This is a genomic window from Streptomyces sp. NPDC046349 (assembly GCF_055587885.1).
Genome location: NZ_JBVJFK010000012.1, coordinates 102,215 through 159,885 on the forward strand (window position 1 = coordinate 102,215; position 57,671 = coordinate 159,885).

General features: G+C 70.7%; 38 protein-coding genes and 2 pseudogenes (1 of these 40 cut by a window edge). 22 read left to right on the plus strand and 18 right to left on the minus strand.

The window, feature by feature from the left end:
• Window positions 1–962: 962 nt before the first annotated feature.
• Complete coding sequence (locus ACZ6JS_RS27175) at window positions 963–1,202, plus strand: response regulator transcription factor (RefSeq protein ID WP_469301729.1); 240 nt, start codon at window positions 963–965, stop codon at window positions 1,200–1,202.
• A gap of 238 nt (window positions 1,203–1,440) precedes the next feature.
• Here the strand turns inward: ACZ6JS_RS27175 and ACZ6JS_RS27180 are convergent, their stop codons facing one another.
• From ACZ6JS_RS27180 to ACZ6JS_RS27195, 4 genes are all read right to left on the minus strand, one after another.
• The gene (locus ACZ6JS_RS27180) at window positions 1,441–3,060 is read right to left on the minus strand and encodes a serine/threonine-protein kinase (protein ID WP_469301731.1); all 1,620 of its coding nucleotides are present in this window, start codon (window positions 3,058–3,060) and stop codon (window positions 1,441–1,443) included.
• A gap of 100 nt (window positions 3,061–3,160) precedes the next feature.
• Window positions 3,161–3,718 carry a hypothetical protein gene (locus ACZ6JS_RS27185; RefSeq protein ID WP_469301732.1) on the minus strand — a complete coding sequence of 186 codons (558 nt, stop codon included), beginning with the start codon at window positions 3,716–3,718 and terminating at the stop codon, window positions 3,161–3,163.
• Window positions 3,719–4,099: 381 nt separating this feature from the next.
• A complete protein-coding gene (locus ACZ6JS_RS27190) occupies window positions 4,100–7,126 on the minus strand; it encodes a hypothetical protein (RefSeq protein ID WP_469301733.1) in 3,027 nt (1,008 codons plus the stop codon).
• 92 nt (window positions 7,127–7,218) lie between these two features.
• Entirely contained in the window at window positions 7,219–7,596 is a 378-nt protein-coding gene (locus ACZ6JS_RS27195) for a hypothetical protein (protein ID WP_469301735.1), read from the minus strand.
• A gap of 701 nt (window positions 7,597–8,297) precedes the next feature.
• Between ACZ6JS_RS27195 and ACZ6JS_RS27200 the strand changes: the two genes are divergently transcribed.
• Entirely contained in the window at window positions 8,298–8,441 is a 144-nt protein-coding gene (locus ACZ6JS_RS27200; protein ID WP_469301968.1) for a hypothetical protein, read from the plus strand.
• A 646-nt stretch (window positions 8,442–9,087) separates the two neighbouring features.
• Here ACZ6JS_RS27200 and ACZ6JS_RS27205 read toward each other — a convergent pair.
• Window positions 9,088–9,552 carry a hypothetical protein gene (locus tag ACZ6JS_RS27205; RefSeq protein ID WP_469301737.1) on the minus strand — a complete coding sequence of 155 codons (465 nt, stop codon included), beginning with the start codon at window positions 9,550–9,552 and terminating at the stop codon, window positions 9,088–9,090.
• Window positions 9,553–9,910: 358 nt separating this feature from the next.
• Between ACZ6JS_RS27205 and ACZ6JS_RS27210 the strand changes: the two genes are divergently transcribed.
• On the plus strand, window positions 9,911–10,939 hold the full coding sequence (locus ACZ6JS_RS27210) for a HEAT repeat domain-containing protein (RefSeq protein WP_469301739.1): 1,029 nt from the start codon (window positions 9,911–9,913) through the stop codon (window positions 10,937–10,939).
• A 383-nt stretch (window positions 10,940–11,322) separates the two neighbouring features.
• On the opposite strand, the gene ACZ6JS_RS27215 is transcribed toward ACZ6JS_RS27210, so the two are convergent.
• On the minus strand, window positions 11,323–11,862 hold the full coding sequence (locus ACZ6JS_RS27215; RefSeq protein WP_469301740.1) for a hypothetical protein: 540 nt from the start codon (window positions 11,860–11,862) through the stop codon (window positions 11,323–11,325).
• Window positions 11,863–12,019: 157 nt separating this feature from the next.
• Here ACZ6JS_RS27215 and ACZ6JS_RS27220 point away from each other — a divergent pair, with 157 nt between their 5' ends.
• Window positions 12,020–12,316, plus strand: coding sequence for a hypothetical protein (locus ACZ6JS_RS27220; RefSeq protein ID WP_469301742.1), 297 nt, complete (start codon window positions 12,020–12,022; stop codon window positions 12,314–12,316).
• 782 nt (window positions 12,317–13,098) lie between these two features.
• A complete protein-coding gene (locus ACZ6JS_RS27225) occupies window positions 13,099–13,689 on the plus strand; it encodes an NUDIX hydrolase (RefSeq protein ID WP_469301743.1) in 591 nt (196 codons plus the stop codon).
• A gap of 380 nt (window positions 13,690–14,069) precedes the next feature.
• On the opposite strand, the gene ACZ6JS_RS27230 is transcribed toward ACZ6JS_RS27225, so the two are convergent.
• Window positions 14,070–14,291, minus strand: a complete 222-nt coding sequence (locus ACZ6JS_RS27230) for a DUF3470 domain-containing protein (protein ID WP_469301744.1) — start codon at window positions 14,289–14,291, stop codon at window positions 14,070–14,072.
• A 471-nt stretch (window positions 14,292–14,762) separates the two neighbouring features.
• On the opposite strand from ACZ6JS_RS27230, the gene ACZ6JS_RS27235 reads away from it, so the two are divergent.
• Window positions 14,763–15,239, plus strand: coding sequence for a hypothetical protein (locus ACZ6JS_RS27235; protein WP_469301745.1), 477 nt, complete (start codon window positions 14,763–14,765; stop codon window positions 15,237–15,239).
• On the opposite strand, the gene ACZ6JS_RS27240 is transcribed toward ACZ6JS_RS27235, so the two are convergent.
• Window positions 15,226–17,451, minus strand: a complete 2,226-nt coding sequence (locus tag ACZ6JS_RS27240; RefSeq protein ID WP_469301747.1) for a haloacid dehalogenase-like hydrolase — start codon at window positions 17,449–17,451, stop codon at window positions 15,226–15,228. The genes ACZ6JS_RS27235 and ACZ6JS_RS27240 overlap by 14 nt on opposite strands.
• Before the next feature lie 832 nt (window positions 17,452–18,283).
• Between ACZ6JS_RS27240 and ACZ6JS_RS27245 the strand changes: the two genes are divergently transcribed.
• Window positions 18,284–18,433: a hypothetical protein gene (locus tag ACZ6JS_RS27245; protein ID WP_469301748.1), complete on the plus strand. Its 150-nt coding sequence runs from the start codon at window positions 18,284–18,286 to the stop codon at window positions 18,431–18,433.
• A gap of 47 nt (window positions 18,434–18,480) precedes the next feature.
• Here the strand turns inward: ACZ6JS_RS27245 and ACZ6JS_RS27250 are convergent, their stop codons facing one another.
• The 3 genes from ACZ6JS_RS27250 to ACZ6JS_RS27260 all read right to left on the minus strand — a co-directional run bounded on the left by ACZ6JS_RS27250 (window position 18,481) and on the right by ACZ6JS_RS27260 (window position 23,038).
• Complete coding sequence (locus tag ACZ6JS_RS27250) at window positions 18,481–19,413, minus strand: hypothetical protein (RefSeq protein WP_469301750.1); 933 nt, start codon at window positions 19,411–19,413, stop codon at window positions 18,481–18,483.
• Window positions 19,414–19,688: 275 nt separating this feature from the next.
• Window positions 19,689–21,311, minus strand: a complete 1,623-nt coding sequence (locus ACZ6JS_RS27255; RefSeq protein WP_469301752.1) for an MFS transporter — start codon at window positions 21,309–21,311, stop codon at window positions 19,689–19,691.
• A gap of 383 nt (window positions 21,312–21,694) precedes the next feature.
• The gene (locus tag ACZ6JS_RS27260; protein ID WP_469301754.1) at window positions 21,695–23,038 is read right to left on the minus strand and encodes a hypothetical protein; all 1,344 of its coding nucleotides are present in this window, start codon (window positions 23,036–23,038) and stop codon (window positions 21,695–21,697) included.
• A gap of 200 nt (window positions 23,039–23,238) precedes the next feature.
• Here ACZ6JS_RS27260 and ACZ6JS_RS27265 point away from each other — a divergent pair, with 200 nt between their 5' ends.
• Window positions 23,239–23,439 (plus strand): hypothetical protein, encoded by a 201-nt coding sequence (locus tag ACZ6JS_RS27265; protein WP_469301755.1) that lies wholly within the window; start codon window positions 23,239–23,241, stop codon window positions 23,437–23,439.
• A gap of 112 nt (window positions 23,440–23,551) precedes the next feature.
• Here ACZ6JS_RS27265 and ACZ6JS_RS27270 read toward each other — a convergent pair whose 3' ends face one another.
• The gene (locus ACZ6JS_RS27270; protein WP_469301756.1) at window positions 23,552–25,183 is read right to left on the minus strand and encodes a sigma-70 family RNA polymerase sigma factor; all 1,632 of its coding nucleotides are present in this window, start codon (window positions 25,181–25,183) and stop codon (window positions 23,552–23,554) included.
• Between the two features lie 893 nt (window positions 25,184–26,076).
• On the minus strand, window positions 26,077–26,430 hold the full coding sequence (locus ACZ6JS_RS27275) for a hypothetical protein (protein ID WP_469301758.1): 354 nt from the start codon (window positions 26,428–26,430) through the stop codon (window positions 26,077–26,079).
• Window positions 26,431–27,578: 1,148 nt separating this feature from the next.
• Between ACZ6JS_RS27275 and ACZ6JS_RS27280 the strand changes: the two genes are divergently transcribed.
• The 4 genes from ACZ6JS_RS27280 to ACZ6JS_RS27295 all read left to right on the plus strand — a co-directional run bounded on the left by ACZ6JS_RS27280 (window position 27,579) and on the right by ACZ6JS_RS27295 (window position 32,826).
• Window positions 27,579–28,283, plus strand: a complete 705-nt coding sequence (locus tag ACZ6JS_RS27280; RefSeq protein WP_469301759.1) for a 4'-phosphopantetheinyl transferase family protein — start codon at window positions 27,579–27,581, stop codon at window positions 28,281–28,283.
• 823 nt (window positions 28,284–29,106) lie between these two features.
• The gene (locus ACZ6JS_RS27285) at window positions 29,107–30,678 is read left to right on the plus strand and encodes a S8 family peptidase (protein ID WP_469301761.1); all 1,572 of its coding nucleotides are present in this window, start codon (window positions 29,107–29,109) and stop codon (window positions 30,676–30,678) included.
• Between the two features lie 476 nt (window positions 30,679–31,154).
• Window positions 31,155–32,189, plus strand: coding sequence for an ArsR/SmtB family transcription factor (locus ACZ6JS_RS27290; RefSeq protein WP_469301763.1), 1,035 nt, complete (start codon window positions 31,155–31,157; stop codon window positions 32,187–32,189).
• A gap of 205 nt (window positions 32,190–32,394) precedes the next feature.
• Window positions 32,395–32,826, plus strand: a complete 432-nt coding sequence (locus ACZ6JS_RS27295) for a hypothetical protein (protein ID WP_469301765.1) — start codon at window positions 32,395–32,397, stop codon at window positions 32,824–32,826.
• Window positions 32,827–33,820: 994 nt separating this feature from the next.
• Here ACZ6JS_RS27295 and ACZ6JS_RS27300 read toward each other — a convergent pair.
• Window positions 33,821–34,846, minus strand: coding sequence for a hypothetical protein (locus ACZ6JS_RS27300; protein ID WP_469301767.1), 1,026 nt, complete (start codon window positions 34,844–34,846; stop codon window positions 33,821–33,823).
• A 217-nt stretch (window positions 34,847–35,063) separates the two neighbouring features.
• Between ACZ6JS_RS27300 and ACZ6JS_RS27305 the strand changes: the two genes are divergently transcribed.
• From ACZ6JS_RS27305 to ACZ6JS_RS27320, 4 genes and pseudogenes are all read left to right on the plus strand, one after another.
• Window positions 35,064–35,438, plus strand: a complete 375-nt coding sequence (locus ACZ6JS_RS27305; protein ID WP_469301769.1) for a DUF1330 domain-containing protein — start codon at window positions 35,064–35,066, stop codon at window positions 35,436–35,438.
• A 408-nt stretch (window positions 35,439–35,846) separates the two neighbouring features.
• A pseudogene (locus tag ACZ6JS_RS27310) lies at window positions 35,847–36,430 on the plus strand (adenosylcobinamide amidohydrolase).
• A 412-nt stretch (window positions 36,431–36,842) separates the two neighbouring features.
• Complete coding sequence (locus ACZ6JS_RS27315; RefSeq protein ID WP_469301771.1) at window positions 36,843–37,382, plus strand: 2'-5' RNA ligase family protein; 540 nt, start codon at window positions 36,843–36,845, stop codon at window positions 37,380–37,382.
• 399 nt (window positions 37,383–37,781) lie between these two features.
• Window positions 37,782–38,075, plus strand: a complete 294-nt coding sequence (locus ACZ6JS_RS27320; RefSeq protein ID WP_469301773.1) for a hypothetical protein — start codon at window positions 37,782–37,784, stop codon at window positions 38,073–38,075.
• A 330-nt stretch (window positions 38,076–38,405) separates the two neighbouring features.
• On the opposite strand, the gene ACZ6JS_RS27325 is transcribed toward ACZ6JS_RS27320, so the two are convergent.
• Complete coding sequence (locus ACZ6JS_RS27325) at window positions 38,406–39,170, minus strand: response regulator (RefSeq protein ID WP_469301774.1); 765 nt, start codon at window positions 39,168–39,170, stop codon at window positions 38,406–38,408.
• A gap of 84 nt (window positions 39,171–39,254) precedes the next feature.
• On the minus strand, window positions 39,255–40,436 hold the full coding sequence (locus ACZ6JS_RS27330) for a sensor histidine kinase (protein ID WP_469301776.1): 1,182 nt from the start codon (window positions 40,434–40,436) through the stop codon (window positions 39,255–39,257).
• A 211-nt stretch (window positions 40,437–40,647) separates the two neighbouring features.
• Between ACZ6JS_RS27330 and ACZ6JS_RS27335 the strand changes: the two genes are divergently transcribed.
• Both ACZ6JS_RS27335 and ACZ6JS_RS27340 read left to right on the plus strand, forming a co-directional pair.
• Window positions 40,648–41,076 carry a hypothetical protein gene (locus tag ACZ6JS_RS27335; protein ID WP_469301778.1) on the plus strand — a complete coding sequence of 143 codons (429 nt, stop codon included), beginning with the start codon at window positions 40,648–40,650 and terminating at the stop codon, window positions 41,074–41,076.
• Window positions 41,077–41,133: 57 nt separating this feature from the next.
• The gene (locus tag ACZ6JS_RS27340; protein ID WP_469301780.1) at window positions 41,134–42,270 is read left to right on the plus strand and encodes a hypothetical protein; all 1,137 of its coding nucleotides are present in this window, start codon (window positions 41,134–41,136) and stop codon (window positions 42,268–42,270) included.
• Between the two features lie 39 nt (window positions 42,271–42,309).
• On the opposite strand, the pseudogene ACZ6JS_RS27345 reads toward ACZ6JS_RS27340, so the two are convergent.
• A pseudogene (locus ACZ6JS_RS27345) lies at window positions 42,310–42,573 on the minus strand (IS30 family transposase); the annotation flags it as partial.
• A gap of 16 nt (window positions 42,574–42,589) precedes the next feature.
• On the minus strand, window positions 42,590–47,563 hold the full coding sequence (locus ACZ6JS_RS27350; protein WP_469301782.1) for an FG-GAP-like repeat-containing protein: 4,974 nt from the start codon (window positions 47,561–47,563) through the stop codon (window positions 42,590–42,592).
• A 404-nt stretch (window positions 47,564–47,967) separates the two neighbouring features.
• On the opposite strand from ACZ6JS_RS27350, the gene ACZ6JS_RS27355 reads away from it, so the two are divergent.
• The 4 genes from ACZ6JS_RS27355 to ACZ6JS_RS27370 all read left to right on the plus strand — a co-directional run.
• Window positions 47,968–55,215: a polymorphic toxin-type HINT domain-containing protein gene (locus tag ACZ6JS_RS27355; RefSeq protein WP_469301784.1), complete on the plus strand. Its 7,248-nt coding sequence runs from the start codon at window positions 47,968–47,970 to the stop codon at window positions 55,213–55,215.
• Window positions 55,212–55,646 carry a hypothetical protein gene (locus tag ACZ6JS_RS27360; protein ID WP_469301785.1) on the plus strand — a complete coding sequence of 145 codons (435 nt, stop codon included), beginning with the start codon at window positions 55,212–55,214 and terminating at the stop codon, window positions 55,644–55,646. The genes ACZ6JS_RS27355 and ACZ6JS_RS27360 overlap by 4 nt, the downstream gene beginning before the upstream one ends.
• Window positions 55,643–56,404, plus strand: coding sequence for a transposase (locus ACZ6JS_RS27365; protein ID WP_469301787.1), 762 nt, complete (start codon window positions 55,643–55,645; stop codon window positions 56,402–56,404). The genes ACZ6JS_RS27360 and ACZ6JS_RS27365 overlap by 4 nt, the downstream gene beginning before the upstream one ends.
• Before the next feature lie 121 nt (window positions 56,405–56,525).
• Window positions 56,526–57,671 carry the 5' portion of a HEAT repeat domain-containing protein gene (locus ACZ6JS_RS27370; RefSeq protein ID WP_469301789.1) on the plus strand. It continues 1,002 nt past the right edge of the window, so only the first 1,146 of its 2,148 coding nucleotides appear in the window; the start codon lies at window positions 56,526–56,528; its stop codon lies beyond the right edge, outside the window.

The following is a 57,671-nucleotide window of genomic DNA, read 5'->3' on the forward strand; positions in this document are numbered from 1 at the left end:
GTAGCGAGAGCGGGCGGGAGCAGGCGGGAGCGAGAGCGGGCGGGAGCAGGCGGGAGCGAGAGCGGGCGGGAGCAGGCGGGAGCGAGAGCGGGCGGGAGCAGGCGGGAGCGAGAGCGGGCGGGAGCAGGCGGGAGCGAGAGCGGGCGGGAGCGAGCAGGAGCGAGAGCGGGCGGGAGGCAGGGACGGCGGGGCGGCACAGCCGACGGAAGGCAAAAGACAGCGGCGCGCAGAACTGACGGGCAAACGCGACGCCAGAGCGGACAGCGTTCACCGCACCAGACACGGCCCTACAGGTCTCCCGGGAAAGCCCGCCCCGCCATCGGGCAGCCGCCCCCCGCCCCGACCCAGCCAGCCAGCCAGCCAGCCAGGAAGGAAGCAGGCAGGCAGGCAGGAGCGATGCCCTCCGCCACCCAGGCAGCCCAGGCCCCCCCGGAACTCACACCCATCCAGCTTGACCCAAGACATCAGGGACACCCCGCCGACACGGAGGACGCAGGAATGACGGAAGACAGGCAGAAACGGGGACGGACGGCAGGAACAGCACAGACGACAAGGGCAGCAGGAACGCCAGGGACGGCAGGAACGCCAGGGAGGGCAGGGAGGGCAGGAACGCCAGGGAGGGCAGGGACGCCAGGGGCAGCAGGGACGCCAGGGGCGGCGGAAGCAGAACGGATGACCGGGGCGGGAAAAGCCAGGGCAGGAAGAGGACAGGCCCGGGGCAGGGAACCGGCAAGACAAGAATCAGCAAGACAGGGATCAGCGAGGCAGGGATCGAGGCAGGGATCAGCGGGGCAGGGTGCCGGGGGGCCTGTCACACGGCTGTGACAGTCGGCGGACAGCCTCATGAAGTCCCACGGCCACGCTCTAAACAAGAGAACAAAAGGGACATTCTGCCGGAGTGTCCCTCCTGCTTCCGAGGACGCGAGCAGCGATGACCGAGCCGACACGGCGGAGGAAATCCCATGACTCACACACTCACCACGCCGCACACCACCGCCACCGCCGCCCCCACGCCCGAGCTGGCCCCCCGCGAGCAGGAAGCACTACGGCACATCGCCGCCGGACGCACCTACCTCCAGACAGCCCGCCACATGGGACTGTCCAAACACACCGTCGACGCCTACCTGCGCCGCATCCGAGCCAAACTCAACGTCCACAGCACCGCCGAAATGACCCGCATGGCCATCACCCTCGGCCTGTAACCACCCCCACCCCCACCGGGCCACCCCCCACCGGGCTCCGAACCCCGGCCACCCCGGCCGACCGGCCCCAACGGCCGACCCCAACGGCCGACCCGAACGGCCGACCAGCCCCAACGGGACGCCCGGGCGGGACCCGGCAGCCACCCCGGAACCGGATCAGGCATGCAGGCGACTGCTCGGACCGTCCCGGCCCCCGGCACTGAGAACCCTGACGTTCTCGGACGGGACACCAGGGCGGTCAATTACGGCGATCAAGCACTTCGGGCGCGCCCACCGACTGAGCACCCTCCGACCCCAGAACCACCCGGCCGGCTTCCGGCATGGTCAATACGTAGAGATTTCCCTTGGGACACTCGAACGTGGCCGAGCGATCCGTGGGATGGCTGGTCACCGCGAGCAACACCACCGAATCCCGACCGACCTGCCGCAACTCCAACGCCTCCGTACACCCCAGATTCCGCCCCGAAACCAACTCCTTGACATCGCTCACCTGTCGGCCCACCACCTCGCCCACCGCAGCGGATTTCAGGGTGACGGTGACGAAGAACGCGCCCGTCCTGGCTCGGGTGATGCCGTCCGCGTCCGGGGTCCCGGGACCGGTCCCCGACCAGGTACCCGCCCAGGCGGCCGGCAGCACAGACGCCCCCGCCACCGCAGGGACGGAAGCGGTCGGGGTCGGCGCCTTCTCGCCACCGCCACTGCCACCGCCACTCCCACCGTCGCGCTCGCCGTCCCAGAGGAGCCGTAGCGGGAACACAGCCAGAACCGCCAGCACGACGGCAGCCCCGGCCGCGGCGAACAGTCGGCCCCGGCCCGCCGCCCCCTCGGTGCCGGGCGCAGCGGGAGCCGTAGGAGGCGACGGCACAATCGGCGGGCCCACCGGCACAGGCGGCACCGGCACAGGCGGCACCGGCACCGGCAGCTGCACGGGCACTGGCAGCGGCGCGGTGAGGAGCTGGGCCAGTTCGCGCTCCCGGCGGGCGATGTCCTCGGCCAGGGCCGTAGGCACCACCATCTCCCACTCCCCCACCCCCCGCCCGGCTGCGGTTGCGGTCAGGCGCCGGTGGAGTTCCGCCGCGGTGGGCCGCATGGCCGGGTCCTTGGCCAGGCAGTCCGCCACCAGGACGGCAAGATCCTGCGGGACTCCATCCAGGCGGGGCTCGTCGTGGACGATCCGGTAGAGCAGGGCCGGCAGCTGCAGCTCCTCACCGGCGGCCAGGAACGGGCCACGGCCGGTGGCCGCGTGGACAAGGACCGCCGCCAGGGAGAACACATCGGCCTCAGCCAGTGCGAGAGCGCCGGTGGCCTGTTCCGGGGCGAGGTAGCCGGGAGTGCCGATGACCGCGCCGGTCTGCGTGTAGCGAGGGTCCCGCACCCCGCGGGCGATCCCGAAATCGATGAGGAAGGGCCGCTCACGGCCCAGCAGTACATTCGCCGGCTTGATATCACGATGAACGACCCCGGCCGCCTGCACCGTGACCAACGCGGCCGCCAGCTCCCGGGCGAGGCAGTACAGGGCAGGCACCGGCAGCGGCCCATGCCTGTGGACCCAGTCCGCCAGCGACGGCGCAGCCACATACTGGGTGGCCAACCACTGTGGCGCAGCCCCGGGCGGGCTGAAATCGACCACCGAGACCGTCCACGCGCCGCGCACCCGGTCGCTGGTGCGTATCTCCCGGTCGAAACGCTCGGCGAAATCCGGCTGCAGGCTCACGTCCCGGTGCACGGTCTTCAGCGCCAGGGGCCGTCCCGACGCCGTGCGGGCCAGGAACACCTCGCCCATCCCGCCCTCGCCCAGGCGCCCCAGCAGCCGGTAACCGCCGATCTCCGGCGGGTCGCCGGGTCGCAGATCCTCCACCCACTCCACCCGATCCCCGCGCCTGTTGCCACCCGCCGGTTACGGGCCGCCTGATCAGGCCACCCTAAGCGACCTCCACACGCCAGAGGCAGGAGCAGGCTCAGCGGGCCGCGCGCTGGTCATAGACGGCCAACGACAAGGCCCGCAGCGCAGCATGTGCCCGCCCGGCATCGACGCCCTCGTCGACCGCCTCCAGTGCAGCGGCCGCCGACACCCGCACGGCCTGCGGCAAGCCCTCATGCGCGCAGACCCGGTAGGCGACGCCGCGCCGCGCATCACGCTCCTCGTCACTGACCCCGAATGCCGTGAGCGGGAAAGCCGCCGCCTGATATGTCGCCACACTCACCAGGACCGCATCCGCAATCCCTTCCGCATAGCCGCCCACCTCCGGGACAGGAATGGAAACAGGAAGTGAGCCGGTGCCGAGAGCCGAAGCAGGGAGCCGATCGCAGTCGGGGTCGGGGTGGAGGAAGGCGGCCACGTGTCGGCGCGACAGGAACGATCCGATCCCGGCCCCCAGCCCCGCCGCCACCGCGGCCAGCACCCCTGTGGCGCGCCCGCCCAGTAGCCACCCGAAGCAGGCCCCGCCCGCCACCCCGCACATCACCAGCACGAACGTGATCATCAAGTGGATACGGGCAACGGGCGAAAACCTCATGCCCAGCAGTATGCACACCCACCGCGCCCTGCGCCCCCACCGCCAGGGTGCCGCCGCGTACGAGCCACATCCCGGCCCGCCCTCGCCCGGGAGCACAGCTGTACACAACGGAGCATCACCGCCACCGCCCGTCACGACAACGCCGAAAGGCCCGTGCGGGGCGCAGGCAGCAACAGCACGCTGACCCTGCCCCCGCTGCCTTTGCCTGGGGCTCCGCAACGGGGCTCGCCGTCGGGGCCGTCAGCCCGCTGCCCTGGCTCCACTGCGGCGACGGGAACTCACCTACCTCCACCCTCTGGCTCGGTGATCACGGGTGGCGGCTTGGCGTCTGGCTGGACCGTGCTCACCGGCACGCGGCGGGCAGGTGGCGCCCGTGCCGGATTACGCCCCGGGCGGTGATCCGGGGTCGGCGCGATGGTCGTCGCGTCGGGGCGGGTCCGGCCGGGGTTCGTCGTCGAGCAGGGCGTGGGCGCGGGTCAGGGCCTCGTGTTGCAGGGCGGCCGTCCACTCCTCGAACGCGGCTTCGACGGCGGGCCAGTTCACGGGGCGGCCGATGAGCAGGCGGTCGAGGGACCGGCCGATGCCGTAACCGACGGCCGCCGCCGCGGCGGGCAGGCCGAAGGTCCCCAGCCATGCCGCCACCAGGTGCCGGCCGTCGAACGCGTCGGGCGAGGCCCGGCCGAACCGGCTGTCCAGGATTCCGAGGAGCGCGAACATCAGGGACAGTACGGCCACGAGGGCGTACACGGTGCCGATGACCGGCGCCGCAATGGGGTGCTCGTCGTCTTCGAGGCCCAGGACCCACAGTGGTGCGATCAGGAGGGCGAGCACGAGCCCGACGCTGAGGGCCCCCTCCAGGAGGCCGACCGGCTCTCTGTCGTGAACGACCAGTCGGACGAGGGGGCTGGTGCCGAGGAGCAGCCACACCAGCGCGATCGGGAGGTAGTACCTGATCGTGGGGTCGGCATCGTCGGCGGCCCGGGTGTGGTGGAGCACGGCACGGTACGCCTCCTCGTGACCGGATACCTGGGACAGCACCGCGGACCGCCGGGCCGTTAGGGATTCCCGCAGGCCCTCCTCCCCGAGGTCGGGGCGCCCGGCCAGCTTCAGGCGGATGTCGCGCCGTGCCACCGTCTCGTCCAGCACCCCGGCGAAGAGCCTGTCCGGCCTGTCGTACCCGCTCGCCCAAGGGCCGGAGGTGCTGGTGGGGGCGGATGCGTCGACGGGTTGGCCGGCCAGGGCGACCTCGACCGCGGAGCGGATCGTGGAGTGCACGAACCGGTACCCCTTGTCGGTGACCACGAGGAGGCCGTGGTCGGTCGCCGTCGACAGGAACGCCGCGAGCCGCCAGGGCACGCCGTAGCTCAGGCTCAGCCGCAGCCGGTCCATCCCGTGTCGCATCAGCGCGAATCCGCCGGACACCGTGAAGACGTAGAAGCCGGCGAAGGCCGCGTCGCCGGCCCATGGGCCGATCGAGAAGCTCTTCGTCCCCGCCAGCTCCGCGCACCACCACGCCGCCGCCGCGTGGACCGGGCCGAGCACGGCTGCGGCGGCGAGTCCCCGCAGCAGGACGCGGAGCAGGGAGCGCCTCGGGTCGGCTGCGGTGCCGCGGGTACGGAACTTGGCCAGGCCAGCGCCGGCTCCGACGACCAGGAGCGCGGCCGCCATGACGGCGGCGACGACCGCGGCCGTCCCGAAGGGCAGCCTCGTCATCAGCGCGTACGCGAACGTCACCACGTAGGCCAGGGCGGCCGTCCACAGCGGTGCGCCCCACTGGCCGGGCAGGACGTGGGTCCAGCGCCCGACCCAGCGCAGAGCCGGAGCCTCGAGCAGCCCGCCGTACACCTGGGTGTACCGGAGCATGAGCAGCGACCATCCGAACAGCAGCAGGACGCCCGGGGCCATGGAGTAGGCATGGGTGCTCAGGACGATTCCGGCGATCGCCAGGTCCCGCAGGATCTCCTGCCGTACTCGCGGGGCGAAGCGCCGGGCACCCATGAGGCGGGCTTCGGCCGGGTCCGAGGCGGCCAGCAGGGTGACGCCGTCGAAGTACTCCTGCCCGCTGTACCTCATGGCGCGCGCCAGGCCGCGCAGCCCGCGGGTCAGCTTCGGGTCCGAGCGCAAGGTGGGTACCGGAGGCACGGGTCGTTCGAACGGCCGGGTCTTGCTGGTCCTGCGGGTGTTGCGGGGGTTGCGGAGTGGGGTGGCGGGAGCGGGGGCGGGTTCCCGCAGCAGGCTGTCGATGTAGTGCCGCAGGGCCGCGTACTGCTCCCGCAGGTGCTGCCTGGACTGTGCCGATTCCCATGTCGCCTGAAGGTGGCGGGGGTCGGAGGAGGTGACCGCGAACTGCAGGACCTCGTCGTGCGAGGGGGCGTCCCAGTCGCCGGGGTCCACCGCGGCGACCACCGCCAGCATCAGCGGGGTGGTACACCATTCTCTGATGCCCGGGTTGTCGGCGAGCAGGTCCTGGACGGGGTGGCGGTTGTCACCGAGTAAGGCGACGGCGTCGTCGAGCAGTGTGTCGGTGAGGGGCTGGATCCGGACGCTGCCGGTGAGGGCCGAGCCGAGGTGCATGGCCTGCGCCGTCGCCTCGCGGCTCGCTACGACCATCGGTTGCTCGCGGTGCCGGTGAAGGTGCTCGGTGACAGCCGCTGCCCATCCTTCCATGTGGGCTTCGGCGACGGCGTCCAGGCCCTCCAGGCACGGGACCAGCAGGCCGAAATGGAGCAGTGCCGCGACCTCGGCGGGCTTCAGGTCGAACCAGGCGGTCACCTGGGGGATCAGCCAGTCCGTCACGTCGGCGGGGGCGGGACGGTCGTGCGGTACGACGACCGGTACGGGCAGAGGTGTCGTCCACGGATCGCCGTCGCGGAGCAGGTCCTCCATCAGGCGCAGCATGAGGGTCGATTTGCCCGCGCCCGGCTCGCCGAGGATCAGCAGCTGCCGAGCGGATCGTTCGAACACGTCGCGTGGTGGGGTGCCGGGCAGAAGCGGCGTGGGCTGGTCGGTGCTGATGGCGAGGGTCATCGGGACGTCGACCAGGTGCAGCCGCTTGCGGGCGTCCTGGAGTTGGGGTGTGACCCACCCGAGCATGATCGCACCGGCCATGCGCCGTCGCCGGAGCTCCCAGAGTGCCGGGACGTCGGGACTGCCCTGCGCGTCCTTGGGGGATCGCCGGGGCTGTACCACGGTCACGTGGTCGACGTAGCCCGAGCTGGCGAAGGCTCCATGGGAGGCGTTCACGTTCCCGGTCCCGGACACGTGGATCGTGGGGCCGGGGGCCTCTCCGGTCGTCGGCGTGGATGCGGGTGTGGGGGTGGGGGTGGGGGTGGTGTCGGCGGCTGTCTGCTGCTCGTCGGCGGGGTCGGAGGGGGGCGGTTCGCCGGGCTGGTGGTCTCCTGGTGTCATGAGCGGATGTGCCTCGCCTTCGGCCGGCTCTGCTCTCAACCGTGGGGGCCGGCTGGTTGCCGGGTGCCAGGGTCTGACCGCCGAGGGGCAGGTCAGGTGTCGATGCCGCTGACTCCGCGACTGTTCTGGCCGGTGGCTCTGGCGTTGCCGGTGTCCTCGGCTTTCGCCGAACCGCTGCTGCCCTGGCCCGGCTGGCGCCTGATGCCCGAGACGGCGTGCGCACCGCCGCTCGCGTCCGCCGTACCGGTCCGCACCGCCGTGTCCTCCGTACGGGGCGCCGTATCGCGGGGGGCGCGGGGGGCGCGGGGCTGGAGCAGTGCCCAGACCAGGGCCGCGATGCCGACGGCGGCCTGGATGGACGCCCCGGTGAGCTGTCCGGCGTCCGAACCGTCCAGTGCCCAGATCAATGGTGTGGAGCCCGTTCCCGCCAAGGCCGCAATGATGGCCGTGGCCTTCCACGCACGCGACATGCTCCCCCCTGCCCCGGAATCCAGCCGTTGTGGCCTGAGAAGGCCGACGGTGTGCCACTCGTAATTGTCTCCGTGCGTCCTGCCCCGAAACACGGGTACGTCAGGGGTGCACCCGCTGCCCCGACGAGCCCACACCCGCAAAACCGGCCCCCGCCCGGATCAGCCCACGCCGCGGCAGCCGTGGCGTACGTCCTTGTCCCGCCCGGCGCCACCGCGAAAACCCTCATCACGCCGGTACAGCTTCGCGATCAGCTCGCCCACCAGCCGCCGCCTCCACAACTGCCCACTCAAGCCCACGTCACAGGGCCGGTGATCAAGGACCGCCTGCCGCACGGCGGCCTGCTCGGCCCTCCCCGAGCACCTGGTGCACCCTGGCCGGCTTGCCCCGCGGCTGCGCGGCTGACCGAACCGGGGGTGGGCAAGTACCTCAGGCGGTGGGGGCTGTCCTTCCAGCGCCCGGACAAACGGGCCGTCGAGCAGGACTCGGAGACCGTCCGGCGCTGGCACCGGCGGAGTCGCCCGCAAACCGGTCTCCGCAAGCGATCCGGTGCGCCGCAACCTCGCCCACTACAGCATCGGCGGCCTCATGACGACCGGCCGCCGAATGCGGTGCCGCAGGGCCTGCGCCCGTCCCGGGGGGACCTTCCGGCAGCGTCGACGCCGTCTCCTTTGCCAAGTTCGCCGAGTACCAGAAGCTCGGCCTGGTCCACTTCCACGCCGTCATCCGGTTCGACGGCCCCGACGGCAGCACCCAGCCCCACCCCCGTCCGCCACCATCGCCCTGCTCGCCGACGCCATCCCGGCAGCTGCCACCCGCGCACGTACCGCGGTCGTGTCGGACGTGATCGTGGGACGCGAACTCACCCGGGGCGAACAACTCGACGTGGGCGAGATCGCCGCCTTCGGTACCGACGCCAAACTGACCGACCAGGCCGTGGCCGCCTGGATCAGGGCCACGAGGGCCCAGGTCACCCTCCACAGCACCACGCCCGACCGCCAGGGAGAGACTCTGCTGGCCACCCACCCGCGGACAGTTGGCCGCGGCGCCCGGGGCGTGGACGAGCGGCACTGGATGGTCTGCCCATCGGGGCCGTCCGGCGCGTCACGGCGAGCGGAGACCTGCCCGCACCCCGCCGGCAGGACAGCGGGGCGGAGACGGGATCGCTGTCGGCCTTCTGAACCGGGCCGCGGCCACGCAGGTCGAGGTCGGCCGCCGACCCGTTGTCGGTCTATGGCCAGCTGACCGGCACCCGCCCCCTCACCACCCGTCCGAGCACGAAGGAATCGTCTTGAGCGAGCTGGTCTCCACCCGCATCCGCAGCACGGCCGCCAAGCTTGACCTGCCCCACCTGGCCGAGGCCCCACGACAGCCGATGCGGTGGCGGACCGTATGGCGGAGGACCCGCTTGGGACGCCCCCAATCATCTGCATTGGTCCCGCTTGGTGGGTAGAACGGCCTCTGCGGCACGAACAGCTGAGTAAGCGTCGAACCTACGAGCCATACCGAGGCCGGAGCCGCGTTCGAGCCGTCGTCGGATAGCGCGACTGGGTAGCCGACAGCCTGTCGCCGCTGCCCCGCGGGGACGCCGGGTCGGCGAGCGAGCGCAGCAGGTCCGCCGTGTCGCGGGCGTCCTGGCAGGGCAGCACCCACAACAGGTACACGAGCTGGGCACCGAGCACGATCAGGTACTGCAGCGGCACGAGCAGGGCCACGGGAAGCAGCAGGAACAGGGGCAGCACGATCAGCCAGCCGCACCGGATCCGCGAGGGACCGCCGGTCGGAGGCTCGAACCGCCGAGCGGCCAGCAGGACGAGAACGAGCATGGTCACGACCGTCAGGAGCGGCACCACGATCAGCCCCACTCCCAGCCCCGCGCCGAACGACGCCGAGAGGGGATCGTCCCCCAGAACTGGCAACACCAGCGCCGCGATCACCCAGCCGAGCGCGGCGGTCATGATGTAGCGCTGTAGGCAGACCCACAGCCGTCTTCCCGTACTCGTAGCGGCTTCCTCATCTCACCAGCAGCTCTTCGTGCAGGCAGACATGATCCCCCATCACCCGCATGGCGCACCCAATCCCGCTGCCACGCCAACCCGTGATCCACATATTCACGACGTGAACGCAGAAGACGAACCGCTGAAGGTGCTGGCGGACCGGACTGAACTGGGCGCGGTGATGGCGCAGCGGCATTCCCCGAGGTCGCCGAACCCCGCCACCCCCGCCTCACCTGGCAGCAGCGATGATGCCCCCGTGGCGACAAACCTTGAGCTCTTCGCGGACTACTTCCCCACTCGGCAGTGGGGGTGATGCGGCATGGGCGACTGGCGGACCGATCCGATGTTCGCGATGTGCCGGGCGTTGACGGACGGGGCGGACCTGTCCTCGTTCGCGGGCGGGCCGTTCGACGTGCGGGCGGTGGCGGCCGGCATCCGACCCGCGGCCAAGGACGGATTCCTGCTCGACGAAGTCCCCTGGGGGCGCTTCCCACAGGGAGATCGAGTCAGGGAGGCCGTTCACCTGCTGCACACCGGCAAATCGCCCGTGCAGACCGGAGCGGGCGTGGTCGGCGGCATGTGCGCCGACGACATGCGAGTCGCCGCCGTACTCGCCGTGCCTTTCCTGATCCGGATCGCCTCCGACACCCGCCACCCCCACCGTGCCGCCGCGCTCGCCGAGGTCTCCTGCCCGGCCCGCGCCCGCTACTTCGGTATCGCCTCCCGCGAGGAACTGCTGCTCCACCGCGCCGGCACCCGGTACGACGACTACGACGAGTACGGCGTCGAGGTAACCGGCTACCCGGCGGGCTGGTCGGTCGCCGCCGCCCGGGCCGCGATCACCGCCGACACCGCCCTCCTGCAACCCCTTCTCGACGACCCCGACCCCGTCATCCGGGTCCGCGCCGCCTACGCCCTGGCCACCGCCACCGACTCCGAGCACGCGGTCCGTGCGTCCTTCCATGCCCGGCTCGCCGCCGAGCCGGACCCGCTCGTCCGAGCTGCTCTGGTCCTCGCCACCGCCGAAATCACCCGCACCCACCCCCACCCGCCGACCACCGCGTGGATGCAGAAGAGGTGGGAGGACCGGACACAGGCGCCCGAGGTCCGGCTGGCCGCCTCGATCGGCTGGCTCTGCCTCACCGACGACCCCGCCCCCGACGACCTGCGCGCCACCGTCGACGACCTCGCCACCGACGAACGCGCCCAGGCCATGGAAGCCCTGCCCTGGATGGCCGCCGCCTGCGGATCCCGCGGGACGGGACTGCGGCGCTGCGTCCGAAAGATGCTCCACCCCGAACAGCCCGATCCTGCGGATTGCGACGACCCCTGGTGCCCGCACCACTGACAGCGAGAGCGTCGCTGGCCCGCCCGGTCGGCGTGCGAATGAGGTGGCAGGGTGCTGCCGACCGGGGGCGGTGCCGGCGACGTGTGACGGCTGCCGGTCCTGCCCGCGGTCGGCAGCGGCACGGGGGCTGGGAGCGGCCCGTCCGACGGTCGATCCACAGCGGTCGCTATTGCATCCCCTGAGCGTGTGGGGCCGGGTGTCGGCGCGCGGGGCGAGGGGTGAACCCCACCCGGACAGAGTGTTCCCTCCCGGTCGATAGGGGGCGGCGCGGGCCGGATCGCCGCAGTCCTCGAATAGCGGGGCGATCAGCTTCGGCCTGGTCGCTTCTCTGAACTCAGAATTGAATCAGGACTGTTGGGATGCCCTGATTCCGGGCCGGCAAGTCAGGGCAGCAATCGGCGGGTAGAGGTCCAGGCCAGGAGTTGATCGCAAGTGCGTCCAGGTGCCAGGTAGCCGAGCAGGGTCTCCAGATGGGCCGTCAGGATCTTGTGCCAGCGAAGCCTGCGGATCTGCTCGATGTCCAGGTCTCGCCATCCGTGGGCGAGGGCGGCAGCCCGTGCGGGCGTGATCGTCAGTGCGTCAAGCGTGTCGGCCGCCAGCGCGTCCGGGCTCCAGTCCGGGTCCGTGTCATCCGGGCCCAGCCTGTCGATCGCCCACATCCGGAGCATGAAGTCCTGCTGGGTTACCCGCGTCAACTGTCCCTCGCCGTCGACGAGCATGAGCCGATTGGCAAGCAACGACAGCTTCGCCCACTGGCGCCGGGTGTCTTGTGGGTGGGCTGAATCGTAGGCATGTCCCTGCGCCGCGACGCGTGCTGTCTCAAGTTGCTGACCACGGGCATTCTGGATGAACGTCTGCAACTGGTCGAGTGACCACGTGCTCGGATCGCCCCCGAGGTCTTCTCGGTCTACGTCGCTACTCACGATCTTTGCTCCTGGTCGTAGGCATACCGAGGCTGATGGGGGCCGTCTGAGCCTCGCTAGATCTGACCGAGCTTGTCCTCGGCGCCGCCCAGGCTAACCCGCAGACCTTCGACCTCGCCGAGCCAGCCCTCGCGCTCCCCCTCGGCGATGCGGGCAATTGGAGGAGGTCATCGCCGCGAAGACCGGCACCGGCACCAGGCCCGTGCCCGCCGAAGAGGCGCCGACCGCCTCCGCCGAGGTCGTCGACCTCATGGCCATGCTGGAAAAGTCTGTCCAGGAGGCGAAGACCACCCGCGGCGAGCCCGCCACCGTGCACCCCATGCCCGCCAAGACGGCCAAGAAGACCGGCAGCGGGGCGGCCGCCGCGAAGAAGACGGCCGCCAAGAGACGACCTCCAAGGGGCAAGCCGCGCCGCCGCGCACGACCATCCGACGGGCTGGTCCCGGGTGCCTGATGCGTAGTACCTGTGCCGCGCTGTCATGTGCGGAAGACGAGAAGATCGTGCGCCGCGGCCGCGTCCGGTCGGGGCGCCCCGGCATGGGTGCCGGCCGGGGCGGTGTACGTGTGAGGCAGGGCGAGATGCAGTTCCGGTTGGAGTACGGGAACCGGGTCGGCGGCGAAGGCATACAGGGTGTCGCTTTCCGGCTGAGCAGTCAGGTGGGGCCCAGGGGCCCCGGACCATTCGGCGTTGCGGATTGCGCCGGCGGTCACCAGCGGTGTGGGGAACCGGCGGCGCAGCCGTTCCAGCGCGCCGGGACTGAGGACGTTGGGCTGGGTCTACGCTGCCGGAGCCTCGCCGGCGGCAGGGCTGTCGGCGGGTAGCCGGGCCCCGCGGGGGGAGTGCTGCTGGCCGACTTCGCGTCGTCGGCGGCTGGGCCGCACCCGGCAAGCAGGGCCAACGGCCGGAAGAAGGGCCGGTGCTAACGGCCATGCGGGAGCAGGCACAGGTACCTCACTGAAGATCAGGCAGGCGGAACGAGCACGACGGCAGATACGGGCTGTCCTGCTGTGAACATTGGCCGGTCCGAGCTTTGTATGACGCCGGGCGGAGCCTGCAAAGTTGTGCGACCGCTCGCCCTTGCCCCTGCCGGACCGCTCGTATCGGGCCGCTGCTCGGCCATATGAGGCGGCGCGCAGGGGGTCGACGCGGGCGTGGGCGCGGCTCCGGCGGGCGGGCGGGCGGGCGGGCGGGCGGGCGGGCGGGCGCCGAACGGACCGCGACCATGAAAGGCACCGATGACTGACAATGCCGGGACGACCCGACTCAGAATCCGTGTCGCCGCATACGTAATCCGGGATCGCGCGGTCCCCGAAGTTCTGGTGTTCGACCACATCAGTATGCCGGAGGCCGGCACCCAGGTCCCTGCGGGAGGAGTCAAATCAGGTGAAGGACTGGAAGAAGCGGTCCTTCGAGAGGTTGCCGAGGAGACTGGTCTGCTGAGAGTCACGGTGGTCCGGCAGATCGCCGTGGAGGACAAGCCCCATCCCGACACGGGTCAGCCACGACGAACCAGCTTCTTCTTCCTCCAGGTACCAGCAGACACCTCCGATGCGTGGGACCACCACGTCCACGGCCACGGAGACGACGCCGGCCTCACCTTCGCCTGCCGGTTCCTCCCCCTTCCCCTGAAGCAACCTCTGGCCGACGGCCAAGACGCATGGCTAGGCCAAATCGATCCGCGCTGGACCACCGTGACCGGCGACAGTCAGAAAACAGCAGCCACCGCCGTGAATACACCTCGTGCACAGTACGTCGACACGCACATGCTGGTCTCGGATATTGCCGAGACCCGCACCGTGAACGACAAGAACAGTGGTTCACGGTAGCGACGGTTCCGCTTGCGGGTCTCGCCGATACGACCGGTGGTGAGAACGGTTCTTCCTGGTCGTCGCCAAGCGCGTCTGCCCAGGTCGGTTCTCGCAGGACCCCTCTCAGAACCGGCGAGCTCTGCGAGGCCGTTTTGAGAGACGCGGTCGAGGCTGTCCCGTGCCACTGATCCTCGACTGATTGCCAACGAAGGCTGACGGACTGCGGTTTGTGACAAGGAGGACCGGCGGGTCAGTGCGGCTTACCGCCTCTTCCTCGATCAGTCGGGCTCGTTGGCTATCGCGGATGCCGCTTGTCCCGCCCTTAGCGGGCACGTCAACCGCCGGCGCCCGGGACCTGGCCGAGGCAGCCGAAGTCCGGTGGGCAGCGATGAGTGGGCTCAGAGCCCGGGTGCCGGGTTGAAGTGTTGCTTCTTGGGCTCGACGTCCCTCCAGTTTTCCCAGTCCGAGGGTGCATCGGCCTTGGAGGTGATCACCGGCCACTTGTCGGCGTACTCGGCGTTGAGCTCGGTGTAGTCCGCCCACTTCGCCGGAAGCTCGGACTCTTCGAAGATGGCGGAGACCGGGCACTCGGGTACGCAGGCGCCGCAGTCGATGCACATCCAGTATAAATACAGTGAGTAACCAATCTGGTCCGTGAGAGCCCGGAGTAACCCCATGACGTACGTAGTGGCTGAGCCTTGCATCAGGTGCCGGACCACCGACTGTGTGGACGTATGCCCCGTCGACTGCTTCCATGCGGGCGAGTACCATGCGCTACCGCGCGCGTGGTCGGGGCAGCTCATATGGCCCCCTGCGCGGCCAAGGCCAATGGGCGAAGCGGGCCCCACTTCACCGCTGCCCAGGAAGAGGCGCCCGGGTAAGCACGCTCTGACCTGGATCGGTCATTCTCCCTTGTCACAAAACGCAGTCCGCCAGCCTTCGTTGGCAACCAGTCAAGGATCAGTGGAACAGAACAGAGGCGCTGCCACCTACGGAGACCGGCTTTACTGGCTGCCCCGCTGGTCCCCACGGCCGTACACCGATGACGGACACCACGACGACGGCAGAGGCGGGGCGCGATCCCCGGAGGCGTGGACGGTACGGAACGAACCGCCTTGCGTCCGATCCCCGTCACCGAGATCAAGCCCGAGAACGTGGGCACGTTGAGCCTGCGCTACATCGACGGCGTGCCGCAGCTGGTCGTCAGCGGCGGGACGGCCATTCCGGCGGAGCTCACGGTCGTCGACGGGCGCGGGAACATCGTCGCCGTGTGCGAAAGGCGCCCTGCACCGGTCGGCGTTGCGACCGAGAGCCGCAGCGGCTACTTCCTAACCGGCGAGGCGAGCCTCAACGTCAGTTACGACAAGGTCGCCCAGTCGGGGCTCGGCGGGCACTGGTGTCGCAAGGGGCTGGTCGACATTCCAGGATGGCGGCGGGTCCCTCGGGGGGGGTCCAGCCGAGGTGAGCCCAGGAAGCCGCCACGGGATGATCTTGAAATGCTGAGGCGTGTGTTCGGTGCCGGTGGGCCCGTGCCTTCGCGGCTGGCTGTGGTGGTCAGTAGTGGGTGAGGGCGATGAGGACGAAGGTGTCGGTGAGGACGGGGACGGTGTAGGGCAGGGGGCGGGGGCCGGCCTGGTCGGTGCGGGAGGTGTAGCCGCCGTCGTGGTTCTGCTGGTGCAGGAGGTAGCGCAGGCCGGCGCGGGTGGTGGGGTGGTCGTGGTGGGTGGGGGCGAGGGCGGTGAGGGTGTAGGCGGTGCTCATCGGGTCGCTGTCCTCGCCGGGTGTCTGGCCCCAGCCGCCGTCGGTGTTGGGGGTGGTCAGCAGGCGGCTGTGGATGGCGTCGATCGCCGGCCTCAGGCGGCCTTGGTTTTGGAAGGGGTTGTGGGCGCGGGCGAGGGTGAAGGCGGTCAGGGCGCGCAGCATGGCGTTGGATTCGCTCAGGCTCCAGCTGCGTTCGAAGGTGCCGTCGGCGTGCTGGGCGTCGAGGAGGTAGCCGGTCGCCCGGTGCAGCGCGTCATTGTGGTCGCGGCGGTAGGGGGCCAGGGCGGTGATGGTGTTGGCGGTCATGGTGGGTTCGGATGGCTGGCCGGGCAGGTAGGTCGGCATGCCGCCGTCCTCGCCCTGGTGGGCGAGCAGGTTGGTGCGGGCGGCGCCGATCTGGGTGCGGTACCGGTAGGGGTCGAGGGTGTGCAGCAGGGTCAGGCCGTGGGTGGTGCAGTCGACGTCCGTCTGGACGACGTCGTGCGCGAAGGTCCAGCCGCCGTTGCCCGCCTGGTGGTGGGCGAGGTGGTCGCCCATGGCGCGCAGGAGTGCGGGGTCGGCGCCGGCGCGGGCCAGGGCCAGGCCGGCGGTGGCGGTGCAGAAGATCTCCTCGGAGGCGATCAGCGGCACGCTGCCGTCGTCACGGACCGTCTTGGCCAGCGCGGTGATGCCCTCCTGGATGACCGGGTGCCCCGGCACGGCGCGGTGCAGGGACAGCAGCGCGAACAGGTGGGCGAAGACGTTGCTCTCGATGATGCCCCGCTGCTGGCCGCGCTCTGTCATGCGCAGCAGGCGTGCGGTGAGTTCGGGGGCGAGAGGCTCGGGGGCCTGCAGGTGGTGGATGGCGATCTGGCGCAGGCGGGTCCAGGTGGCCTCGTTGTGGTGTTCGAGCGCGTAGGAGGGCGCCGTGACGTGGAAGGGTTCGGGGCCGACGGCGGCAAGGATGGCTTCCAGGGCGAGTTTCTTTCGGTCGGAAGAGTGCTGGGCGGCGTCGGCGAAGTACCGCTCGATCAGCCGCTGGCGGTCCCGCACGACGATGCCGTGCAGAGTGGAGTCGATGACCGCCGCATCGAAGGCATCCGCCCCAGGCCGCGCGCCGGCCAGGTAGGTGCGGAGGTGTTCCTGCAGGTCGGGCATGGTCTTCTCCCGGCGCAGCAGGGTCAGCATCAGCGCGGTCTCGGTGACCCTGCCCTGCTGCTCGCCGACCACCACGCCCTGGCCGTCGATCTGGGCGAGCAGGTGCCCGGTCAGGCGGCGGCGAGCCCCGGCCACGCCCACGGGGGCTGCGGGCAGCGCGGTGCCACTCGTTGCGGGGGTGCGCGCAGCCGACGGCGGCGCGGGGAGGGTGGCGGTGTCGCGCAGCCGGTCCAACAGGTCGGTGCGGTCGCACACCAGCCAGCCGCGCCGGTCGGCCAGCGCCCGCAGTGACAGGGAGGGCTCGAACGCCACCGCGCGTCCGGCCCGGGCAAGCACCTGAGCGTCCCCCAGCGAGTTGCCCATCGCCAGCGATCCCGGCCAGTCGATGGCCTGGTGTCCGGCGAGTTCCTGCGCGACCTGGTCCTTGGCACCCACGATCGTCGCTCCCAGCCGGCCGGTGAACAGACCCTCGGCAGCCTCATAGCGGGTGCCGGCGAACAGGTCGACCTCCAGCTCCGCGGCGAGGTGGGCCACCAGGTCGTGCGGGCCGCCCGAGACCAGCATCGGCACGAACCCCGCCCCGCGCAGCGCCGCGACCAACGGACGCACGAACGGGAACAACCGCTGCCGCCGACGCCGCCACACCCGCTCCACCACCGCCGCCACCTGTCGGCACGGCACATCGGTGAGCATCGCTGCGAACAGCTCCTGCTGCCGGCGCGCACCGTTGCCGTCCTCGGCGTCCGTCGAGGCCATCGCCCCGCGCAGTGCCGCCAGCCGGTCGGCCGGGACCAGGCCCTCGTCGGCGAGCATCCCCGGCAGCGGACCGCCCAACGGGCCGGCGATCAGCGTTCCATCCACATCCAGCACCGAAACACGCATGCCGCCAGCCTTCGCGAACACGACAACCGACCGAGCGGGAACGGCCACGCCGTCACCGAATCGGGTGATCACGAGCGCCCGGTCTTGGCTCTCGCGGGGCATCCGTGGGAAGAGCATCCCCGCGGCGGCGCAACCGCCAGCTCACGGTCCAGAAGTGCCGCCAGACCTGTGGGGTCGTCAGAGTGGAACTGCGGCCTCGCATGGGCGTGGCCCTGCGTTTCGGAGGTTGTATTCGACGAGGCCGGCCATGGGCCTGGTCCACGGTGGAGGTGTAGCGGAGGGCGCAGCGCCGACTGTCAGGCCGAACAGGTCGCAGATCCGGCGGGGGTCACCGGCAGTGGCCTCGGCCTCGTGGAGGAGCCGGTCCTCTCGGAGACGGCGGGCGGACATGTCCAGGACGTCGTTGTTCCAGACGTCGCTGACGGGTTCCACGCCGCGTGCCGGGGTCTGAGACAACAACAGGTGGGCGTTGGCGTTGCCCGGCCACCGGCTGTTGCTGTAGTCCAGGTAGGCCGCGAGCCGCTCGCGTTGGTGTTCAGTTCGGCGGTCATCGGTTCGGGGAAGCCGGCGAGGAGTTCGCGGAACCAGGGCACTACCAGCGAACGCGGTCGTCGTCGAGCATGCCGATCTGGGCCGGCAGCAGCAGGGGTCTGGCCGGCAGTTGCAGATCTCGCAGGAGCAGAACGTCGGACGCCTGGAACGGGGCTCCGGGTGTGTCCTGGGGGCCAGGAGGATACGCATGCCGCGCTCCAGTCCCTGGGCGGTGCAGTAGAACCAGTCCCTCCTAGCGCTGCTGAGCTTCTGCATCCTCGCCAGCGCCACCCCGCCGGCCATGGAGCTGTACATGGTGTTCGCACCGGAGCGGGCACATCTCGCGCTGGCAGACCTGCGCGATTGGCTGGACCGCCACAAGGAACCGGCGATCGTCGTCTCGGGCTCGCCGTCGGTCTGGGGATCGTGGCCAGGAGCCTCTACGAGCTGACCTCCTGAGTCCGCCGGCCGCCGCGCGGCGGCGGTCGGCGGCGGGCGTCAGGGGCAGGCGGTGGCCGGATCGTCGTGGACGAGCACGCAGACCATCTGTGCGCCGCGCCGGTGGTCTGGGTACGCCGCGAGCAGCTCGGCCTTGAAGTCGTTCCACTGGCGGGTGATCTCGGCCGTGGCTCCGGCCGTGGCATTCTCGAAGTTGTCGTCCGTCTTCGAGCGGGCGGATGCGGCGGTGTCCTTGTTCAGCACGCGGTTGTGGGCGACGCGGCCGTCGCAGTCGGCGGGTTTGACGCCGGTGGAGTCGAAGTCGGGGTAGCAGCCGGTGGTGAGGTCTTCAGGGATGCGCTCGCGCGCGTCCTGGGTCCAGTCGGCGTCCTTCATCGTGCTGTAGCGGCGGATGTCGAGGAACGGCGCGACGTCCGTATGTGCCAGCCCGGGTGGGTTGTCGAGGCCGATCGGGCCGGGGGCGGGCCGGTCGGCCCAGTTGGAGTGCGTGTAGAAGTCCTCGATGGGGTGCCAGCCGCGGCCGAGCTGCTCGAGAACGGCGCACTTGGCCCGGTCGGAGGTCTCGGGCCACGTGCAGGGGGAGGACAGGTCGCTCTGATCGGCGCGCACCTTTCCGTCGGCGTCGACGAGGCCGTCGGCGGCCCGGACCGCGTTGCGGAAGCGGGTGACGGAGGTGCGGATGCAGGCGAGGAGTTCGGTGGTGGCCTCGTCCCGGCTGCGGGGGTAGTCGGCGGCGTAGCGGGGGGCCAGGTAGTCGGCGTTGTCGCAGTGCAGGGGGCCGACGTCGAAGTACGGGCTTTTGTCGTCTGCGTTGATCGCCCCGTCGCGGGCATCGGCCATCGCGGTCAGCGTGAGGGGCTGCCAGGGCAGGGCGGCCCGGGTGATGGCCTCGTGGTTGTCACCGGTGAAGGCGTGGGCGGGGCCGCCGGGCACGGCGGTCAGGGCCGCCGTCAGGAGGGCTGCGACGGCCACGGAGGCCGCCCGGGGCGCGCCGCGTCCTCGCCCGTGAACGGACCGTCCGACGGGGGGCCGGGTCCATGGCCGCGGCGTAGCGGGCGCGGGCGCCAGCGTACGGCTCACCGTCGGCGGGAGGACAGCCATGACTCCATGCTGCGGCCTCGGCCCGGCCCACGCACGCGCGCGGTGGTGCCCGCCGGGTCTCACCCGCCCGCAGGAGGTCCTGTGGAGCGGTTGCCCGGCGGACCCGCCGGGGCCGGGCCGGGCGGGCGGTCACCCGCGGGCAGCGGCTACGGCTCCGGCGAGCGGGGCTGGGTCGATGGGATCCGCTGGGTGAAGAACAGGGCGATGAGCGCGGCCAAGGCCAGGATGGCGAGCGCCGCGCGCAGGCCGTCGAGCCTGGCTTCGGCGTTCGCGTCCATGGCCGCCTGGGACAGGTCGGGGTTCACGCCCGCTTCGTCGAGTGCAGTCTCGAGCTGGGTGTCGGACAGGAACTCTGCGCCGCTCTGGAGCTGGACGGTCGCCTGGCTGGTGACGGTGTCCGGGACCGCCGGATTCGCCTCGATCGTGGTCAGGAACGACGTCGTGAGCGCGGCGATCATGATCGATCCGGCGAGTGCCGTGCCGATCGAGGAGCCGAGGTTGGTGATGGCGTTCTGTACGCCGCCGACTTCCGCGCTCTGCGCCTGCGACACCGCGGACACGGTGACCGATCCGAGCTGGGAGGCCAGTGCTCCCATGCCGAGCCCGATCAGCAGGAGGGGGATGGTGACGATTTCCGCGCCGGCGTCCAGGTCGAGCGCGGCCATCAGCGCCACCGCGCCCGCGAGCAGCGCGAGAATCCCGAGCCGCACCACCCGCCGGGGCGAGACGTCCGGGAGGAAGCGCGGGATCAGGACCGCGGCCGCCAACAGGGTCACCGAGAGCGGCAGGAGGCGGGCTCCGGTCTCCAGTGCCGACAGGCCCAGGGCGACGGACAGGTAGAGCGGGACGACGAAGAACACACCCATCTGCACGAGGTACTGGAAGAAGAACATCGTCAGGCCGCCGGTGAGCTGCCTGTTCTGCAGCATCCCTGGATCGACGAGGGGGTCCCGGCGACGCTCGACGACCTTGGCCTCCCAGCGCAGGAAGAGCCACAGCAGCGCCAGGCCCGCCAGCATCAGCCACACCGTCAGCGACACCCCGAGCCACGCGGGCGCGTCGGGCTTGGGCAGGAACCAGCCCCATTCGTCAGAGCGGAGCACGCCGTAGACGAAGAGCCCGAGCCCCAGCGCGGAGAGGACGGCACCCGCGAAATCGATGTTCCGGCGTTCCCCGGGCGGGGCGTCCGCAATGCGGCGCGCGAGCAGGAGGATGGCGAGCACCACCACGACCTCTCCGGCGAAGACCCACCGCCAGGAGAAGTACGTCGTCGCGATACCGCCGATGAGAGGCCCGACCGCGATGGCGATCGCCCCTGCCGCGACGACGAGTCCGTAGGCGGCGGGGCGGCGTTCGACGGAGAAGTTGCCGGCGACCAGCGCGACGATCGCGGGCAGGATGAGCGACGCCCCGAGTCCCTCCAGGAGCGACCAGCCCAGCAGGAGCACGGTCAGGTTCGGTGCGAGCGCCGTGGTGAGGGAGCCAGCCCCGTAGATGCAGCAGCCGATCATGAACGCACGCTTGCGGCCGATCAGCGCCCCGACCTTGCCGCCCGGGATCATGAACATCGCCATCACGAGGGTGTAGGCGGTGATCGCGCCCTGGATGCCCGTTACGGTCGTACCGACGTCCTCGGCCACCGTGGCGATCGAGACGTTCATGACGGAGCTGTCGAGCGCCATCAGGAACTGCCCGGACGCGAGCGTCACCAGGACGATTCGCGACTTCGCCGAAGCCGAACTCTCGGCCGTGCCTGCCCGTGATGACATAGAGGCATGCTCCCAGCCGTGCATCGGCCCGGCCGTCCGACCCGCCGCGCAGTCAACCGGACGGCGGCGGCGCCGTACCTGGGCCGGCGGGGCGTGGTCACCAGGGCTTGCACGCCGGAACGAGATCCCACCAGCATCAAATTATCGGAATCGCGACCTTTCACCTTAGTGTGGGGAAGAACCATCCAGGCGGGACGGGAGAGGGCCGTGGACGCGCCGAGCCGGCGGCGGCGGACGAAGAGCCGAAGCCGTAACGCCACAGACACGCGGGGGGGCCAAGCACCGGACCGGCTCCGGGCCAGGCGCTGGACCGGGGTCGGGGACGGACCGGGGTCGGGGACGGACCGGGGTCGGGGACGGACCGGGGTCGGGGACGGACCGGGTCAGGAAGGCAGGACACCGGCACGGCCCGCCGTACGCAGTGCCTCCAGCCGCCGTTCGGCCAACCGCAGATGATCGGGATCCAACAATGGCAGCGCCTTCAACAGGCCCACCAACTCCGGCCCTACCTCCAACGCACTCGCGCGGTCCCGGACCTGCGTCCAGCAGTACAAGGCCCCCGCCGCCGCATCATGCACCTCGACCGCGTCCACGGCCTGCCACTCCAACCGGGTGCGCCCCGCACCCGTCCACAACCGGGTCGCGGACACGAAATCACCGGCCAGCCGCGCAAGATCGGCACGGATCTCCGCGCACTGCACGGCCTCCGACGAAACCCGCCCCCGCCGCTCCACGACCTCCCGCTCCCACACCCTCGCCAACGCATCCGCCTCCCCATGACGGCCCCCCACCGCCAGGGCATGCAGGCGCGCCCGCGGATCCCCGGAGCCCGAGCCGGAAGCAGGCACAGGCCCGGCCACAACAGCGTGAGCAGGAGCGGAGATTGGTACAGAGGGGGGCGCAGAAACACAGACGGGCTCGAGGTCGAGGTCGAGGTCATGTTCGAGGTCGAGGGCGGGTCCGTGGTCGAGGTCAGGCTCGAGGCCGGAGTCGGTGCGGGGGTGCACGGGTACCGCCGCCGAGCGCATGTGCAACTCCCGCGCGGACGGCACGAGCAGCGTGCCCGGCTCCAGCCCCGCCGACCCCGCCGCCAGAACATGCAACTCCACATTGGACGGCCGCACCGGCGCACGTCTGAGCTGCTCGATCCACTGCCGCGTATAACCGCTGATCCCGCCGTCGGCACCGTCCCCTGGTCGCGCGCCCGGCCCACGCACCACCCCGAACGCCTCCACACCTGCGAGCCCCGCCAGACCCGGCAGCGTTCCGTGCTCCCCCAGCAGCGGCCAGGCCGCCTTGTCCGCCACCAGATCCACCACCACAGTGGCCGCACCCGCCGTGCGCGAACGCATCTCCCCCGCCAGCCAGTCCCACGGCAACGACGTGTACCGCACGCTGCCCACCGTCGTCCCCGCCAACGCCACGTACAACCGGCGACCTGAACGATCCGCAGTCAACCGCCCTGATACATACAGAAACAGCGGCCCGCCTGCCCCCGCCGCCACCCGCAACCGCGCCAGCACCGTGTTCGGATCACGTACACCCTCCAAACACACCATGTCCGCCGGCGCCCCGCACCCCAACAACGCACCCACTGGCACCATCGCCAACGCGGCCACATTCACACCAGGAGCCACCAACACCGCACCACGCCGGACCACCGCGTCCCCCGCCACCAACAGCGCGTGCCCCCGCCACCCATCATCACCCACACCACCAAAACCCATATCCCGACGCTACCCACCCCACAACCCCCACCGCAGCACAAAGCACCGGAACACCACCCGCGGCGAGCAGGGGCAAGGGCACATGCAGCGCGTCCTCGCAGTGAGCGCGAAGCATGCGCGCCGCCGCCCGCCCTTGACCCGTAGCCGGTGCCGCCAGCAGACTCAGATCGATTGTCGATCTTCATCGGGGGGTGTACGGCTTGCTCGTCTTCTATGCATGTCTGGGACTGCCGGTCGCCGCACTGGTCGCGTTCCTCCTCTGGAGCGACCGGGCGACACGGACGAAGAACCACGACGGGCTGCAGATCGAGGAACAGGCCCGGCAGCAGGCCCGCTTCGACAGAATGTCGCCCACGCGCAGGCTCTACACGCCGCCGGGTGAGCTCAAACGCCGCCGCTGAACCGGTCACCGCCCCGTCACCGCGGTGGGCTTGGGAACGGGACGGCGCATGGTTCGATCGGCGGCCCAAGGTGAATTCCACGAACGGGGCCCGGGGCCCGCCGAGTGCGGACTCACCTCAGGGCGAAGAGCAGGTTGGCCGAGTTGTAGTAGTTGGGCAGGTGCACCATCTGCGACCCGGGACGTGGCGGGTCGGCCTTCGGCCAGTTCCGCGGGCCCAGCAGATGGTCTGCGTAGTCGCTGTGCGGCACCTTCGGCACGAACCACACCCGGTACGCGCCGTACCGTGCGTCCTGCTCGAACCGCCAGAGTTGCGTCGCCCGGTCCGCGCCGGTCCGGCAGGCGCGGAGGGTGACCTCGGCGACGTTCCCGCCACCGGTGGTCCCGTCGAGGCAGGTGCCGGTGCCGGCGTTGCGGAGCTGGTACGTGTTCGGGTGGGCGGGCAGCCGCTGCCACCCCTGGTCGGCCTTGCCGGTGCACTTCTCCAACTGCAACGGGCCGTCGGAGTCCGCACCGCCAAGGCCGACGCACAGTCCCGAGGCGACGTTGACGAGGGCGGCACCGGTGCGGTCCGGCGATGGCGACGCCGAGGTCGGTGTGGCGGAGGGGGAGGCGGTGGCGGACGGGGGGGCGGAAGGGAGCCGCGTGGCGGGGGCCGTGGCGAAGGCCGCCGATCCGATGGCCGCGATCGGCGCTGCCTCCGGGAGCGGGCCGCCCGGGGCCGCAGGGGTCGTCGCGGGGGCTGCGGACCGGCCCGACCCGCTGCTGCCGGAGTCGGCCGGAAGCAGGACGGCCGCGGTGGCCGTCGTTCCCACCACAACCGCCGCAGCCGCCCACTTCACGGCGCCGGCCTTGGCTCCGGCGAGGTGCGTCCCCTTCAGTGTGGCCGCGACGAGTTGTGTGCCGTTCCCGCCCAGGGCCGACAGGAAGGACGCGGGGTTCCACAGCAGGATCCCGCCGAGCAACAGCACGCCCAGACGGCCGTTGACGTCGCGCAGGTCACGCTCGGCCCGTGCGCAGTCGTCGCACCCCTGGAGGTGGCGGGCCAGGTCCCGTGTGAGGCGTTTGCCCGGTCGGCGCAGCCTGGCAGCGATCTGCCCCCCGTAGTGGCGGCACTCGTCGCTCGCGCTCTGGTCCAGATGGGCGCGCAGGTACGCCTCCCTCAGGCCTTCCCGTGCGCGCGCCACCAGTGATCCGACGCCTCCCGCCGATATCCCGAGGCGTGCCGCGGTCTCGGCCGCCGGCTCGCCTTCGACGACGGAGTGCCACAGTACGGCCTGCCAGCGCTCCGGCAGCGAACGGTAGGCGCGCAGGACCAGCGACCCCTCTTCCGCAGTGAAGACGGCGTCCTCGGCGTCCTGGCCGGCGGAGAGTTGCGCGGCCCATTCCTCGAAGTCGTCGGACAGCCGAGTACGGTCCGCCTCCCGCGCCCATGCGGCGGCCAGACGGCGCACACACGTCAGGAGGTAGGGCCGCCACGCGTACTCGGGCCCGGTTCCCCAGGCGATGGCCCGGTAGGTGCGGGCGAAGGCCTCGGCGGTGAGGTCCTGGGCGGTGGACAGGTCTCGGCAGCACGTGCGCGCGTAGGCGAGCACGGAGGAATGGTGACGGGCGAAGACCTCGTCCATCACGTCGCTGGCCGCCGCGTGGGACTCCGAGGGGTGCCCACGCAGCAGGGCACAGAGTTCGCCGTCGTCGAGGCTTCGAAGATGCCGCTGACGGCCGGTACCCGGTGTGCTCAACAAGTGCTCCAGTGTGGCTTGCTGGTGACCCGGGCGTCGAATCCGGGTACGTCTGGCATGGGGTGCGACGCTGCGCCCATCCGGAATTCGCGCAAGTGTGCACCGTCGTCGGGCTGCAAGCAACACGCCGTCGTCGACGCGGGGGCACGGACGGCACCGGTCGGCGCCTTCCGTGCGCGCGGATCAACCAGGCAGGCCAGCAAGGCCCCTGACACGACAAAATAAGCTCGTCCGACTCAACTAGCCTATGTATGACCAGTATTGGGGCTGCCGCTCCAGTTCCCCGCCTGCTAAGTGAGCCTGTTCGATCGCCGAGGCCACCTCCTCGTTCGCTGCGGCACGCCCCTCCGGGGGGAGCTTGCGTTTCGTGCACTCCTCCCACGCTTCCTCTTCTGCGGTCGGGAGGATCACACGAACCGGAATATCCGTCATGCCGCGAAGACGCGTCATGCGCACCCGGGACTGCAGTCCCCCGCGGGCGGGGGGACGCCCGGGGGGCGCGCTGCGAGGCGCGACCCCCCTGCCGTGCCGGGCTGTTCGCGGTGTCCGGCTCCCCTGAGGGCGCCTCGTGTGCGACGGCGCACGGGGCGCGAAGAGCCGGCTCGGGGAGAGCCGGCGGACGGGGCCATCCGGTACGTTGCTCCACAGCAAAGACCGGTTCGCGCCGTCCCACGCGTCCGGAGTCATTGACCTGGGTCCGGACAGTGTCACTGGATTGCACTCGGCACCCCCGGTGTCGGCCGTGCGGACCTCCCAGCCGGGATTACCGAACTCACCCAGGGTCAGTACCAGTTCGCCTCCCTTGCCCCCCTCGAAGGCTGCGTCGACTGCCTGCAGGTGGCAGACCGGATTCGTGGCCTCGCGCCGCCGGCCGGGCACTGGCAAACCGACCTGCCTCAGCGGAACTCGTGGACCACCTGAATCTCGCCGACGATATGGGCGTTGAAATCGTCCAGCTCCTCAGCCGGCACCCACAGCTCGAGGATCGTCCGCCCGCCGGCCTGCTGGACGGGGTACCGGCTCAAGAACTCCGAGTCGACCTCGAATCGGGTAACGAAGCCGACACCGCTGTGCTTCACGTTCCAGTCCCGCGCAATCCTGATCGCGTAGTCCTCGTCGAGGACCGGATAGAAGATCGGCTGCTCCGGGAGCCGCGGCGGCCAAGCGCGCCAGTTCATCTCGCGGACCAGGGACAACTCCTCGGGGCCGGTGGGGCGCCACAGGGTCGTCGTTGCTCGTCGGCCGGTCATGTGAATCCGTTCTCTGAACGCGGGGTGGGGGGGCTGCTGGTACGGCTGGTCCGGGATCGGACGATACCGGCGTGGGGAAGGGAAGAGCCACGCAGTTTCCCCACCACGTCATGGCCGCGAACAGCGGTTATGGGACAGCACGTGAAATCGCCGGATGGCCGCAGCCGCACGTCGGAACGTCGTCTGGACACTCGATGGATACGACAAGCAGGACGAGTTCCTGCGTACGCAGCACCCCATCAGTCGAGACCGGATCGTCCGATTGCGAGAAGTCATCACGCCGGACCCGACGACACCTGCATGGCCTACGGCTACACGGTGCCCGTCGCTGGTGTCGCAGCATCCCGCAGAGGACCGGCAGCCGTGCCTCCGTCGTTCGCAGGGGGCTCACGCGGCGGTCGGCCGTCAGGCCTCGACGAAAAGCGGTGCACGACGGCCGACGTCGTCGACCGGGCATCACCAAACTCAAGCCCGCCCCGGGCCATGCCGCCCGATTCGACGTGAGCGACGCTGCGCCTTCCTGGGCGCGGCCCCGCAGCGGTCGTCATGATCCGGCTCCACACAAGACCTTGCTGTGCGACGCCAGGTCACCGATCCGCCTGCCGCCAACACCAAACCCGGGGCCGCGAGAAGGCTTGAAGGCTGATCACTCCGCTGCCGGCGCCGTCGTCCGACTCGGCCAGGACGCCCGAGAAGCCCCCGTTGCCGGATTCCGGTAGAGCGATGTCGAGTTCAGGATGCCGCTCGACGAAGCCTCCACCGTGCCGATGGCGCAGGAACAAGTACCGACTCTCCGCCGTCCGGGCATCCCCCTGGATGGATGGGCGGACAGGTCCGCACAATCCGCACCAGCATCAGACCCTCCACTGCATCCAGCCGGCGATGGTCGCGCGCCGGGGGAAGTCGGGCGTTCGGCTTCAGACCGGCGCCACAGACGCCTGCGATGCCATGAAGCCGCCGCGCAGGCGGTGGTGTGTCCAAGGCCAGGGCCGGGGCCAGGGGTCCGGCGTTCCAGGTCCGGCCGGTCCGAGGCGCGCCCCTGTCCCGCGCCGCCAGGCCGGTCCGCTGCCTCACCTGCCCCACCCGCACGTCTCGTCTCTTTCGCGCGGCCACAGCGTCACCCGGTTACCTCGATTACCCTCACACGCGTGATCGAGCACATCAACCAACTCGGCGCCAACCCGCCCGCACCCGGACCCCCACCCACCCCCACCACACCCATCATCTGGGCCCTCAACACCACCATCGACACCGTCGGCGGCCACCACATCACCGACGCCCACACCATCCTCGACACCAACGAACGCGAACGCGCCACCCGCTTCCACACCCCCGCCCTCACCCACCGCTACACCACCTCACACCTCGCCCTGCGCATCCTCCTCGCCCACTACCTCCACCAACCCCCCCACACCATCCAACTCACCCGCGACGACTGCCCCTGCTGCGGACAACCCCACGGCCGCCCCAACCTCCCCGGAAACCCCCTCCACTTCTCCCTCTCCCACAGCGGCGACCACGCCTACATCGCCCTCGCCACCACCCCCGTCGGCATCGACATCGAAGAACACCCCACCCACCAAACCGTCACCGACGTCCTCCACCTCCTCCACCCCACCGAAACCCAAGAACTCACCAACCTCCCCACCCACGAACAACCCACCGCACTCGCCCGCTGCTGGGCCCGCAAAGAAGCCTGCCTCAAAGCCACCGGCACCGGACTCGCCAACGGCCTCACCCACCCCTACGTCAGCACCCACCCCACCCCACCCACCATCCCCGGCCACCACCTCACCGACCTCCCCGCCCCACCCCACCACCAAGCCGCACTCGCCACCCTCACCCACCACTGACACCACGCAGCTGACACTTGAGACGTGAGCTGGGGCCCCTGACACCAGGCGCCCGGCACCCGGCGCTGACACCCGGCACCGGCGCTGGCACCTTGCACCTGGCACCTGGCACCTGGCTGAACCAGCCGTCCGCCCGCGCTGAGCCGGATCGTCTCGCTTCGGCTGCCTGACCCACGCAACGGCTCCGGCCGTACCCGCCGCCCGAGCCCGCTCACGAAAATTTCACAACTCGGCTCCCGCATGCGCCGTAGGCGACCGCCGCGGTCTCCGCGCCGCTGCGCCGGCCTCCGCGCCCGTCGGCTTCGGCCGGCGGCGCCGCACCCGTCCTGTACGGCCGCTGCCCCGCCGGGGCGTGGGCCGTGGCTTGAATCCGTTGCGTCCGCGGAGTTGCTGGAGTGCGCCACTCCGCCCGGGGTGCACCCCAGCGGCCCAGGCAGTGGCGGCGGTGAGTCGTGACAGTGCGAGGGAGACTGCGTCTCCGGCCGTTGGGGCGGCCACAACCGTTTCCGGCGTGAAATCGCGCCCCGCGGGCCGCCGTGGTCCGGGCAGCACCAACGGTACGGGTACCCGGGCGGCGCGCTTCCGGTCACCGGGGGGGCCAGCCGGCCGTGCCCGCGTCATGTGCGGTGCGTCTTTGCTCAATCATGGCCGGGACATGGCAAGGATGTTACGCGCTCGTCGGCCCCTTGTGGGCAGGCCCGCGGTGGGTCAACCTTTCGGAGGCGGAGATGAGTTGACGGGTTGTCATGTCCATGGCGGTACCTGTGTGCAGTCATCTCCGCTCCATCCCCGAAGTGCACCACCCACGAGGAGGACCCCCCACATGTCCGTGATGCGTCACACCCGCCGGAGGCTCGCCGGCATCAGCGCGACCGCCGTCGCGGCCCTCGCGCTCGGCGCGGCCGCCGCACTGCCCGCTTCGGCCGCCGACAGCGGCGCGCAAGGCGTCATCGAGAACGCCGGCGCCCCCGGAAGCATCTCCGGCAGCTACATCGTGACCCTGAAGGACTCCGCGGCCCGCTCCACCGCCGACAGCGGCAAGGCCGTGGCGAAGCGCTACGGCGCCAAGATCGACCGCACGTACAGCGCGGCCCTCAACGGCTACTCCGTCAAGGTCTCCGAGGCGCAGGCCAAGAAGCTCGCCGCCGACCCGGCGGTCCAGTCGGTCGTGCAGGACCGCGCCTTCACCGTGGACGCGACCCAGCCGAACCCGCCGTCCTGGGGCCTCGACCGGATCGACCAGCGCGCTCTCCCGCTGAACCAGAGTTACACCTACCCGGACAAGGCCGGTGAGGGCGTCACCGCGTACATCATCGACACGGGTGTGCGCATCACGCACCAGGACTTCGGCGGCCGCGCCTCCTACGGCTACGACGCCATCGACAACGACAACACCGCCCAGGACGGCCACGGCCACGGCACGCACGTCGCCGGCACCGTCGCGGGCGGCGCGTACGGCGTGGCCAAGAAGGCCAAGATCGTCGGCGTGCGCGTCCTCGACAACAACGGCTCCGGCACGACCGCCCAGGTCGTCGCGGGCATCGACTGGGTGACCCGTAACGCCGTCAAGCCGGCCGTCGCCAACATGTCGCTCGGCGGCGGCGCCGACTCCGCACTCGACACGGCCGTCCGCAACTCCATAGCCTCCGGCATCACCTACGGCGTCGCAGCGGGCAATGAGTCCACGAACGCTTCCACCAAGTCCCCGGCCCGTGTCACCGAGGCCATCACCGTCGGCGCCACCACCAGCTCCGACGCCAAGGCGAGCTACTCCAACTACGGCAGCGTCCTGGACCTCTTCGCGCCGGGATCCTCCATCACCTCCACGTGGGGCACCGGCGACACCGCGACCAACACGATCTCCGGCACGTCCATGGCCACGCCGCACGTGGTCGGGGCGGCGGCCCTGTACCTGTCGCAGAACACCTCGAGCACCCCGGCACAGGTCCGTGACGCCCTGGTCGCGGCAGCCACTCCCAATGTGGTGACCAGCCCCGGTACGGGCTCCCCCAACCTGCTGCTCAACGTCGGCGAAGGCGGCACCGTCCCGCCGGGCAAGCGCTTCGAGAACACCGCCGACTACGCGATCAGCGACAACGCGACCGTCGAATCGCCCGTCACCGTCAGCGGTGTCACCGGCAACGCCCCGGCGGCGCTGACCGTCGCGATCGACATCAAGCACACCTACATCGGCGACCTCAAGGTGGACCTGGTCGCACCCGACGGCACCCTGTACAACCTGCACAACCGCTCCGGCGGCAGCGCCGACAACATCATCAAGAGCGTCACTGTCAACGCCTCCTCCGAGGTCGCCAACGGCGTGTGGAAGCTGCGGGTGAACGACAACGCGAACCTCGACACCGGAAAGATCGACTCCTGGGCGCTGCAGTTCTGAGCGCAGCAGCGTACGCGACACGGGGTGACCTCCGAGCCGCGATGAACGGATGAACGGATGAACGGCGGGGGCGACCGCAATGCGGTCGCCCCCTTCGCACGTCCTGCACTTCTGCCTGGTTGGTCGCGGATCGTGTTGTCGGTGACCCCATGTCGTCCCTGATCAGAAGCGCTGCGATCGGACGGATCGCAGCGCGACAGCTGTCGTAGACGATGCCGGTCCGACGACGACGAAGAGTGACGCGGGGCTTTTTAGTTGGGCTGAAGGGGTCGGGGGCTCTCGATGGGCATGAACGAGGCGGCCAGGACATGGGGTGGGAGCGTCTGCCGGCCGGGATCCGCGATGGCCGGTACCGCAGCGATCGGGGTTGTTGTGCGCCTACCTACCGGCCACCGTCATAAAGGGAGGGCTGGGCGCGGCCTACGCCCGAATGCCTCATGGGGCGGACCGGGTTGGGGCATGCTGGAGCTGCGCTCATGCACTTCGCTTCGGTGGCAGGGGGCCGGTCGGTGTTACGCATCCACTTCACGACGGAGGACCTTGCCCGGACACGGGTGGCCGCCACGATCGGCGTCGCAGCGGAGGTCTACTACAGCCTGGAGCTGCTGAGGGAGAACCGGGAACTGCCTCACTTCCACTCGTGGCGGTCGGCGGTCGCGGGTCGTCTGGGAGCGGACACGCGCCCGTTGACGTCCCTGGTTCCGGTGCGCGGCCCCGGGCTTGATCTGCTGGCCCTGATGGGTGATGTGCCCTCTCTGGACCACGCCGTGGACAACCTGATGCACGCGCCGGTGTCCCGGCTGCGCCGCGAGTTCGAGGGTCTCGACTTCCACCCCGGACACCTGCCGTGGGTCAGACGGGTGTCCGAGGGCGACCGCGATGCGCGGCGGGAGCTTGCCGCGGCCGTGCGCGCCTGCCATCGGCTGACGGTGGAGCCCTACTGGCCTCGGGGGCGGGCCGAACTGGTCGCGCTGTCCACCCGTTGCGCGAACCTGGTGTTGGAGGGAGGCATCGATCTGTTGCTGCGTTCGGTCTGCGCCCCAATGGTCCGCTGGCGTCCGCCGGTGCTCGAGGCTCCCTACCCGCGCCGAGTGGAGGTGAGCCTCCGGGGAAGAGGGCTGATCATCACGCCCACGATCTTCTCGAAGCGACCGGTGAACCTTCTGTGGGACCCCCTCGATACCTCTCAACCACCCCGGCTGACCGTGCCCGCTCTCCGCCGGCCGTTGACCGGTACCGTACCGGCGGAAGCGGGCGGCTCCGCAGCGCGGAACCTGGAGTCTCTGCTCGGCCGTACGCGAGCTGCCGCCCTTCACGTGACAGCAGAAGGCTGCACGACGAGCGAACTGGCCCGCCGCCTCAACGTCACAGCCGCAGCGGCCAGTCAGCACGCGACCGTGCTGCGGAACACGGGCCTCATCACCACCAGCCGCCGAGGCGGGTCCGTACTGCACTTCATCACCCCCCTTGGGTTGGCCCTGCTGCGGACCGGTGCCCTGACGCAACCGTGAGGCGTCCGAGGACGCCCGCGACGTCGGACCGGTGGGTGTGGCGCCGCCCTGTTCGGCTGCCACCGCTCACTCGTGCCGAGGTGCGCGAAGCACCGCGCCGTGCCGTCCCCGCCCCCTTTAAGCCGTGACTTAAGAGGTAGGCCGCAGGTGGTCGACGCGCCCAGGATGTGAAGCCGCAACCGGCTCATCCCACCCTGGAGATCGTATGAAGACTCACTTCGCCGCCGCCCTTGGTTCCGTCGTGCTGACCGCAGGCACGATGCTGGGTGCTCCCGCCGCCGGCGCGCAGGCCGACGCCGGCCTGCCCACCGCTTTCAACGTCGCGGTCGGGAACACGTGGACGAAGGGCACGGTCACCTGGTTCAACCGATCGGTCGAGGTGGTGGGGACGCACAAGTCGGTGAGCGCGGCCGGTAATGCGTACTGCCGGCGCACCTGGGCGTACACCTACGACTCCCACGGCAACCAGATCGGCTCCGCCGGCTCCGCCCTTTCCGATACAGCGTGCGGCAACACCAAGAGCTACCGCTTCACGGTGCCCGCCGATGTCTACGGGGGAGCCGCGTTCGTACGCGTCTGCCTCGACGACGGATATGCCAAGGACCTGCTCTGCTCTCCTCGTCTTTACCGGAGCTGACCCACCGCCTTGCAGCGGCCCGGCACCGGCGCCTGGGGAGCCGGTGTCGGGGCCAGGTGAGCCTGCCAACCGCACAGTCCCCTCCCCCACTCGCCCAGCAGATGGGAACGCTGCCACCGGCCCGGGGCAGGCGGTCGCGGAGAACGGACGCTTCCTTGAAGGTTCGTCTGGGGGCCGGTCCGGCAGGTTCGGTGCCAGCGTGCGCCGGGCGCGGCCCGGCAGGACACGGCGTCCGCCGGGATGATGGTCGAACGGGAGCGCGCCGATGTGGCCAGACGCAGGGCGGTCGGCAGCCAGAAAGCCGGCCGCGGCCGAGGGCCGTACCGACACAGCTGACCGCGAGAACCGCCACGGAGACGAGCAGCAGCGCCCTCGAGGCGGGGCCACGCAGCGGGGCCCAGCGGCCGGCGTAGTGGTGGACAGCGCGCTACCACCGTAGAACTGCCTCGGGTCCACCACTGCAGCTCCCTTCCGGCCGGGGGCGTTTCCCACCAAGGTCGTGCCCCTGCCGGTATCGGTCCGCACCGGTGGAAGGGCCTGGCCCTTCCGGCCGCCGCCGTGTCGGCTCCGCTCCCCCGGGTGGTGCAGCGCCGAGCCTCTACCGGGACGCGCCCTGCGGCCTCGGCCGGGGCGGCCTGTTGGCCGGTGGGCGGGGACTGCGGCCTCGGCCGGGGCCTGCGTACCGGATGCGCGGCGCCTGGGACGTTGCGCCAGTCACGGCTGGCCCATCCGTCGGGCGCGGGCTCGGACCAGGCGTGTCGCACCAGGTCGCCGTGCCCTCTGATCCTCCTGAAGGACACGGAAAGCCTTCCGGCCGGCCGGAAGGCTTCGAACTATCGAACGAAATCTCCTGTGTCTACGGCGGCGACTGCCTGGGCAGCGGGCTGGTCACCCCGGACCGCGGCCCGCATCACCAGCGTCCGTGCCCCGCCTGCGAGCGCATCGCGGGCGGGGGCGGGCTTCGCCCGACGTTCCCGCTTCCTCGAGGGGTGGGTTACGGGGCGGCCAAGCGCGTGAAGAGGGCGCTGATCGTCTCCTGGTCGGCCAGGACCGGAAGGGTGTCGAAGTACAGCTCCCACGCGCCGTCGGGCCCGAAGCGTTCCACGATCCCGAACGGAACGGCGACGCCCTTCTCGCCGGTGGGGGTGGTCTGCTTCCTGGTGACCGTGCCGTGCCACTCGACGTAGGTGGTGGTCCTGCCGAAGGCGACCTGGCCGGCCTTGAGCTCGAGGTCGGCCCTGTCGAAGAGGCGCTGGAGGTAGTCCCGTTTGCCGGCCTGCGTCTTCAGGGGCTCGGCCAGCCCCGGTCCGGCCAGCCGGGCGCCGTTCATCCGGCGCAGCAGGGCCTCGGTGTTGCCTGTGTTCCAGGCGGCCAGGCGTTCCGGCAGCTCGGCTGCCGTCGCGCTCGCGTGGCCCCGGCCCGGGGCGGCGGGCGGCCTGCCGCTGTCGGCGATGCCGTCGAACAGGCCCCGGGGGGCGTCGGGCAGGGTGTCGCGGACCAGTACGTGACGGTCGTAGTAGCGACGGGCCTGGATGGTCTTGCCGTCGTCGCCCAGGACGTTGCGTGCGATTTGCGGGTAGGCCACCTTGTGGCCCTTGACGGTGGCCGTGTTCCACTGGCCGAACATCACCACGCCGCCGTCCGCGACGACGTCGGTGCCGGTGTAGCGCAGGTCGGGGACCATGTTCAGGGAGCCTGCGATGGCGGCGCCGATGACCCGGTGATCGTTCTTGGGAGGGCCGCCCGCCTCCCAGAGGGTGGCGGCCGGGTCGAAGATGTCGAGGTAGGCCACGACACGGGGATGCTCCAGCGCCTTGTCCCCGGACCGCGGCGGTTCGCCGGTCGTCATCGTGCCGAAGGCGAGTTGCCGCTGCAGGAAGGCGCAGACGTTGGGCGTGATGCGTCCTTCGAGCCGCTCGATTCCGGCCCGCGCCACCGGGCAGTCCGTCCCCGAGGCCCCCGCCGCCGCTGCGCCGGGCCAGGCCGCGGCCGGGATGGCAGCCGTGACCGCGGCGGCCACCAACGAGATCCCCCATATTCTTCGCCGATTCGTAAACATCCGCCCACCCCGATCGTCTCCTCCGCGACGGCCCTGTGCCGCGCCGATGCCCCAGCCTGACCGGGCACCGTGACCGAGATCGATTACCTCGGGGGTAATGGCCACCCGACGCGCCCGGTGTCTACGTTCGCCCCGTCGTCCCGCACAGGGACGCCGACCGACCGGCAAAGGACCCGACATGCCCGCTTACGGCTTCGCGCATCTGCGCGACCGGCGCCATCACCCCGACATACTGGAGTACCTCGAACGCGTCCAGGCCACCCTCGACCCCTTCCTCGGCCGCTTCATCGTGCACGGCCCGCCCGCCGAGGTACTGGAAGGGGCTTGGCCCGGCAGCATGGTCCTGATCGAGTTCCCCGATCTGGCCGTCGCACGCGCCTGGTACCGGTCTCCCGCGTACCGGGAGATCAAACACCTGCGGGCCGACCACATCGAAGGAGACCTGCTGCTGATCGAAGGCGTCGGACCCGCATACGACCCGCGTGAAAGGGCGGCGACCCTGCGGGCAGGAGAAAGGCCGCCCGACGACACCGATCTCGGCCTGCCCTTATAGCCGGCCGCGAAGTCTGAAGCACGCAGCGACCCGGAACTTGCGTTCCCGGGGAGGGCAGTCGGCTTCATGCTGGCGCCCTCGGAGCCGGCTCGTGAACGAGGAGCCGCCACGGCATTCCGTCGCTGGGTGAGACCCGTCGTTGACGCGCTGGTGCGAGCGCGAGCCCGACCCGGACAGACCGAGACTGTTGCATCCCGCCGCTGGCGTCTCCTCGTCGCGGCCACGGCTGCCCCGGCGGTCGCGGTAGCGGCCGCGACGACCACTGCGCCGTCGCCGCCCTCTACGGCACCCAGGCGCGCACGCAGATGAACCCATTCGACGGCCTCAGCCCGAGCCCGAGGTCCGTGCAGACGCAGGGCGGCCGGGCCGCGTTCGCACCCGGCGCGCCGTGGACGCCGCCGGGGTCCGTTGTCGGCCCGCCACAGCAGCCGGCGGATGATCAGCAGCGCCGTTGCTCGGCGGAGGCATCGGGGAACGCCTGTGGGTCCTCAACGCTCAGGTGGCGCGCGGTTATCGGCGTGCCGACCCGGACCGGCACCTCGCCGCACCGGCCCCGTGACGCCGGCGTCACGGGGCCGGAGAGCGCACTGATGACGGCCGCCGACAACCGGGCGTACGGCCGGGCGGATGACGGCGGGGTCCAGGCCGTTGCCACTGCGGGACTGGGCGTACGCGGCTGGGCTGCCTGCCCGGCGGGAGAGGCGGCCGTGTCCGTGGGGCCGGGCACGATCAACATCGTGGTGGCGTTGCCGGTGGCTGTGACCGACGCGGCGTTGGCCAACGCCGACGCCACGGCGAGCGAGGTGAAGGTTCAGGCGCTGCTCGACAGCGGTTACGACTGCTCGGGCAGGCCCACGGATGCCGTGTGCGTTGCCGCCCGCGTCCCGCGCGCCGGTGAAGAGGTCCACGCTTGCACCGGTCCCCGGTCGCTGTGGGGCGCCCGCGTGGCCTGCGCGGTACACCGGGCCGTACGCGTCGCTGCCCGCCCGTGAGACCCGGGCGACCGGCGGTTCCGGCGCGGTCCATGCCTCAGGTGCGCCTCGGGCGCGGCGCGGAGGGTGTTCGCACCGACGCTGCAGCGCGCCGAACGGCCTGGTGGTTGTGGGCGGCGGGGCGGCCGGTCACAGGGTGCCACCTCCATGGCTGACGCGTACTCGGCCGGTGACCGCTTCGACCGCCAGGGCCGCGTCGTCTGCACCATCGGGGTTGAGCTCCTCGGGGCCGCACCGGCGGGGCGGGGGCATTGGCACGCAGGCTGATGGCGCGGACGCGGGCGCCGGCGTCGGCCAGGCGGAGCAGCGCCCGGCGGTGTCCGGCCGGATCGGGGCGTCGTGCCCTCAGAACCTGTCAGCGCGGCGAACCGGGCGACGCCGCGCCTGCCGCGCCTGGCCGTAGGCTGCCGGGGTGCACAGCGTGGAACTGCTGCCGGACGGGGAGACGGAGCGTGCCGTCCGGGACGTGTGGCGGTATCTGGCGGACAGAGGGCTGCCCAGCCAGGCGGGCCACCGGCATGTGACGAACCGCCCCCACCTCACCCTGGGTGCGGCCGGGCGTCTGCCGCCGGAAACGCGCGCCCGGGTGCTGCACGTACTGGCAGGGGCCCTGCCTCTTCCGCTGTGCCTCGACGGGCTGGTGCGGTTCTCCGGCCGCGTGCAGGTCCTGGCCTGGGCGGTCCGGCCCGACGACGCCTTGCTGGCCTTGCACGAGAGGGTGTGGCGGGTATTGCGGGACGCGCCGGACAGCGCGGAGCCCAACCCTCTCCTGCACCCGGCCCGCTGGGTTCCCCACATCACGCTGGGACGCGGGCGCGACGCCGTGTGGGCCCTGTCGGACGAGGAGGTCCTCTCCCCCGCCGGCACGCCACCCTGTGCCCGGGGTGGGGAGTGGGCCTCCGCCCGGTCCTACGACTCGCTCACCCGTACCGTCGTCCGTCTGGTCCCTTGAGGCGGGCCGGCGCCATCGGCTGCGCAATGGGGTCGACCTTGCCGCCGGTACGTCATCCGGGGCAGCGTTCGCCGCCGAGGCGAACCGCTTCTTCAGCACCCTCCGGACACCCTGGGCGTCCGGCGAGTGGTACGAGAGGTTCCCCCGCCGCGCCACCGCGCCCTGACCGCGGCCCCGGCCAGTCGGCGGCGCACGCTTCCCTCAACCTGCGATCCGCTGGGCGCCGCGCTGAGGCGCCGAGGGCACCTCGTGACTCGGCCGTAGCCCATCTGCCGGGGAATCGGTGCGCCTTGGGCGCGGCCTCCCACCGCCCCTGGGTCCGGGCACTAGGCTCGCCGGCGCACTGGAATACGCGCCACGCCACGGGTGGGGTGCGCCCCCAACGGATGAGGTGGTGTCGTGGCCGTTCGGGACGAGAGCGAGGTCATCGGGCGCAGCGGCCTGGTGGTGCTGCACGTGGCGGTGGGTCACAAGGCATCGGTCGAGATCCGTGAGCCGCGGGACACCCTCGCCCTTACGAGGAGGGTGAACGGGGTGTCGATCCAGGTGGTCGAGGACCCGAACTTCACCGCCCTCAAGACCGCCCAGACCCTGCCGTGGGGAGCGATCCGCGCTCAGGGGCCCGAGGGGCTCCAGGTCCGCTACCGCATCCGCACCCGCGGTGACGTGACGGGGGACCCGGAGTTCGACTGAGTGTGCGGGGCGGGTTCCGCGGGCGGCCCAGCCCGATCGCGGGATCGCCGGGGTGAACCCACGTCAACCGCAGTGGCAGCCGCCCATGGACGACCAGCTGTCGACCTGTCCGGGCCGAACTCACCGGCTACCGCGAGGTGTTGGGTATTCGCACCATCGGCGGACCGTTCGACTTCCGGCCCGAACGGCGACTTCATCTGCCGACTCCGGAACGCCGCGGGGTCGCGCGCCGGCCGGCGCGGCGAGGGGCCTCCACCCCGTCGCCGGGGGCGGCTCGCGTCCGGCGGCCCTGGCGGGCCACTGGTGCGGGACCCGGTGCCCCGCTCCCCGCTACCGGGCCTCCGCGCGGGGACGGGGGAGGGTCGGGAGCGGGGCGCCGCTTGGGTCGGCGGGGCCATCGCTCGGCGTGGTGGGGTCGGCCGGCTCCGGATGCGGCTGTGGCCGGCCTGGGGTGACGAGTCCCGACTCGTAGGCCACGACGACGGCCTGGGCCCTGCTGCGCAGGTCGAGCTTGGTCATCGTGTGGTGGAGGTGGGTCTTGACGGTCGCCTCCGACACCACGAGGGCGGCGGCGATCTCCTCGTTGCTCATGCCGGTGGCGACCAGCCGCAGCACCTCCACCTCCCGGGAGGTGAGCTGGTCGACGGCGGTCCACCGCAAGGACCGGGCGGGGTTCGTCGGCGCGTAGGACTCGATCAGGCGCCGGGTCACCGTCGGCGCGAAGATCATGTCCCCGCCGGCGAGGACGGCGAGGGCGTTGAGCAGCCGCGCCGGCGGCATGTCCTTGAGCAGGAAGCCGCTGCACCCGATCCGCAGGGCGGCGTAGAGGTACTCGTCCTCGTCGAAGGTGGTCAGCACGGCCACCCGGGGCGGCGGCGTGAGGCCGAGGATGCTCTCGGCCGCGGCCAGTCCGCTCATCCCCGGCATCCGGATGTCCATGAGGACGACGTCGGGGCGGTGCAGCTCGGCCGCGAGGACGGCGGCCTCGCCGTCCGAGGCCTCGGTGACCGTTCGGGTGCCGGGAGCCGCCCGTAACAACGCGGCTATCCCGCCCCGGATGAGGTCCTGGTCGTCCACGACAAGGATGTCGATCACATCAGCCCCCCGGCGTCCGGCCTTCGTCCGCGGTCGTCGCACGTGCCGGGAGGCCCCGCGGGTCCGCGTCCCCCGCCGGCGCGGTCACCGCCGGGCTGCCGTCAGCGGCAGCGTGAGACGCACCTCGAACCCACCCCCCGGCAGCGCACCCGCGCTCAGCACACCGTGCCAGATCTTGACGCGTTCACGCAATCCGAGGAGTCCGAGCTGCGATCCCGTGCTCGCCGCCACCGGCTGGTCCCCGTGCCCGCTGCCGCGTCCGTCGTCGCGGACCGTGATCAGGAGCCGGTCGCCCAGGTAGCGGATGCGGACCTCGGCACGGGTGGCACGGGCGTGCTTGACGACGTTGGTCAGCGATTCCTGCACCACGCGGTAGGCGCACAACTCGAGCCCGGGCCCCAGTGGACGCACCGCACCCTCCGTACGGGTCTCCACCCGCACGCCCGCTGCCTCCGCCCGCTGCGCCAGCTCGGGTATGCGGTCGATCCCCGGGAGCGGCCGCAGCGACGGCCCGTCGCCCTGTCCCTCCGGGCCGACCCGCAGCACCCCCAGCAGCCTGCGCAGTTCCTCCAAGGCGTCCCGGCCGGCGTCCGCCACCGCGTCCAGTGCCGCCTGCGCCGTGGGCGGATCGGAGGAGTACACGTAGCGTGCCAGCCCCGACTGCACCGTGATCACCGCCATCTGCTGCGCGAGGACGTCGTGCAACTCCCGTGCGATCCGTATCCGCTCGTCCACCACCGCCCGGCCCGCCTCCTCCTCCTGCGCCCGCGCCAGCCGCACCGTGAGCCGCGCGAGGTCCGCGTTGCGCTGCGCCAGGGTGCGCTGGTTCGTGCCGAGAAACAGGGCCACCGCCGGCACGACTACCGCCTGCACGCTCGCCAGGAGCGGCGACAGCCCGCCCGACAGGCCGCTGTACAGGACGACCGCCCCCGTCAGCAGCCCCGCCGGTCGTGCCACGCGGGGCGCGCGCTGCGCCGCCAGGCTCACCAGGGCGATCACCGGTACCCAGAAGTTCAGCGAGGGCTGGTGGCCGAGCGAGAGGTAGCCGGCGTACCCCAGGCAGGAGGCGACGAGCACCGCGAGCGGCGCATCCCGCCGCACGGTGAGGGTCAGCGCCGTCACCACGGTCAGCAGGTAGGCCCAACCGTCGAACGGCAGCCACCGGTCCGCCGGGTACTGCGCCCCCGCCACACAGCCCGCCGCCGCCATGGCCGTGCCGAGCACGATGTCGGCGGCTCTCCGGGTCGTGGCGGGATTTATGTGCACCGAGGAATGTTAGGACCGCGCAGGCGCCGCGTCGTCAACCCGACGGTTGAGAAGGGCTCAACCCAGGGCCTCAGCACGCGTCCCGCCACCACCCCTGGTGGGGCGCCGAGTTCAACACCTCGTCGGTCGATCGGGCCCGGCCGCGGACCGTACCTTCCTCACATCCCAACCGCTCGCCCCTTCCCGGGGCGCACCGAATCGGAGAATCCCGATGACGACTGCTTCCTTCCGGGCCCGCACCATCGCCGTCGCCGCGGGGGTCGGCCTGGTGGCCACCCTCATGGCCTCGCAGAGTGCGTCCGCCGCGTCCAAGTACAACGAATGCAGCAAGAGCACCGGAGTCCTCAGCATCGGCACCGAGTACGACCACGGCACCCAGAACACCGTGTACGTGAAGGAGGTCAGCTTCACCATCGAGCGCAACGGCAACGCGCACAACAACGTCTACCTCCGGGTCCGCAAGGGCAACGGCAGCGACGTCTGGGCCTGGACCAGTGGCGACGACGTCCGCGGCGGCCAGACGAAGACCAAGAAGGTCAACAAGCGCATCTCGAAGGTGGACAAGCCCTACTTCAAGGGCCACGCGACCTTCGACTCCAAGGGGCGCGACGAGTCCTGCGCCGCCTACATCAACTACTGACCGTCCCGCGGCCGGGCGGACTTCCGCCCGGCCGCACCCCACGAGGGAGCCGATGAGTTGCGTACCCGACGATGGCCCACCGCCCTGCTGGTCCTCGTGGCGGCGGGCGTCCTCGCGGCAGTCCTCCGGGGGCCCGGCACGGGCTCCCCCGCCGTGTCCGGCCCGGGCGGCCGGCCCGCGGCCGCGGACGCGTTCGCCGCGCCCGTGATCCTCGACGCGGACACCCACGGCGCGATCCTCCTCGACCGCGGACGGGGCGAGGTACTCGGGATCCGCGCGGACGGCAGCGTCCGCTGGCGCGACCGCGAGATGGCCTCACGGCCGTACGTGTCCTGCCTCGCGCAGTGCCCCGACGCGGTCGGCTCCGGCTCCGCCGACGAGACCCCCGCGTCCTCCGTCGTCTGGCACCTGGGCGAGGACGTGCGCACCGACACGCACCGCTCCGACCTGGTGCTCTGGGCCGCCTCCCCGCAGGAGGCGCTCGTCCTCGCCCCCCGCGGCGGCGGCGGCCACCTGCTGGAGCTGCCCGGCGGTGGGACACCGCCCCAGCCCGTCGACGGTACCGACCCCCAGTTGTCCACCTCCGCCGACGGCAGCCGCGCGGTGCTCACCTTCCGGTCCCCCGGCACCCGCTACCACCCGCTCGAACGGCGCGACGGCACCTGGACGGCAGGACCTGCCGTCGAGGCCGCGTCGGGCAGCGCCTGCCTGGACCGTACGGGCGAACGGGTCCTCCTCCTCGGCGACCGCACCACGTCCCTCGCCGAAGCCGCGGCCGCTCGCCCCCGGGAGCTGACCGTCCCGCGCGGCGGACTCTGCGCGCTCGTGGGCCGACAGGTGCTCGTGCAGCGCTTCACGAGTGACCCCGAGCGCGGGACCGTGACGACGACGCAGGTCCACGCCCTCGACGGCCCGCTGCGCTGGGAACGCACCGACCCGGGCTTCCATCCGGCCCGCTGGGATCCCGAGTCGGGTCTGATCGCGCTCGTGACCGACACCGCCCTGAATCTGGTCGACCCCCACGGCACGACCGTGCACACGGGGCCGCCCGCAGCAGACGTCTTCCTCGCCGCCCCCGGCTGCCTCCTCGTCCTGGACCCCGACCTCCGCGCCCACGCCCGCCGCCTGACCACGCCCGCCGAGGGCCCGACGCCCTGCGGAAGCTGGGGCCCCTCAGGACGCCCCGGCGGGTGAGCCGCTGGACGGTCTTGCGGAGGGTGTCGCGGACGGCTTCTTCGGGCCGGGCCGGCGGGCGTCGGCGCGGGCCTGCGCGGCGTGGGGCCGGTCATGCCACGTCGGCCTCCGTCAGGTACCGGGACGGCAGCGAGGCCGCCCGCACAGCATGTGCGGGCGGCCTCGGGCGCTTCTTGCGTCCCTCAGGTCGGCCGTGCGCCACTCACGGCCCGTACGAGGGATGACACCTACGCGTCGGATCGCCTCCGCGATACCGGATCCCGGCTGCACCAGCCGGAGGTGTTCCTCCCGTTCCCGGAACAGCTGTCACGCGGTGGGGTCACCAGGTGCCCGGCAGCGCCTGCCAGCTCTTGAGGCTGTTCTCGAAGCCGCCGTCCGGGCGGCCCTTGAACGTGAAGGCGGCGGTGGCGCCGGTGGCGTAGTTGTACATGATGGACACGTCGTCGCGGCCGTCCCCGTTGGCATCACCGGACACCGCCAGGCCCGTGCTGGAGGCGTACCAGTTGCCGTCCGGGGTGTCCCAGCTGCGCAGCTCGCCGCCGACCCTGCCGTCGGCCTGGCCGAACAGCGTGGTCAGCGTGTCGTTGCCCTCGGCGTGGTCGTACATCAGCGCCGCGTCGGCACGCCCGTCACCGTTGTAGTCGCCCACCGTGAACTTGGTGCGCGGGTACTCCCACTGCTCCTTCGTCTTGGTCCACGACTTGACCGGAACGGCGAAGCCGCCGTTCGGCTGGCCGGTGAAGGTGAACATCGCCACGCCGCCGGCGCTGTACCCGTAGAGCGCGAGGATGTCGTCGCGGCCGTCGCCGTTGACGTCACCGGCCCGGAACGACGCGTTGAAGATCCACCAGTTGCCGGCCGGTACCCGCCAGCTGGCGACACCCGAGTTGAAGGTGCCGTTGGCGTTGCCGGTCCAGGTGTGCAGGCCGGCCGCGCCGTCGCCGTAGTCGTAGACCATGGCGATGTCGGACCGCCCGTCGCCGTTGTAGTCGCCGGCGACGTAGATGCCCTTGCTCCAGTCGAAGTTGCCCGCGGCGGCCGTCAGAGCCTTGACGGGGGTGAAGGTGCCGTTCTCGTTGGAGAGGAAGTTCCACAGGGCGTTGCTGCCGTCGGCGTAGCCGTAGACCGCCGCGATGTCGGTGCGCCCGTCGCCGTTGAAGTCACCGGAGAGCCACTTGGCGCGGTTGTAGTCGAAGCCGCCCTTGTTGCTGGTCCAGCGGACCGTCGGTTCCTCGTAGCCGCCGTCGCCGCGGGCGTCGAGCACCCACAGAGCGGTGGTGTTGCCGTCGTAGTCGTAGACGGTCGCCATGTCGCTGCGGCCGTCACCGTTGAAGTCACCGGCGAGGTCGGTCCGCAGGTGCGCGGTGCGGTCGGCGGGACGGTGCTCGAGAGCCACGCCGGTCGTCCGGTTGTAGCGGATGTAGCCCCCGGCGAAGTCGGTGCGGACCCCTCCCGCGACCTCGTACTCGTCCGACTTCGGGTAGCCGAGGAAGCTCTTCTCCGCACCGAGGGCGATCCACTTGGCCCGGATGGAGCCGTAGACCGGCTGCGCGCCCGTGGCGGACGTCCAGTAGACGGAGGCGCTGTCGGCCGTCTGGCCGCGCTTGCGGAAGTGGTTGTAGCGGCCGATGTTGTCGGTGTGCTTGGTCTCGTCGTTCGTCGGGTAGCCGAGCCGGCTCGGGCCGCCCATCTCCACGTAGCGGCGGTAGATCCCTCCGTGGACCTCCCAGGCGCCGAAGTCCGGCGTCCAGTAGATCGCGCCGGCACCGCCGGAGCCGGTGAAGGTGCTGAACCGGCCGACCTCGTCGAACGTCCTGCCCTCGTCGGAGGTCGGGTAGCCGAGGATGCTCTTCTCCGCGCCGAGCGCGAGCCACTTGGTGCGGATGGAACCCTGGACCAGCCAGGCGCCGGTGCTCGGGTGCCAGTAGATGGAGGCGTTGTCAGAGGTGACGCCGTTGGTCCGCAGGTGGACGAACTTGCCGCCGTCGGGGTTGTCCGTGACCTTGCCCGACGGCTTGCCCAAGCCGGTGACCCCGCCCTTGGCTTTGAACTTCGCCAGGATCGGGCCGCACAGCTGCTGGGTCGTCCCGGCGGTCACCGCGGCCACGTTCTCGCACGTGCTCCAGGGGGTGCCGCCCACCGCGATCTGGCGGGCAGGGGCGAACGCGGACCCGTTGACCGGCTGACGGCCCTGGAACTCCCAGAGCACGCCGTTGTTGTCACGCGACCACAGGTCGGGGAAGCCGTCCTTCTCGAAGTCGCCCAGGCTGGCCAGGTGGGGCCGGGCGGCGTGGGTGAAGTCCGTGCCGATGGACTGCGTGCGCACCGCCGGGTCACCGTAGACGGCCAGGTCGATGCCGGCCTTGGAGGCGGGGTCGGTCGAAGGGCGGCTGGTGTACTGGTGGATCTTGCCGGTGGTCTTGTCGCGGGCCCAGAGCTCCGGCAGGCCGTCCTTGTTGAGGTCGCCGGGCGCGATCAGGGTCATGTTCTGCCAGTCGGCGTTGCCGAGCTGTACCGGGTCGTATCCACGACGGTCCAGCATGCCGTCGGACTGGCCGAAGTAGAGCCAGAGCTCCCCGCCGGTCTTGACCAGGAGGTCGGCCTGGTCCTCCTCGTTGATCTTGCCGTCGCCCTCCGTCCGGTCGGCCAGGGGGTCGTCGTTGACGCTGCCGATGGCCAGCACCTGGTCGGCGTTCGACCAGTGGTCGTTGTCGTCGAAGCGGGTGCCCAGCTCGATCCGGCTGGATTCGGGGTCCTCGAGATCGCCGTTGCCGGCGCCACGGTAGACGTGGAGGTTCTGCCGGGTGTCGTCGGCCGAGGGCTCCAGGACGATCAGGTCCTCGTAGAAGTCGCCCTCGTTCCAGCTGCCCCACTGCGTCAGGGACCGGGCGGAGGCGAAGTTGCCGTGCTCTGTCTGGCGGGGCACGCCGAAGGCGCCACCGCTCGTGCCGGGGACCATCCACAGCTTGCCGTCGCCCGGGTCGACGCTCCAGATGTCGGTGTGGCCGTCACCGTTGACGTCGCCGTGCTTGTCCCGCTCCAGCGGGCGCTTGGCGTAGTACTGGAAGAAGGTCTTGTTCGACGGGTTGCCCGCCGCGTCCAGGCTCCACACGTAGAGGCTGTGCGGGCCGGCCGCCACCGGGGTGTACTTGACGTCCACCGGTCCCCCCTTGACCGCCGGAGTGGCCGTGCGGACGGTGGGGCTGTCGGAGGTGTACCACTGGTACTTGGCCACGTCGGTCGCGCCACCCGACTCGAACTTGAAGGTGCCCTCGGTACGGGCGAAGCCGTTGCCCGTCTGGTCGTCCTCGGGGAACTGGACGGAGGACACCTTCGGCTTGGTGGTCGGGCCCTTCAGGTCCACCGTGAACGAGCACTGGCCCCGCCAGGGGCTGGTGTCGGTGCCGTCGGAGACTCGCACGTCCCACTTGTAGACCCCGTCGGTGGGCGCGGGGATCCGCGCCGTCGCGACGCTGCCCGAGGACTTCTTGTCGTAGAGCTTCTTCAGGGTGCCGCTGTAGTCGTCGGCCTTCCAATAGTGGAACTCGGCGGTGAGGGAGGTGTCCTCGACGTCCTTGACGGTGGCGCGCAGGACGACCTCGTCGGTCCGGCCGATGGTGCCGCCCGTGCAGGGGACGTACGGGTCCGTGGAGGGACCGGAGACGGTCGGGGCGGTGTTGTACTTGGTGGAGATCCGGAGGCTGTCCGGGTTCAGCTTGCGCCAGGAGACGTCGACCGTGTCCTTCGCGGCCTTCAGGCCGAGGGTCCACAGCGACTTTCCGTCCTTGAGGGCGCCGGCCACTCCGGAGGTCACGTTCATCTCGATCGTGTCGCCGTCACCGGGGCAGTTCCGGCCGCCGTAGGACTGGCCGGAGGCGTCCACCATCCGGTTCCAGTCGGGCTGGTTGTTCCAGGTGGTCGACTTGCCGATGGGGTCGGTGTCCCAGACCTGGATGTCTCCGGAGTTGCAGCTCCAGGAGCCCGCGGACTTCTGCTGGATCCGCAGCGTGGAGTCCATGATCCGCTTGTTCCGGTACTGGCTCACCGGGACCTGGAAGAAGGTCTTGGCACAGACCACTGCGCCACCCTTGGCGGCGTCCTTGGCGCAGCCGACGCGGGCGTCGTCGCTGAGGGTGCCGCCGTTCCAGTAGTTGGTGGTCTCGGTGCCCGGAATGCCGTTGTGCTTGTACGCCACCGTCCAGGCGGACTTCCAGCTGTCCGTCGTCTTCGGGTCGATGACGACGGGATAGGTGGTGTCCGCGGCCGTCAGCAGGTTGCGGTCCGGGGTGAGGGTGAGGGTGTCGCCCTTCAGCGAAACGCCGAGGTCGGCCTGCTTGGTGCCGAGGTCGATGCCCTCGGTGGCAGGCGTGACCGCGCCCTGCGCCGTCGCGGCGGCCGGGGCGTCGGATGTCGTGGCGGAGGCGGATGCCTTGGCAGGGGCGGATGACGTGGCGGGACCGGATCCCTTGGCAGGGGCGGATGCCGCGGCTCCGGCCTGCGCCGCCGCCTTCTCCGCGCCCGAATCCCACATCTGGGGCTTGGCGAAGCCGAACACGGTCCGCCCGGAGGGGTCGACGGCCCGCATTTCGCCGTTGGTTTCCTTGCGGATCGTCAGCCCGTTGCCCTTGAGGCCGAAGGGCAGGGAGGCCAGCGCCGGGTTGGCCGCGGCCTCGCGGTTCTTCACGATCAGCTGGTGCGAGAAACCGGTGGCGTCCGCGCTGACCCGGAGGTCGACGCCCTTCATGACCTCGGCGTAGGTGGCGCTGTTGCCCGTCACCGTCGGGGTGGGCAGCGGCTTGGGCCAGGTCAGGGTGATCTCCCTGCCGTCACTGCGCATGGTCGCCAGCGGGCCCTCGCCGCCGCCGGAGAAGGTCAGGGCGGAACGGGTCGCCTTGGTGGCGAGTCGGCCGTCCTTCTGCTTGGCCAGGCCGGTGTCCACGGGGACGAGTTTGCCCCCGCGGTGGACACGGATCGGCACCAGCGACTGCTCGGACGTGAAGGTCCCGTCCGGGTTGGCCCAGACCTCCTCGTTCTCGGTGCGCTGAGAGACGATCTCCACGCGCTTGCCGGTGCGCTTGGCCTCGGCACTCGCCTCGGCCGCCTGCTCGCTCTCGGTGGCGCCGGGCGTGCCGGGCTTGGGCTTGGCGGCGGCCGGGGTCGGAGCGGATCCGGCCGCCGCGGCGACGGGTACCGCGCCGAGCAGGGTGGCGACGAGCGCGGTCGCGACGGTGAGTACGGGGGCCCTGCGGGAGGGCGGCCCGGTGACGCGGGTCCGCGTCGGGAAGGGTCTCACTGAGTGGATCCTCGGTGTCGGTTCCGGTGGCTCCCCGCCGGGGAGCGGCCGAAAGAGGTCGGCTGGGCCTGCGACGGAAAAGCGGTATTCAGCCATCCGTTTTCGGCTCATCGTGTTCGATTGATTTGTAGCAGCCGAGGGGCCCACTATTCGACCTGGATCCCGGACCAGCAAGCAGAACGACCATGTACACCACATCGCCCCGAATACCAAATTCCGCATTTAACATTCCGTTCACACGCGCCGCCACCTGCGGTGATTCGGACTCACTCCCTCCGGATTCCTCCCGACCGGGACGCCTCCACAACTGTTAGGTTCAGCGCTTGATAATTGCGCGGAATCACAGTGATCCGTGCGCCATAATCGGGAGTGTTCGAATCGTGAAAAGATCCCAGGCGCATGTCATGCGTGCGCCTCTGAGGCGTGCGTGGCGGTGGCCGATACCGCTCATTGCCGCCAGCCTGCTGGCCACAGGCCTGACGGTGGTGGAGGCCTCGGCGGACTCCAGGCACAAGCTGCCCGGCAACCAGAAGCTGACCAAGGTCAGCGGTACCGACGTCAAGGGGAAGCCGGCGCCCGGCCCCGCGGAGTCGCAGAAGAAGGCGTGGAAGTCCGCGCCGAAGGTCGCGTGGCCCGCGCCGGGCACGGCTGAGGTCAGCCTGCCCGACGCGCCGCCCCCGGCCGCCGCGGCGATGAAATCAGCCCCCGGTTCCGCTCCCGTACCCGCGGCCGGCAGCCCGGGTCAGGCCGGCAAGGCGGTGAAGGCGGGCAAGCTCCCCGTCTCCGTGTCCGCCCTCCCGGCGCAGAACCAGCTTTCGGCAGAACGCCGTTCGGCCGGGGCGGCGGGGGCTCCGGCGGCCGCCGCAGCGAGCGGTGTCAGGGTCAAGGTCGATCTGCACGACCGTGCCGCCGCGCACCGCGCGGGAGCCGGGAACGGCCTCCTGCTGACGGTCCGGCGCACCGACGCGGGTACCGCGCCCGCACCGGTCTCGGTAAAGCTGGACTACAACGCGTTCAAGAACGCCTACGGCGGTGGCTGGGGCTCCCGTCTCCGCTTCAAGGCCGTACCCGCCTGTTCCCTGACGACGCCGCAGCGCCCCGAGTGCCGTACGTCGCAGGACGTGGTGACCCAGAACGACCCGGTGACGGGCAAGCTCACCGCGACCTTCGACGCCCCGGCCGACCGCGTGCCCGCGGCCAGGCCCCCCGGCAGCGCGTTCCTGTCCGCCGGCAGCCCGTTCGTGTCAGCCCCGGCCACCGCCGCCGCTGCGGGCAGCGCGATGATGCTGACCGCCACCGCCGGCGCCGACGGCGCGAACGGCACGTACAAGGCGACGTCCTTGAACCCGTCGGGTTCGTGGCAGGCCGGTGGTTCCGCGGGCGACTTCTCCTGGTCCTACCCCCTGGACATCCCCGCCTCGCTGGGCGGTCCGAGTCCGTCGCTGTCCCTGGGCTACTCCAGCGCGCAGATCGACGGCCGCACCAACGCCTCCCAGCAGCAGACCTCCTGGGTCGGTGACGGCTGGGACCTGGCCTCGAACTACATCGAGCGTTCCTTCACGCCGTGCAGCCAGGACAAGCGCAAGGACTCCGGGTTCAACAACCCCAAGGACGACACCGGCGACCTGTGCCACGGCGCACCGATGGTCACGATGTCCCTGAACGGTGGCTCCACGCCCCTGGTGCTGGACGACGCTTCGAAGAAGTGGCGTCCGGCCAAGGACGACGGCTCGCGCCTGGAGCTCCTCTCCGGCGCCGAGAACGGTGACAAGGAAGGCGAGCACTGGCGGTTCACCAACCCCCAGGGCATCCAGTTCTACTTCGGCCTGAACAAGCTGAAGAACTGGGCCTCGGGCAAGCCGGTGACCAACTCCACCTGGACCGTGCCCGTCTACGGCAACCACCCCGGTGAGCCCTGCTACAACACCGCCTTCGCCGACGCCGTGTGCGACCAGGCCTACCGGTGGAACCTGGACTACGTCGTGGACCCGCGCGGGAACGCGATGACGTACTGGTACCAGAAGGAGCAGAACCACTACGGCTCGAACTACAAGATCGCCGGCGGCTCCACCGCCCGCGAGTACACCCGTTCCGGCTGGCTGAGCCGTATCTCCTGGGGCCTGCGCGAGGACAACCTCTTCGCCTCCGCCCCGGCCGAGGCCCGCTTCACCGTCGCCGAACGCTGCCTGAAGACGGCCACTTTCGACTGCGACCCGGCCAAGCTCAAGCCGGAGGTCGACTGGAACATCGCGAAGATGTGGCCGGACACCCCCGGCGACCAGCTCTGTGCCAACGGCGAGGAGTGCAAGGGCCGCTTCACCCCTACCTTCTTCTCCCGCAAGCGCCTGACCGAGGTCGGCACCTTCGTCTGGAACGGCACGGCTCACAAGCCGGTCGACACCTGGAAGCTCGTCCAGGACTTCCCCCAGACCGGCGACGGCTCCGACTACCCGCTGTGGCTGTCGGAGATCCGCCACGTCGGCAAGAACGGCACGACCGTGGCGGGGGCGGCGAACGCGGAGATCGAGCTGCCTGCGGTGAAGTTCCGCGGCAAGCAGCTCGACAACCGCGTCGACAGCGACGGCGACGGCAAGGTGCCCTTCAAGCGCTACCGCATCGAGGCCATCGACACCGAGACCGGCTCCACCATCGCGGTCAACTACGCGCCCACCGAGTGCAAGACCACCGCGCCGCAGGTCATGCCGGCCTCGCCCGAGAACAACACGCTGCGGTGCTACCCGGTCATCTCCGAGCTCCCGGACCCGACCGACCCCGAGCGCGAGCGGAAGATCTACTCCACCGACTGGTTCCACAAGCACATCGTGGACTCCGTCCGTGAGGAAGACCGCAACGGCAACTCCCCCACCCGCGTCACCTCCTACCAGTTCCTCGGAAAGCCCGCGTGGGCCTTCGACGACGAGACGGAGATGATGCGGCCCAAGACGCGCACCTGGTCGCAGTGGCGCGGCTACGAGCGGGTCCGCACCTACATCGGTGCCGCGCCCGACAAGCGCTCCATGACCGAAACCCTCTTCTTCCGCGGCCTGGACGGCGACCGTGCCGCACCCGCGGGCGGCAGGAAGTCGGTCAAGGTCAAGGACTCCGAGGGTATCGAGATCGCCGACCACCGCCTCTACGCCGGCCAGACCCGTGAGGTACTGGCCTACAACGGTGAAGGCGGCGCACTCGAAGCAGCCACCACCTACACCCCCTGGCTCCACGGCCCCACCGCCACCCGCCTCCGCAAGGGCGAGGTCGCCGCGGAGGACATCGAGCCCCTCCAGTCCTTCGTCCAGCAGACCACGCACGTCAACTCGCGCATCCTGCTCTCCGACGGCCGCGGCTGGCGCCGCACCGCCATGGAGACCAAGTACGACAACCGCGGCATCGCCGAATGGGTCTCCAGCAAGGGCGACATCGCCGACCCCAAGGACGACAGCTGCAGCCGCTACGAATACGAGTCCGACGAGACCCGCTGGATCATCGCCCGTCAGAAGCGCATCGAGACGGTCGCCAAGGCATGTGACGCGGCGATCCAGCGACCGGCGGACGTGACCAAGGACGTCCGGGTCTCCTACGACGCGGCGGGCAACCTGAAGCAGACGGAGTCCCTGACCGGTTACAGCGGCACCACGCCGCAGTACCAGATCGACGGCAGCGCGACCTTCGACGCCTACGGCCGCCCGAAGACCACCACCGACGTCTTCGGCAAGGTCACCAGGATCGACTACACCCCGGCTGCCGGACAGGTCGCCACCAAGGTGGTCACCACCAACCACGCCGGTCACACCCAGACCACGGAGGTCGACCAGGGCCGTGGTTCCGTCCTGGCCAAGCAGGACACCAACAACCGCCGCCAGGTCATGGAGTACGACGCCCTCGGCCGACTGACCAAGGTGTGGTCCCCGTCGCGGACCCCCACCGCCAAGTCCCCGAACGGCATGTTCTCCTACGACGTCCGCACCGACGGTCCGGTCGTCATCACCAACAAGGCACTGCTGGACGACGGCACCTACCGCACCAGCTACGACATCTACGACAGCAGCCTGCGGATCCGCCAGACCCAGATGGAAGCCCTGGCCGGCGGCCGGATCATCTCCGACACCTTCTACAACAGCCTCGGCCAGGTCTGGAAGTCCAACGGCGCCTACTACACCGCAGGCGAAGCCTCCGGTGTCCAGTTCGCCCCCAAGGACAACGAGGTCCCGTCCTCCACGGTGACCCAGTACGACGGCTCCGGCCGCTCGGTCGCCCAGATCTCCCGCACGTTCGGCGAGGAGACCTCCCGCACCACCACCGCCTACGGCGGCGACAACATCACCGTCGACCCGCCCAAGGGCGAGACCCCCACCCGGGCCTTCCTCGACGGAGCCGGCCGCAAGACCGAACTCCGCCACTTCCACGCCGACTCGCCCACCGGGCCGTACGACACCACCCGGTACGGCTACAACCAGCGCGGAATGCTGGAGTCGGTCGTCAACCAGGCCGGCGACAGGTGGGAGTACACCTACGACGTCCGCGGCCGTCAGACGGTACAGAAGGACCCTGAGAAGGGCACGACGACCACCAAGTACGGCAAGGGCGACCGCGTCGAAAGCGTCACGGACGCCCGGGGGATGGTCCTCGTCCCCGAGTACGACTCGCTCGGCCGGATCGTCGCGACCCACGAGGGATCGGTGACGGGTCCGAAACTGACGTCCACCACCTTCGACACCCTGCCGGGTGCCATCGGTCTGCCGGTGACGTCGACCCGGTACGTCAACGGGCAGGCCTACACCGAGTCGGTCACCGGCTACGACACCGAGTACCGCGCCACCGGCACGAAGATCACCATCCCCTCCTCCGAGGGTGCCCTGGCAGGTACCTACGAGTTCTCCGCCGGCTACCGGCCCAACACCGGCCTGACCGAGTGGACCGAGCAGCCGGCCGTGGCCGGCCTGCCCATCGAACTCACCACGATGAAGTACAACCACTTCGAACTGCCCACGGTCATGGGCATCGAAGGCAAGACGTTCGTCGACAAGGTCGACTACTCGCCCATGGGCGACGTCCTGCGCACCCACTCCGGCCCCGCCGGATCCCAGGTCTACACGACCAACTTCTACGACGAGCAGACCCGGCGCCTGACCCGGACCGTCAACGACACCGAGAAGGCACCGGGCCGGATCAACGACACGTCCTACGACTACGACGCCGTCGGCAACATCCTCAAGATCACCGACAGGGAAGGCCCCACCGCGACACCCGACGTCCAGTGCTTCGCCTACGACTACATGCGCCGCATGAACGAGGCCTGGACCGCCACGGACGACTGCTCCGCCAAGCCTGGCGCCACGGGCCCCGGCTCCAGGCCCCAGGTCGGCGGACCCAACCCCTACTGGAGTTCCTACAGCTTCGACGCCGCGGGCAACCGCACCAAGGAAGTCCAGCACTCCCCCACCGGCGACCTCACCAAGGACGTCACCCGCGCCTACACCTACGGCACCCCCGGCCAGCCCGCCGCCAACCGGCTCAAGCAGGTCGACACCACCGGACCCGGCGGATCCCGCACCGAGTCCTACACCTACGACGGTGCGGGCAACACCGAAACCCGCACCATCCAGGGCGACACCCAGACCCTGAAGTGGAACATCTCCGGTCAGCTGGAGAAGGCCACCAAGGGCGCGGACGAGACGTCCTTCGTCTACGACGCCGGCGGCAACCGCCTGATCAAACGTGACCCCACGGGCACCACGCTGTACCTGCCGGGCACCGAGGTCAAACTGACCAAGGCCGGAAAGCTGGAGGGCACGCGCTACTACGCCCACCCGGCCGGCCCGGTCATGGTCAAGACGGCCAAGGACGGCGTGATCTCCACGTCGTACCTGATGGGCGACCACAACGGCACGGCGACCACCTCCGTGGACACCAAGACGTCCGCCGTCACCCGCCGCAAGTTCACCCCCTACGGCGAGGTCCGTGGCACGGCCCCGTCCGTATGGCCCGGTAAGAAGGGCTTCGTCGGCGGCGAGATCGACGAGTCCATCGGCACCGTCCACCTCGGCGCCCGCGAATACGACCCGGCAACCGGGCGGTTCCTCTCCGTCGACCCGATCGTCGACTTCAACGAACCCAAACAGCAGAACCCCTACGCTTACGCCAACAACTCGCCCATCACCTACAGCGACCCCAGCGGCCTGTCCATCGCGCCGCCCGTCATGCCGGTGAAGGACTTCACCGAGGCCGAGGCCGCCTGGGCCCGCGCCATCCAGGGCAAGAGCGCCCTGGACATCGCACTCGACATCGCCATGGGCATCCTCAAGGACGCCTCCGGCTACAACGACATCCGCGACTGCCTCAACGGATCCGTGGGCGCGTGCGCCAGCATCGCCTTCGATGCCCTCCTGCCCTTCGCCGGACGCGCCAAGCGCGTCCTCAAGGCTCTCGACCGGGCCTGGGAGGCGTTCAACAGCTGGTCGCACAAACTCGCCTTGGCACGCGACATCCTCGCGCGCGTCCAACGCTACGAACAGGCCATGGCGAAGTACGCCGAGGACCTCGCCGAGTGGAAACGGCAGATGGAGGAGGCAGCCGAACGAGCGAGAAAGCTGGAGGAGGAAGCAGCCGCGGCCCGAAGAGCCGCACAGGAGGCAGCAGCCGCAGCCGCCAAGAAGGCCGACGAAGCCAAGGCGACCGCGGCCAGGCAGGGCAAGTCCTCCGCGCAGAAGGCCAGGAAGGCCGACGGCGACGGAAAGGCGTCGAAGTCCGCCCAGACGAAGAAGTCGGACGGGCCCAAGAAGTCCACGGCCAAGGACAGCGACGGCGGCGGTTCGGACGGCGGAACGACGAAGCCGGGATGCAACAGCTTCGTGCCGGGGACCGAGGTCCTGATGGCCGATGGCACCTCCAAGCCGATCGAGGAGGTCGCCAACGGTGACGAGGTGATCGCGACAGACGCCGCGACCGGCCGTACCGGGGCCCAGCCGGTCGTGGCGCAGATCGTCGGCGACGGCCAGAAGAACCTCGTCGAGATCACGATCGACACGGACGGTGCCGAAGGCGACGCTTCGCAGAAGATCACGGCGACCGACCGGCACCCGTTCTGGGCCCCTGCCGTGGGCGCGTGGCTGGACGCACAGGATCTCACCGCAGGTCAGTGGCTCCGGACCTCGTCCGGAGCATGGGTCCAGGTCACGGAGGTCAGGCAGTGGACCCAGCAGCAGCGGGTGCACAACCTCACGGTCGCCAAGGAGCACACCTACTACGTGCTCGCGGGTGCCGCCGCGGTCCTGGTCCACAACGACGCGTGCGAGCGACCGAACTTCGCCTCGCAGGAGAAGGCCCAGCAGCACTTCTCCGATCACGTCTACGGAGTGAAGCGGACGAACACGGGGTTCAAGAACTCCAAGGGTGGCCCCGACATGCCCGAGTTCCAGACCCCGGACGGGTACAACGAGTACGTGGACGCGGCCCGGAACTTCCTGAGCGGCGATCCCAGGGCAGGTGACCTCGTCGACAAGGACGGCTTCCTGTTCAGGATCGACCAGACAACGGGGGTGTTCGGCATCAGAACCCCGACCGGGGAGATCATGACCTTCTTCCGCAGGAAGGGCGACGTCGCCGAGTACCTGAAGACGCAGCACGCCAAGTACGGAGGAGAGATCCTGTCGTGAGCACAGCGGCCGGGTTCGGCCCCGAATTCGTGGAACGCTACCGGAGCACGTGGGCGCCGGGGCAGCGGGTGGGGCATGTCGATCCCTCACTGGACATCGAGGCATGGTCGGAGTTCACCGAGCTGTGCAGGTCGGGCTACGACGACTGCCTGGCGGAGTACGACCTCGACCTCGACGTGCGGGACATGCTCCAGAAGGCTCTGGACAGTCCCGCGCTGCGGGCCTGTCCGGAGTTCCCCCGCTTCAGGGCCGCGGTCGAAAGCGTGGACCAGGAGTTCCGTGAGGTCACGCCCGTCGAAATCCACGTCGCGTATCCCGACCTCCTCGGGTGGTGGCACAAGCGGGTACCGGGCCGGGGCCCGAGGGAGTTCGCCGACGAGCTGAGAGCCAGGTTCGGCGTGACGATCGAAGTGGTCCCGCCGGCCGGATGAGCAGAACCCGTGTGGCCCCGGTCGAATGCCGACCGGGGCCACACGGCTGTTCCGTCCACACCGTAAGCAGCGCCACGGCGACGGGAAGGGGTTTCGGCGACTCGGTGAGCGCGGGCGGGAACGGCGCAGGGCGGTGCATACGGTGGCGATGTGGTGCGCCGCTGGCCGTGGTTTATATCAGGGTTCCGGTCCACGCCTTGCGTCGTGATGATCACGCTGTGGGGCGTGGGGATCTTTCTGATGAGCAGTGGTCGGTACTGAAGTCGTTGCCGTCTGCGGCAGGCGTAAGCCGCAGGTCCGGGAACCGGCGGCGGTTGATCAATGGAGTTCGGCGGCAGGTTCGGACGGGTGTTCCGTGGCGTGATCTGCAGCGCGAGTACGGGCCTTGGCAGACCGTTTACGGACTCTTTCGCCGTTGGCAGCACGAGGGTGTGGGGGCCAGGATTCTCGCCTTGCTGCAGGCGAGGGCTGATGCGGCCGGGCGGATTCACGTGGGACGTGAACGTCGACTGCACGATCTGCCGGGCCCATCAGCACGCAGCTGGGGCCCGCCGGGACGGGGCCGGGCAGAAGGAGCCCCCGGGAGGGGGCGGGACCGAGCCGGAGGATCACGGGGCGGGACGGTCGCGGGGGGTTCTCCACAACCTGGCGATGAAGTTGCTCGCGGTCGACGGGAGCTCCGAGGCCGCATTCACGTCACGCCTGCTCCCCCAGCAGCTCGGAGAGGCGTCGTTCCAGGTGCCGGGTCTGGGCAGTGAGCCGGGGGTTGCGTGCGTGTGCGTTGGCGAGGTGCGCCCGGAGCGAGCCCAAGCTGACAGCAGGCGCGGCATCGAGGGGCGCACAGCGCTGCTGTCGGTGGTGCCTGACAGGATGCCCCGCATGGATCTTTCACACCCGCTCGACGGCCTGGACGCCCACCCCTGGTCGTCCTTCTCGCACGCCTACGGCAGCGCGGAGGACCTCCCCCATCTACTGCAGGCTCTGGCCGGAGTCGACGCGGACGCGGCGGACGAGGCACTGTCCGAGCTCTACGGGAGCGTTCTGCATCAGGGAACGGTCTACGCCGCAAGCGCGCAGGCTGTGCCGTTCTTGGCTGCGATCGCAGCGGCCGGCCACCGCACCGCAGACGTCCTGGCGCTGCTGGGCGGCCTGGCCGAAAGTGAGGACGAGTACGGCGTGGAGCCGGGCGCGGTCCGGGCAGCGGTGACACACCAGCTCCCGGCCCTGCTGCCACTGCTGGCCGCCCCTGATCCGGAAGTCCGCCGGACCGCGGCTTGGGCGGTGTCCCACACCCGCTCTGCTGCGGCCGCGCTGCCCACCCTTCGCGCGCGCTGGGACGAGGAGACCGAACCCGCCGTGCGTGCCGAGCTCCTGACCGGGATCGCCCGGCTCGCCCCTCAGGCGGCCGCAGCGGCGTCCGCCGCCGTCCTGGAGCCGTCGCAGCCCGCCGAGGTTCGCATGGCTGCCGTCTTCGCCCTCCTCGACACCGGCGCTCCCTGGACCGAGGCCGCACACACCACGATGCTCTCCCTTCTGCCCGCAGACTCCCTGCGCTCCAGCCTCGACCTGGAACGCGGCGAGCCGTTGACCGCCGTTGTCGAGGCCCTCCTGGGCCGGGGCCGACGCACCGAGCGCAAGATCGCCTTCGCCCTGATCGACGCGGCCCTGCACGACGACCGGGCGGATGTGCGAGCCGAAGGTATCTGGGCGGCCGACCGCGCCTGCATGCTCTCCCGCAGCGCCCCGCGGCGACTGGTGTGGAACTTGCGAGCGGCTGCCTTCGACGAGAAGTCGGTGATCGACATGGCGTCCCTCCTCGGCCGCCTGGGCAGCGTCGCCGAACCGGCTGCGGACATCCTTGCCCCGCTCGCCGCGCGAAACCCGGACCAAAATGACGACGATGCGGACCGCGCCCTGGCCGCGCTCATATGCGTCGCACCCGCACAGGCGATTCCCTTCCTGGCCGAAGCCCTGGGACGGCGCCCACGGGCCCTGGACGCAGCGACCGGGCTTCGGAACCCTGCC

Excerpts from the sequence above, each read along its gene's own strand:
- ACZ6JS_RS27175 (WP_469301729.1), top strand. The coding sequence starts at position 963 with ATGACTCACACACTCACCACGCCGCACACCACCGCCACCGCCGCCCCC.
- ACZ6JS_RS27185 (WP_469301732.1), bottom strand. The coding sequence starts at position 3,718 with ATGAGGTTTTCGCCCGTTGCCCGTATCCACTTGATGATCACGTTCGTG.
- ACZ6JS_RS27190 (WP_469301733.1), bottom strand. The coding sequence starts at position 7,126 with ATGACACCAGGAGACCACCAGCCCGGCGAACCGCCCCCCTCCGACCCC.
- ACZ6JS_RS27195 (WP_469301735.1), bottom strand. The coding sequence starts at position 7,596 with ATGTCGCGTGCGTGGAAGGCCACGGCCATCATTGCGGCCTTGGCGGGA.
- ACZ6JS_RS27205 (WP_469301737.1), bottom strand. The coding sequence starts at position 9,552 with ATGACCGCCGCGCTCGGCTGGGTGATCGCGGCGCTGGTGTTGCCAGTT.
- ACZ6JS_RS27210 (WP_469301739.1), top strand. The coding sequence starts at position 9,911 with ATGGGCGACTGGCGGACCGATCCGATGTTCGCGATGTGCCGGGCGTTG.
- ACZ6JS_RS27225 (WP_469301743.1), top strand. The coding sequence starts at position 13,099 with ATGACTGACAATGCCGGGACGACCCGACTCAGAATCCGTGTCGCCGCA.
- ACZ6JS_RS27230 (WP_469301744.1), bottom strand. The coding sequence starts at position 14,291 with ATGTGCATCGACTGCGGCGCCTGCGTACCCGAGTGCCCGGTCTCCGCC.
- ACZ6JS_RS27240 (WP_469301747.1), bottom strand. The coding sequence starts at position 17,451 with ATGCGTGTTTCGGTGCTGGATGTGGATGGAACGCTGATCGCCGGCCCG.
- ACZ6JS_RS27245 (WP_469301748.1), top strand. The coding sequence starts at position 18,284 with ATGGAGCTGTACATGGTGTTCGCACCGGAGCGGGCACATCTCGCGCTG.
- ACZ6JS_RS27255 (WP_469301752.1), bottom strand. The coding sequence starts at position 21,311 with ATGTCATCACGGGCAGGCACGGCCGAGAGTTCGGCTTCGGCGAAGTCG.
- ACZ6JS_RS27260 (WP_469301754.1), bottom strand. The coding sequence starts at position 23,038 with ATGGGTTTTGGTGGTGTGGGTGATGATGGGTGGCGGGGGCACGCGCTG.
- ACZ6JS_RS27275 (WP_469301758.1), bottom strand. The coding sequence starts at position 26,430 with ATGACCGGCCGACGAGCAACGACGACCCTGTGGCGCCCCACCGGCCCC.
- ACZ6JS_RS27285 (WP_469301761.1), top strand. The coding sequence starts at position 29,107 with ATGTCCGTGATGCGTCACACCCGCCGGAGGCTCGCCGGCATCAGCGCG.
- ACZ6JS_RS27290 (WP_469301763.1), top strand. The coding sequence starts at position 31,155 with ATGCACTTCGCTTCGGTGGCAGGGGGCCGGTCGGTGTTACGCATCCAC.
- ACZ6JS_RS27295 (WP_469301765.1), top strand. The coding sequence starts at position 32,395 with ATGAAGACTCACTTCGCCGCCGCCCTTGGTTCCGTCGTGCTGACCGCA.
- ACZ6JS_RS27305 (WP_469301769.1), top strand. The coding sequence starts at position 35,064 with ATGCCCGCTTACGGCTTCGCGCATCTGCGCGACCGGCGCCATCACCCC.
- ACZ6JS_RS27335 (WP_469301778.1), top strand. The coding sequence starts at position 40,648 with ATGACGACTGCTTCCTTCCGGGCCCGCACCATCGCCGTCGCCGCGGGG.
- ACZ6JS_RS27355 (WP_469301784.1), top strand. The coding sequence starts at position 47,968 with ATGCGTGCGCCTCTGAGGCGTGCGTGGCGGTGGCCGATACCGCTCATT.
- ACZ6JS_RS27365 (WP_469301787.1), top strand. The coding sequence starts at position 55,643 with ATGAGCAGAACCCGTGTGGCCCCGGTCGAATGCCGACCGGGGCCACAC.